Source organism: Micromonospora sp. NPDC003944, from assembly GCF_053605225.1.
On record NZ_JBSGIV010000008.1, the window covers coordinates 1 to 56,932 of the forward strand.

50 protein-coding genes (1 of these 50 cut by a window edge) are annotated in these 56,932 nt (G+C 71.9%); 24 read left to right on the top strand and 26 right to left on the bottom strand.

What is annotated here, in order from left to right; all coding sequences use genetic code 11:
• Positions 1-65 precede the first annotated feature (65 nt).
• The 5 genes from ACWER9_RS05615 to ACWER9_RS05635 all read right to left on the bottom strand — a co-directional run bounded on the left by ACWER9_RS05615 (position 66) and on the right by ACWER9_RS05635 (position 6,689).
• Complete coding sequence (locus tag ACWER9_RS05615; protein ID WP_452300652.1) at positions 66-914, bottom strand: hypothetical protein; 849 nt, start codon at positions 912-914, stop codon at positions 66-68.
• A gap of 169 nt (positions 915-1,083) precedes the next feature.
• Entirely contained in the window at positions 1,084-3,159 is a 2,076-nt protein-coding gene (locus ACWER9_RS05620; protein WP_452300653.1) for a 3-hydroxyacyl-CoA dehydrogenase NAD-binding domain-containing protein, read from the bottom strand.
• Positions 3,156-4,352 carry a thiolase family protein gene (locus ACWER9_RS05625; protein ID WP_452300654.1) on the bottom strand — a complete coding sequence of 399 codons (1,197 nt, stop codon included), beginning with the start codon at positions 4,350-4,352 and terminating at the stop codon, positions 3,156-3,158. The genes ACWER9_RS05620 and ACWER9_RS05625 overlap by 4 nt, the downstream gene beginning before the upstream one ends.
• A 208-nt stretch (positions 4,353-4,560) precedes the next feature.
• Complete coding sequence (locus ACWER9_RS05630) at positions 4,561-5,880, bottom strand: ribonuclease D (RefSeq protein ID WP_452300655.1); 1,320 nt, start codon at positions 5,878-5,880, stop codon at positions 4,561-4,563.
• A gap of 236 nt (positions 5,881-6,116) precedes the next feature.
• Positions 6,117-6,689, bottom strand: coding sequence for a DUF3000 domain-containing protein (locus tag ACWER9_RS05635; protein WP_452300656.1), 573 nt, complete (start codon positions 6,687-6,689; stop codon positions 6,117-6,119).
• A 137-nt stretch (positions 6,690-6,826) separates the two neighbouring features.
• Here ACWER9_RS05635 and hemE point away from each other — a divergent pair, with 137 nt between their 5' ends.
• The 3 genes from hemE to hemQ are packed head-to-tail and all read left to right on the top strand — an operon-like array spanning position 6,827 to position 10,039.
• A complete protein-coding gene (hemE, locus tag ACWER9_RS05640; RefSeq protein ID WP_452300657.1) occupies positions 6,827-7,924 on the top strand; it encodes a uroporphyrinogen decarboxylase in 1,098 nt (365 codons plus the stop codon).
• Positions 7,925-7,931: 7 nt separating this feature from the next.
• On the top strand, positions 7,932-9,341 hold the full coding sequence (gene hemG, locus ACWER9_RS05645; RefSeq protein ID WP_452300658.1) for a protoporphyrinogen oxidase: 1,410 nt from the start codon (positions 7,932-7,934) through the stop codon (positions 9,339-9,341).
• On the top strand, positions 9,338-10,039 hold the full coding sequence (hemQ, locus tag ACWER9_RS05650; RefSeq protein ID WP_452300659.1) for a hydrogen peroxide-dependent heme synthase: 702 nt from the start codon (positions 9,338-9,340) through the stop codon (positions 10,037-10,039). The genes hemG and hemQ overlap by 4 nt, the downstream gene beginning before the upstream one ends.
• A 254-nt stretch (positions 10,040-10,293) precedes the next feature.
• On the opposite strand, the gene ACWER9_RS05655 is transcribed toward hemQ, so the two are convergent.
• The 4 genes from ACWER9_RS05655 to ACWER9_RS05670 form a co-directional block, all read right to left on the bottom strand.
• Positions 10,294-11,346 (bottom strand): lytic polysaccharide monooxygenase auxiliary activity family 9 protein, encoded by a 1,053-nt coding sequence (locus ACWER9_RS05655; RefSeq protein WP_452300759.1) that lies wholly within the window; start codon positions 11,344-11,346, stop codon positions 10,294-10,296.
• Positions 11,347-11,522: 176 nt separating this feature from the next.
• Positions 11,523-11,978: a GNAT family N-acetyltransferase gene (locus ACWER9_RS05660; RefSeq protein ID WP_452300660.1), complete on the bottom strand. Its 456-nt coding sequence runs from the start codon at positions 11,976-11,978 to the stop codon at positions 11,523-11,525.
• Positions 11,979-12,002: 24 nt separating this feature from the next.
• Positions 12,003-12,944: a DMT family transporter gene (locus ACWER9_RS05665; protein WP_452300661.1), complete on the bottom strand. Its 942-nt coding sequence runs from the start codon at positions 12,942-12,944 to the stop codon at positions 12,003-12,005.
• Between the two features lie 211 nt (positions 12,945-13,155).
• On the bottom strand, positions 13,156-13,416 hold the full coding sequence (locus ACWER9_RS05670; protein WP_124815255.1) for a Prokaryotic metallothionein: 261 nt from the start codon (positions 13,414-13,416) through the stop codon (positions 13,156-13,158).
• A gap of 299 nt (positions 13,417-13,715) precedes the next feature.
• On the opposite strand from ACWER9_RS05670, the gene ACWER9_RS05675 reads away from it, so the two are divergent.
• Positions 13,716-14,456, top strand: a complete 741-nt coding sequence (locus tag ACWER9_RS05675; RefSeq protein ID WP_452300662.1) for a lytic polysaccharide monooxygenase — start codon at positions 13,716-13,718, stop codon at positions 14,454-14,456.
• Between the two features lie 63 nt (positions 14,457-14,519).
• Positions 14,520-15,125, top strand: coding sequence for a DUF305 domain-containing protein (locus ACWER9_RS05680; RefSeq protein WP_452300663.1), 606 nt, complete (start codon positions 14,520-14,522; stop codon positions 15,123-15,125).
• 12 nt (positions 15,126-15,137) lie between these two features.
• Here ACWER9_RS05680 and msrB read toward each other — a convergent pair whose 3' ends face one another.
• Entirely contained in the window at positions 15,138-15,542 is a 405-nt protein-coding gene (msrB, locus tag ACWER9_RS05685; protein ID WP_452300664.1) for a peptide-methionine (R)-S-oxide reductase MsrB, read from the bottom strand.
• A 47-nt stretch (positions 15,543-15,589) separates the two neighbouring features.
• Between msrB and ligD the strand changes: the two genes are divergently transcribed.
• Positions 15,590-16,621: a non-homologous end-joining DNA ligase gene (ligD, locus tag ACWER9_RS05690; RefSeq protein ID WP_452300665.1), complete on the top strand. Its 1,032-nt coding sequence runs from the start codon at positions 15,590-15,592 to the stop codon at positions 16,619-16,621.
• A gap of 13 nt (positions 16,622-16,634) precedes the next feature.
• Here the strand turns inward: ligD and ACWER9_RS05695 are convergent, their stop codons facing one another.
• Entirely contained in the window at positions 16,635-16,937 is a 303-nt protein-coding gene (locus ACWER9_RS05695; protein ID WP_452300666.1) for a hypothetical protein, read from the bottom strand.
• Between the two features lie 121 nt (positions 16,938-17,058).
• Between ACWER9_RS05695 and ACWER9_RS05700 the strand changes: the two genes are divergently transcribed.
• Together ACWER9_RS05700 and ACWER9_RS05705 are read left to right on the top strand one after the other, a co-directional pair.
• On the top strand, positions 17,059-17,214 hold the full coding sequence (locus ACWER9_RS05700; protein WP_357203258.1) for a hypothetical protein: 156 nt from the start codon (positions 17,059-17,061) through the stop codon (positions 17,212-17,214).
• Positions 17,215-17,285: 71 nt separating this feature from the next.
• Positions 17,286-18,536: a DUF222 domain-containing protein gene (locus ACWER9_RS05705; protein WP_452300667.1), complete on the top strand. Its 1,251-nt coding sequence runs from the start codon at positions 17,286-17,288 to the stop codon at positions 18,534-18,536.
• Positions 18,537-18,685: 149 nt separating this feature from the next.
• On the opposite strand, the gene ACWER9_RS05710 is transcribed toward ACWER9_RS05705, so the two are convergent.
• Positions 18,686-19,846 carry an outer membrane protein assembly factor BamB family protein gene (locus ACWER9_RS05710; RefSeq protein ID WP_452300668.1) on the bottom strand — a complete coding sequence of 387 codons (1,161 nt, stop codon included), beginning with the start codon at positions 19,844-19,846 and terminating at the stop codon, positions 18,686-18,688.
• Positions 19,847-20,141: 295 nt separating this feature from the next.
• Between ACWER9_RS05710 and ACWER9_RS05715 the strand changes: the two genes are divergently transcribed.
• Positions 20,142-21,302: a hypothetical protein gene (locus tag ACWER9_RS05715; protein WP_452300669.1), complete on the top strand. Its 1,161-nt coding sequence runs from the start codon at positions 20,142-20,144 to the stop codon at positions 21,300-21,302.
• A gap of 36 nt (positions 21,303-21,338) precedes the next feature.
• On the opposite strand, the gene ACWER9_RS05720 is transcribed toward ACWER9_RS05715, so the two are convergent.
• Entirely contained in the window at positions 21,339-21,893 is a 555-nt protein-coding gene (locus ACWER9_RS05720; RefSeq protein WP_452300670.1) for a hypothetical protein, read from the bottom strand.
• 87 nt (positions 21,894-21,980) lie between these two features.
• On the opposite strand from ACWER9_RS05720, the gene ACWER9_RS05725 reads away from it, so the two are divergent.
• From ACWER9_RS05725 to ACWER9_RS05755, 7 genes are all read left to right on the top strand, one after another.
• Positions 21,981-22,583: a YdeI/OmpD-associated family protein gene (locus tag ACWER9_RS05725; RefSeq protein ID WP_452300671.1), complete on the top strand. Its 603-nt coding sequence runs from the start codon at positions 21,981-21,983 to the stop codon at positions 22,581-22,583.
• 50 nt (positions 22,584-22,633) lie between these two features.
• Positions 22,634-23,113 (top strand): DUF2975 domain-containing protein, encoded by a 480-nt coding sequence (locus tag ACWER9_RS05730; RefSeq protein WP_452300672.1) that lies wholly within the window; start codon positions 22,634-22,636, stop codon positions 23,111-23,113.
• Positions 23,113-23,328 (top strand): helix-turn-helix domain-containing protein, encoded by a 216-nt coding sequence (locus ACWER9_RS05735; protein ID WP_278138146.1) that lies wholly within the window; start codon positions 23,113-23,115, stop codon positions 23,326-23,328. The genes ACWER9_RS05730 and ACWER9_RS05735 overlap by 1 nt, the downstream gene beginning before the upstream one ends.
• 188 nt (positions 23,329-23,516) lie before the next feature.
• On the top strand, positions 23,517-26,702 hold the full coding sequence (locus tag ACWER9_RS05740; RefSeq protein ID WP_452300673.1) for an FtsX-like permease family protein: 3,186 nt from the start codon (positions 23,517-23,519) through the stop codon (positions 26,700-26,702).
• On the top strand, positions 26,699-29,407 hold the full coding sequence (locus tag ACWER9_RS05745; RefSeq protein WP_452300674.1) for an FtsX-like permease family protein: 2,709 nt from the start codon (positions 26,699-26,701) through the stop codon (positions 29,405-29,407). The genes ACWER9_RS05740 and ACWER9_RS05745 overlap by 4 nt, the downstream gene beginning before the upstream one ends.
• Position 29,408: 1 nt before the next feature.
• Positions 29,409-30,404 carry an ABC transporter ATP-binding protein gene (locus ACWER9_RS05750; RefSeq protein ID WP_452300675.1) on the top strand — a complete coding sequence of 332 codons (996 nt, stop codon included), beginning with the start codon at positions 29,409-29,411 and terminating at the stop codon, positions 30,402-30,404.
• A gap of 11 nt (positions 30,405-30,415) precedes the next feature.
• Positions 30,416-31,141: an ABC transporter ATP-binding protein gene (locus ACWER9_RS05755; RefSeq protein WP_452300760.1), complete on the top strand. Its 726-nt coding sequence runs from the start codon at positions 30,416-30,418 to the stop codon at positions 31,139-31,141.
• A gap of 226 nt (positions 31,142-31,367) precedes the next feature.
• Here the strand turns inward: ACWER9_RS05755 and ACWER9_RS05760 are convergent, their stop codons facing one another.
• Genes ACWER9_RS05760 through ACWER9_RS05770 form a run of 3 tightly spaced genes read right to left on the bottom strand, consistent with a single transcriptional unit; the run spans position 31,368 to position 34,587 of the window.
• Positions 31,368-31,820 (bottom strand): N-acetyltransferase family protein, encoded by a 453-nt coding sequence (locus tag ACWER9_RS05760; protein WP_452300676.1) that lies wholly within the window; start codon positions 31,818-31,820, stop codon positions 31,368-31,370.
• Between the two features lie 21 nt (positions 31,821-31,841).
• Positions 31,842-33,413, bottom strand: a complete 1,572-nt coding sequence (locus tag ACWER9_RS05765) for an alpha/beta hydrolase (protein ID WP_452300761.1) — start codon at positions 33,411-33,413, stop codon at positions 31,842-31,844.
• 58 nt (positions 33,414-33,471) lie between these two features.
• Positions 33,472-34,587, bottom strand: coding sequence for an ATP-dependent DNA ligase (locus ACWER9_RS05770; RefSeq protein ID WP_452300677.1), 1,116 nt, complete (start codon positions 34,585-34,587; stop codon positions 33,472-33,474).
• 135 nt (positions 34,588-34,722) lie between these two features.
• Between ACWER9_RS05770 and ACWER9_RS05775 the strand changes: the two genes are divergently transcribed.
• A complete protein-coding gene (locus tag ACWER9_RS05775) occupies positions 34,723-34,935 on the top strand; it encodes a hypothetical protein (protein ID WP_124858806.1) in 213 nt (70 codons plus the stop codon).
• Between the two features lie 129 nt (positions 34,936-35,064).
• Entirely contained in the window at positions 35,065-35,487 is a 423-nt protein-coding gene (locus ACWER9_RS05780) for an SRPBCC family protein (protein WP_452300678.1), read from the top strand.
• A 50-nt stretch (positions 35,488-35,537) separates the two neighbouring features.
• Here the strand turns inward: ACWER9_RS05780 and ACWER9_RS05785 are convergent, their stop codons facing one another.
• The gene (locus tag ACWER9_RS05785; protein ID WP_452300679.1) at positions 35,538-36,458 is read right to left on the bottom strand and encodes a DNA-3-methyladenine glycosylase family protein; all 921 of its coding nucleotides are present in this window, start codon (positions 36,456-36,458) and stop codon (positions 35,538-35,540) included.
• A 364-nt stretch (positions 36,459-36,822) separates the two neighbouring features.
• On the opposite strand from ACWER9_RS05785, the gene ACWER9_RS05790 reads away from it, so the two are divergent.
• From ACWER9_RS05790 to ACWER9_RS05800, 3 genes are all read left to right on the top strand, one after another.
• Positions 36,823-38,640 (top strand): stealth family protein, encoded by a 1,818-nt coding sequence (locus ACWER9_RS05790; protein ID WP_452300680.1) that lies wholly within the window; start codon positions 36,823-36,825, stop codon positions 38,638-38,640.
• A 67-nt stretch (positions 38,641-38,707) separates the two neighbouring features.
• Positions 38,708-41,437, top strand: coding sequence for a bifunctional glycosyltransferase/CDP-glycerol:glycerophosphate glycerophosphotransferase (locus ACWER9_RS05795; RefSeq protein WP_452300681.1), 2,730 nt, complete (start codon positions 38,708-38,710; stop codon positions 41,435-41,437).
• Complete coding sequence (locus ACWER9_RS05800; RefSeq protein WP_452300682.1) at positions 41,434-43,194, top strand: stealth family protein; 1,761 nt, start codon at positions 41,434-41,436, stop codon at positions 43,192-43,194. The genes ACWER9_RS05795 and ACWER9_RS05800 overlap by 4 nt, the downstream gene beginning before the upstream one ends.
• A gap of 79 nt (positions 43,195-43,273) precedes the next feature.
• Here the strand turns inward: ACWER9_RS05800 and ACWER9_RS05805 are convergent, their stop codons facing one another.
• From ACWER9_RS05805 to ACWER9_RS05845, 9 genes are all read right to left on the bottom strand, one after another.
• On the bottom strand, positions 43,274-43,924 hold the full coding sequence (locus ACWER9_RS05805; RefSeq protein WP_452300683.1) for a hypothetical protein: 651 nt from the start codon (positions 43,922-43,924) through the stop codon (positions 43,274-43,276).
• A 204-nt stretch (positions 43,925-44,128) separates the two neighbouring features.
• Positions 44,129-44,911: an anti-sigma factor family protein gene (locus tag ACWER9_RS05810; protein WP_452300684.1), complete on the bottom strand. Its 783-nt coding sequence runs from the start codon at positions 44,909-44,911 to the stop codon at positions 44,129-44,131.
• Entirely contained in the window at positions 44,908-45,600 is a 693-nt protein-coding gene (locus tag ACWER9_RS05815; protein WP_357350197.1) for a sigma-70 family RNA polymerase sigma factor, read from the bottom strand. Before ACWER9_RS05815 ends, ACWER9_RS05810 begins: the two co-directional genes overlap by 4 nt.
• A 125-nt stretch (positions 45,601-45,725) precedes the next feature.
• A complete protein-coding gene (locus ACWER9_RS05820; protein ID WP_452300685.1) occupies positions 45,726-46,583 on the bottom strand; it encodes a spermidine synthase in 858 nt (285 codons plus the stop codon).
• An 18-nt stretch (positions 46,584-46,601) separates the two neighbouring features.
• Positions 46,602-47,561, bottom strand: coding sequence for a hypothetical protein (locus tag ACWER9_RS05825; RefSeq protein ID WP_452300686.1), 960 nt, complete (start codon positions 47,559-47,561; stop codon positions 46,602-46,604).
• Between the two features lie 54 nt (positions 47,562-47,615).
• Entirely contained in the window at positions 47,616-50,090 is a 2,475-nt protein-coding gene (locus ACWER9_RS05830) for an AAA family ATPase (RefSeq protein ID WP_452300687.1), read from the bottom strand.
• On the bottom strand, positions 50,090-51,238 hold the full coding sequence (locus tag ACWER9_RS05835; RefSeq protein WP_452300688.1) for an exonuclease SbcCD subunit D: 1,149 nt from the start codon (positions 51,236-51,238) through the stop codon (positions 50,090-50,092). Before ACWER9_RS05835 ends, ACWER9_RS05830 begins: the two co-directional genes overlap by 1 nt.
• Before the next feature lie 18 nt (positions 51,239-51,256).
• Positions 51,257-53,011: an ATP-binding protein gene (locus tag ACWER9_RS05840; protein WP_452300690.1), complete on the bottom strand. Its 1,755-nt coding sequence runs from the start codon at positions 53,009-53,011 to the stop codon at positions 51,257-51,259.
• 148 nt (positions 53,012-53,159) lie between these two features.
• A complete protein-coding gene (locus ACWER9_RS05845) occupies positions 53,160-53,906 on the bottom strand; it encodes a pyrimidine reductase family protein (protein ID WP_452300691.1) in 747 nt (248 codons plus the stop codon).
• Between the two features lie 150 nt (positions 53,907-54,056).
• Between ACWER9_RS05845 and ACWER9_RS05850 the strand changes: the two genes are divergently transcribed.
• The 3 genes from ACWER9_RS05850 to ACWER9_RS05860 form a co-directional block, all read left to right on the top strand.
• On the top strand, positions 54,057-54,620 hold the full coding sequence (locus ACWER9_RS05850) for a plasmid pRiA4b ORF-3 family protein (RefSeq protein WP_452300692.1): 564 nt from the start codon (positions 54,057-54,059) through the stop codon (positions 54,618-54,620).
• 315 nt (positions 54,621-54,935) lie between these two features.
• Positions 54,936-56,222 (top strand): ABC transporter substrate-binding protein, encoded by a 1,287-nt coding sequence (locus tag ACWER9_RS05855; protein ID WP_452300693.1) that lies wholly within the window; start codon positions 54,936-54,938, stop codon positions 56,220-56,222.
• A 109-nt stretch (positions 56,223-56,331) separates the two neighbouring features.
• Positions 56,332-56,932: the 5' portion of a carbohydrate ABC transporter permease gene (locus ACWER9_RS05860; protein ID WP_452300694.1), read on the top strand. The gene runs 374 nt beyond the window's last position; the window shows 601 of its 975 coding nt (coding positions 1-601); it begins with the start codon at positions 56,332-56,334; the stop codon falls past the right edge of the window.

A 56,932-nucleotide genomic window follows, 5' to 3' on the forward strand; every position in this document is an offset into this window, starting at 1 on the left:
GGAGCCGGTGGACATCCGCGCGAACGACGAGATCTCGGGTGGTCGGGGCCCCGGTCGCGTACGGCTCAGGACTGCTGCTCGACCTGACCCCGGATCGTGGTGAACTCGGCCTTCGCCTGATCGGCGGACTTGAAGTACATCACCACCATGCCCAGGCTGCCCCGGTCGGCCCAGACGCAGATGCCCAGCGGCACGGTCTCGGCCTTGCCGTCGCCGCAGCGCGCCTCACCGCCGAGCGGGCCGGCGTCGACGGCCGTCATGTTCGCCACCGTCAGCTGCTTGTCGAGCCCCTTGACGTAGGCGTCGAGCTCCTTCTTGGGGTCGGTCAGCAGCGCGGACACCCCCGTGATCATGATGAGGTCCTGCTTGGCGGGGTCGCCGTAGAAGGCGGCGACAGTGCTCGTCTCGTTCTGCGCCACCGACTTCATTCCGCTGACGGCCTGTTCGGCGGCCTGCTGCAGCTGTGGTTCGGTGAGCTTCGGCCGGCCGGCGAGGGTGTCCGGCGCGACCACCCGGGTCTTGCTGGCGTCCACGGCCTCGCTGACCGGCCCCTTGAGGGCGAACCAGGCGACCGCCGCACCACCGAGGCAGAGCACCAGCACCACGGCCAACACGATCAGCACGATCTTGCCGACGTTCGACTTCTTGGCCGGGGGCGGGCCGCCGGCGAAGTTCGGGTCACCGTACGGCTGACCAGGCTGCGCCGGCGGGAAACCAGGCTGGGCCTGCGGGAAACCAGGCTGCGCCGGTGGGAAACCAGGCTGGGCCGGTGGGAAACCAGGCTGCGCGGGCGGGAAACCGCCGGGCTGCTGCGGCTGTCCCTGCTGCTGCGGCGGCGGCCAACCGCCCGGCTGCTGCGGCTGATGGGAGGGATCGTGCGGCGGGCCGTACGGATTGGCCGGCGGCTGGGACATCAGTCAGCTCCAATATGGGGGTGCAAAACGTGTGATCCTAACCCGGTGCCCAGCCTCGCCGTTGTCCCTGCGTAGAACCGCCGTCGGTTGTCTGATCACAAACAGTCGCGGTGGCCGGGCCGTCCACGAGGGACGGTCCGACCACCGCGACGGTGGTGCTGCAAACGACTCAGGCCGGCAGGCTGGCCGCGCCGCGCGGCAGGAACCGCTTGCCGGTGACCCGCTCGGAGGTGCCCGTCCGGTCCAGGTACGGCGTGACGCCACCCAGGTGGAACGGCCAACCGGCGCCCAGGATCATGCACAGGTCGATGTCCTGTGCCTCGGCGACCACACCCTCGTCAAGCATCAGCCGGATCTCCTGCGCGAGCGCGTCGAGCGCGTTCTGTCGTACCTGCTCGGCGGTCAACGGCTGGTCACCCACCACGAGCAGCGCGGCCACCTCCTCGTTGACCTGGTCGTCGACCACGATCGGCTTCCCCGAGTCGGCGATCCGCTTGAGGTTCTCGCTGACCCCGAACCGGTCCGGGTACGCGGCGTGCAGGGTGCCGCCCACGTGGTACGCGACGGCCGGCCCGACCAGCTGGAGCAGGGCGAGCGGGCGCATCGGCAGGCCCAGTGGGTCCAGGGCGCTGTTCGCCACGTCCAGCGGCGTGCCGGCGTCGACGGCGGCGAAGACCGTACCCAGGAAGCGGGTGAGCAGCCGGTTCACCACGAACGCCGGAGCGTCCTTGACCAACACGCTCGACTTCTTCAGCTGCTTGCCCACGGCGAACGCGGTGGCAAGGGTGGTGTCGTCGGTGCGCTCACCCCGGACGATCTCCAGCAGCGGCAGCACCGCCACCGGGTTGAAGAAGTGGAAGCCGACCACCCGCTCCGGGTGATCCAGCTCGGCGGCCATCTCGGTGATCGACAGCGAGCTGGTGTTGGTGGCGAGCACCGCCTCCGGAGAGACGATCTTCTCCAACTCGGCCCAGACCTGCTTCTTGACACCCAGGTCCTCGAAGACCGCCTCGATGACGAAGTCCGCATCGGCGAAGGCGCTCTTGTCGACCGAGCCGCTGACCAGGCCGTACAGCTTGGCGGCGGTGCCCTTGTCCATCCGGCCCTTGGTGACGGCCTTCTCGATCTGGGTGTGCACGTAGCCGACGCCCTTGTCCACCCGGGACTGGTCGAGGTCGGTCAGCACCACGGGCACCTGGAGGCGGCGGGCGAACAGCAGCGCCAACTGGCTGGCCATCAGGCCGGCGCCGACGATGCCGACCTTGGTGATCGTCCGGGCCAACCCCTTGTCCGGTGCGCCGGCCGGGCGCTTGGCCCGCCGCTGCACCAGGTCGAAGGCGTACAGGCCGCTGCGCAGCTCCTCGGAGAAGACCAGATCCGCGAGAGCCTCGTCCTCGGCGGCGGTGCCGGCGGCGAAGTCGCCGTCCTTGGCCGTCTCCAACAGGTCGAGCGCCTTGTACGCGGCCGGGACGGCGCCGTGCAGCCGCTGGTTCAGCGCCTCCCGGGCGAAGTAGAGCACCCCCGCCCACATGTCCTTGTCGACCTCGGGCCGGGTCACCGTGACCTGACCGCGGACCACGCCTGCGGCCCACTCCAGGGACCGCTCCAGGAAGTCCGCCGGCTCCAACAGGACGTCCGCGATGCCCAGCTCGGCGGCCTGCTTCGGCTTGAGCATCTTGTTCTGCATCAGCGGGTTCTGGATGATCACCTGGGTCGCGGCGGGGATGCCGATCAGGTTCGGCAGCAGCTGGGTGCCGCCCCAGCCGGGCACCAGACCGAGGGAGACCTCGGGCAGCGCGAGGGCCGCCGCACCGCCGGAGAGCGTCCGGTAGTGGCAGTGCAGCGCCAGCTCCAGGCCACCGCCCATCGCCGCGCCGTTGACGAACGCGAAGGTGGGGACGGTGCTGTCCTTGAGGCGGGCGAAGACCCGGTGGCCGAGCCGGCCGATCTCCAGCGCCTGCGCGCGGTCGGCGAGCTGCGGAAGGCCCACGATGTCCGCGCCCACACAGAAGATGTACGGCTTGCCGGTGACCGCGATGAACGCCGGGTCGGCGGCGAGCGCCGCCGTGATCGCCTCGTCCAGGCTGGCCAGACCGCCGGGGCCGAAGGTGTTCGGCTTGGTGTGGTCGAAGCCGTTGTCGAGCGTGATCAGGGCGGCGGGGCGGTCCAGCCCCGGCACGGTCACCGAGCGCAGCAGCGCCCTGGTGACGACCTCGTTCGCCGCCTTTACGGTGCTCGCGCTCACTTGTCGCCCTCCGTCCAGTGCGGGTTCTCCCAGATCACGGTGCCGCCCATGCCGATGCCGATGCACATCGCCGTGAGGCCGTAGCGGACCTCGGGGTGCTCGGCGAACTGGCGGGCCAGCTGGGTCATCAGCCGCACACCGGACGACGCGAGTGGGTGACCGATGGCGATCGCGCCGCCCCACGGGTTGACCCGCGCGTCGTCGTCGGCGATGCCGAAGTGGTCGAGGAAGGCGAGCACCTGCACGGCGAACGCCTCGTTCAGCTCGAACAGGCCGATGTCGTCGATGCTGAGCCCGGCGAGGCGCAGCGCCTTCTCCGTCGACGGGATCGGGCCGACACCCATCACCTCCGGCTCCACCCCGACGAACCCGAACGACACCAGCCGCATCGCGACCGGCAGGCCCAGCTCGCGGGCGGTCGCCTCGTCGGCCAGCAGGCTCGCGGTGGCGCCGTCGTTCAGGCCGGCCGCGTTGCCCGCGGTGACCTTGCCGTGCGGGCGGAACGGGGTCTTCAGGGTGCCCAGCTTCGCAAGCGTGGTGTCCCGCGGGGCCTCGTCCGCGGTGGCCAGACCCCAGCCGCCCTCGGCGTCGCGGATGGCCGTCGGCACCAGGTCGTCCTGGAGCTTGCCGTTGGCGTACGCCTTGGCGGTCTTCTGCTGCGAGGCGAGCGCGAACGCGTCGGTGCGTGCCTTGGTGATGTGCGGGACCAGATCGTGCAGGTTCTCCGCGGTGGCGCCCATCACCAGCGCGGACGGGTCGACGAGCTTCTCCGCGATGATGCGCGGGTTGGGGTCGACGCCCTCACCCATCGGGTGCCGGCCCATGTGCTCGACGCCGCCGGCGATGGCGATGTCGTACGCGCCCATGGCGATGCCACTGGCCACTGTGGTGACGGCGGTCATCGCACCCGCGCACATCCGGTCGATGGCGAAACCGGGGACGGTCTTGGGTAGCCCGGCCAGCAGAGCGGCGGTGCGGCCGATGGTGAGGCCCTGGTCGCCGATCTGGGTGGTGGCCGCGATGGCGACCTCCTCGACCCGCTCCGGGGGTAGCTGCGGGTTGCGCCGCATCAGTTCCCGGATGCAGCGGATCACCAGGTCGTCGGCGCGGGTGTTGGCGTACATGCCACCCGCCTTGCCGAACGGGGTACGGACGCCGTCGACGAAGACGACGTCGCGGACTTCACGGGGCACTGGAGCCTCCTAGCCGAGGGGCACGTTGCCCCGAATGCTACTCGTCAGTAACCAAACCCGTCCGCACCCCCCGCTGTGGCCCACCCCACACCACGGAGCGCGCCAACCTCCCCGTTGATCATGAAGGTGTTGCCACCGGCATCGGCGTGTCCTGGCAATAACTTCCTGATCAACGGGTAGGTCGGGGGGTGGGGGAGGGGTGGGGGTTTTAGGGGGTTGGGGTTAGGGCTTCGGTCAGGTCTTGGGTGAGGAGGCCGATCTGCCACTCGCGGGCGTTGAGGCCGCGCAGGGTCTCCGCGACCGACTCCTCGGTGACCTCCTCGGGTGGGGTCCAGGCCAACCGGCGGACCGAATCCGGGGTGATCAGGTTCTCCGGTGGGAGGTTGTGCTCACCGGCGATGCGGATCACGACCTCCCGGCAGCGGGCCAGTCGACCGGCCGCCACCGGGTCCCGTTCGGCCCACCGGTGCGGCGGAGGCGGACCCTCCACGGCTGGCGAGACCGGCAGCGAATCCTCCGGCAGCTGCCGGGCGTCGTCGAGGGCGGCGAGCCAGGTGCGGGCCAGTCGACGGACCGACCGACCACCGAAGCCCGGCAGGGTCAACAGCGTCTTCTCGTCCTTCGGGTCCAGCTCGGCCGCCGCGATGATCGCCGAGTCGGGCAACACCCGACCGGGCGCGGCGTCCCGCCGGGACGCGATCTGGTCCCGGGCGTACCACATCGAGCGAACCCGGGCCTGGGCCCGAGCCCCCCGCAGCCGGTGGATGCCCGAGGTGCGCCGCCACGGCTCCGCGCGGACCCGCGGCGGGCGTGCACCGGTGCGGACCAGCGCGGCGAACTCCTCCGCCGCCCAGGCCGACTTGCCCTGCCGGGTCAACTCGGCGTCGAGCGCGTCCCGCAGGTCGGTGAGCAGCTCCACGTCGAGGGCCGCGTATGTCAACCACGACTCGGGCAGTGGCCGACTCGACCAGTCGGCCGCCGAGTGGTGCTTCTCCAACGTGAACCCGAGCAGCTGCTCGGTGAGCGCGGCGAGCCCGACGCGTTCGAAGCCGGCCAGCCGGGCCGCCAACTCGGTGTCGAACAGTCGGCGCGGGTGCAACCCCACCTCGGCCAGGCAGGGCAGATCCTGGCTGGCGGCGTGGAGGACCCACTCGGCCTCGCCGATCACCGCGTCCAGGGCGCTGAGGTCGGGTAGGGGCAGCGGGTCGATCAGCGCCGTGCCCGCACCGGCGCGGCGGAGCTGCACCAGATAGGCCCGCTGGCTGTAGCGGTAGCCGGATGCCCGCTCGGCGTCCAGGGCGACCGGGCCGGTGCCCGCCGCGAAGCGGGCCACGACCTCGGCAAGCTCGGCCGGGGCGGCCACCGGATCGGGGGTGCCGTCACGCGGTGCGATCAGCGGAACGGGCCCACCGTCGGCCGGGTCGGCCCCCTCGCCCGCCGGCTGCGGCTGGGCCGACGGCGGGTGCTGGGGCGCGGTTCCCGGAAGTTCCTCGGTGGGCCGACGGCGCAGGGGTGGTTCGTCGGTCACCTGCCAACCCTAGTGCGCGCGGAGATCCGGCGGGTGCAGCCGGTCCGGCGTGTGTCGATCAGGTGTCCAGAGGATGTCCGAGCAGACGCGTCCCGGTGCGGTCGATCATGGAGTTGTGGTGCCTCACAAAATCCCCGCCGAGCACCATTTCGCCCACCACAACTCCATGATCGACGCCGAGGGGGCGGGGCGGGGCCGGGGTGGGGTGGGGTGGGGTGGGGTGGGGTGGGGTGGGGTCAGGCTGCGCCGGCGGAGCGGCGGTCGGAGAGGGCCGTCACGCCGGGTGGGGGTAGGCCGGCGGTGGAGGCCAGCAACGCGCACCAGCCGAGCAGGTGCGGGGTGAGGTTGTCGTCGATCGGCGTCCAGGACGCGCGGATCTCGATGTCACCGATCGTCGGTGGCCCGGCGAGATCGCCGAACCGGGTCGACATGGTCTGTGTGACAGTCCCGCCGATCGCCCGGTGGCCGGCGTCCTGGGCGTCGAGCGCGTCGGTCAGCCACGTCCAGCCGACCCCGGGTAGCAGCGGGTCGGCGGCCAGGTCGACCTCCAACTCGGCGGTCACGTAGGTGACCAGCCGCAGCGTGCCCTGCCACGCCTCGTGCCCGGCCGGGTTGTGCAGCAGGATCAGCCGGCCGGTCGCCACCTCGTCGTCGTCGCGCAGCACGGTCGCGGAGAGCGCGAACGCGTACGGGGCCAGCCGCTGGGGGGCGCCGACCTCCTCCAGGGTGATCTCCGGGCGCGGGGCGGCCGACCGCAGCCCGGCGACCGCGCGGGCGAACGTCTCCGGGAGCGCGATCGGGGGGGCCATGTGGGCAGCCTATGCCGCCGTCCTCCGCCCGCTTCGACGGCGCGCCGACGCTCATGGCGGGCGCCGGGCGTAAGGAACGGTGCCCTTCCTCTCACCCCCACCCGGTCTGCGGTGGCGGGCGTGGCACGATTGCGGCGATGACCACGGACACCACGGGCACTGCCGCCCGAGACGGAGACTCCCGCCCCGGCGGACCAGCCGACTCGCCCTTCATCCGGGCCTGTCGACGCCGGCCCGTCCCGCACACCCCGGTCTGGTTCATGCGCCAGGCGGGCCGCTCCCTCCCGGAGTACCGGGAGATCCGGGCGAGCGTGCCGATGCTGGAGTCCTGCCGCCGCCCGGATCTGGTCACCGAGATCACCCTCCAGCCGGTGCGTCGACACGGCGTGGACGCGGCCATCCTGTTCAGCGACATCGTGGTGCCCGTCGCCGCGGCCGGGATCGACCTGGACATCGTGCCGGGCACCGGCCCGGTGGTGGCCGAGCCGATCCGCACCGCCGACGACGTGCAGCGGATCCGCCCGATCACCCGCGACGACGTCCCGTACGTGGACGAGGCCGTCCGGCAGTTGGTCGTCGAGCTGGGCGACACCCCGCTGATCGGTTTCGCCGGTGCGCCGTTCACGCTCGCCAGCTATCTGGTCGAGGGCGGGCCGTCGCGCACCCATGCGAAGACCAAGGCCCTGATGTACGGCGACCCCGAGCTGTGGCACGCGCTCTGCGGCCGGCTGGCCGAGGTGACGCTCGCCTTCCTGCGGGTGCAGATCGAGGCCGGCGTGTCCGCCGTGCAGCTGTTCGACTCGTGGGCTGGCGCGCTCTCCGAGGCCGACTACCGCCGTTTCGTGTTGCCGCACTCGACCGCCGTGCTGAGCGGGCTGAACCGCGCCGGGGTGCCCCGGATCCACTTCGGGGTGGGCACCGCCGAACTGCTCGGCGCGATGGGCGAGGCCGGGGCGGACGTGGTCGGTGTCGACTGGCGTACGCCGCTGGACGTGGCCACCGGCCGGATCGGCGCGGACAAGGCGGTGCAGGGCAACCTGGACCCGACAGTGCTGCTCGCGCCGTGGCCGGTGGTGGAGGCCGAGGTCCGGCGCATTCTGGAGCAGGGCCGGGCCGCCCCCGGGCACGTGTTCAACCTCGGTCACGGGGTGCTGCCGGAGACCGACCCGGAGGTGCTGACCCGGGTCGTCGCGCTGGTGCACGAGCTCTCCAGCCGCCGGGCCGACCAGGGCTGAGAAGGCGATGCGGAAGCCCTGGCGGGTGGCGGTGGTCGGCGGCGGGATCGCCGGGCTGGCCGCCGCGGTCCGCTTGCGCGACCGTGCGCCGGCCGGCACCCAGATCACGGTGTACGAGCAGTCCGGCGCGCTGGGCGGCAAGCTGCGCACCGGGGAGCTGGCCGGTCAGCAGGTGGAGTTCGGCGCGGAGTCGTTCCTGATGCGCGACCCGACCGGCGACGAGAGCGCGGCGGTGGCGTTGGCCCGCCGGCTCGGGCTGGCCGAGAGGATCGTGCACCCCACCGTGGGGCAGGCAGCGCTTGTCATCGACGGAGGGCTGCGCCCCATTCCGGGCGGCACCCTGGTGGGCGTACCCGGTGATCTGGATCGGGTGGCCACCGTCGCCCGCCCGGCCGCGGACGCCGACGTCGACGGCGGTCGGCCGTTGGTCGGGCCCGACGCGGACGTCTCGGTGGGTGCGCTGGTCCGGTCCCGCTTCGGTGACGAGGTGGTCGAGCGGCTTGTCGACCCGATGCTCGGCGGCGTGTACGCGGGCCGCGCCGACGACCTCAGCCTGGTCACCACGATGCCGGCGCTGGCCCGCACGGCCCGGGTGGAGCACACCCTGGTCGGTGCGGTCCGGGCCGCGCAGGCCGCCGCGCCGCGTGCGCCCGGCGCCCCGGTCTTCGGCACCCTCGCCGGCGGGCTGGGCACGCTTGTCGAGGCGGCGGTGACGGCCAGCGGCGCGACGGTGCGGCGGGACGCCGCCGTGCGCGAGTTGACCCCGACGGCGACCGGTTGGCGGCTCACTGTCGGCAGTACCCGCGACGCTGAGCTTGTGGACGTGGACGCCGTGGTGCTGGCGGTGCCGGCACGACCTGCGGCGCGGCTGCTCGCCGGACCCGCGCCGGACGTGGCGGCGGGCGTCGGTGCGCTCGACTACGCGAGCGTCGCGCTCGTCACCATGGCGTTGCCGCAACCGCGACTGCCCGAGCTGTCCGGCTTCCTGGTGCCGAGCACCGAGGGCCTGCTGACCAAGGCGGCGACCTTCTTCACCACCAAGTGGGGGCACCTGCGCCGGCCGGACGGGTTGGCCCTGGTGCGCGCCTCGGTGGGCCGGTACGGCGAGGAGGCGCACCTGCAGCGCCCGGACGAGGACCTGGCCGCCACCGTGCACCGCGAGCTGTCGGCGGTGCTCGGCACCCCGCTGCCCGCCCCGGTCGACGGGCACGTGCAGCGGTGGGGCGGGGCGTTGCCGCAGTACGCGCCGGGGCACGCCGAGCGGCTCGCCGCCGCGCGCACGGCGTTGCGGGCCGCGCACCCCACTCTGGTCCTGGCTGGCGCCGGCTACGACGGCGTCGGTATTCCGGTCTGCGTCCGCTCCGGCGAGACGGCGGCCGAAGAGATCATCACAGCACTGGGAGGATCGGCGAGATGACCGAGCAGACCAACGCGGCCCGGCTGCGGGAGCTGAACGACAGCATCCGTTACACGATGTGGTCGGTGTTCCGGGCCAGCTCCCCGCTGCCGTCGCTGCGGGACAACGTCACCGGCGAGGTCGTCGCCCTCTTCGACGAGCTGGCCGGCAAGGACGTCGTGGTCCGGGGCGTGTACGACGTCTCCGGTCTGCGCGCCGACGCGGACGTGATGATCTGGTGGCACTCCGCGTCGAGCGACGCCCTCCAGGACGCGTACCTGCGGTTCCGTCGCACCACGCTGGGCCGCGCGCTGACCCCGGTGTGGTCGCAGATGGCACTGCACCGGCCGGCCGAGTTCAACAAGAGCCACATCCCGGCGTTCCTGGCCGGCGAGGAGGCACGCCCCTACATCTGCGTGTACCCGTTCGTCCGCTCCTACGAGTGGTACCTGCTGCCCGACGCGGAGCGGCGCGAGATGCTCGCCGAACACGGCAAGATGGCCCGCGGCTACCCGGACGTCCGGGCCAACACGGTGGCCTCGTTCGCGCTCGGCGACTACGAGTGGATGCTCGCCTTCGAGGCCGACGAACTGCACCGGATCGTCGACCTGATGCGGGACCTGCGCGCCTCCGGCGCCCGCCGGCACGTCCGCGAAGAGGTCCCGTTCTACACCGGCCGCCGCCGCACAGTGGCCGAGATCGTCAACTGCCTGGTCTGACCCCGCCCACCGCCTGGACGTGTCGATCATGGAGTTGTGGTGCCTGGTTTGGGCGCGCGTGGGTGCTTTGTCGCCCACCACAACTCCTTGATCGACGGGCGGTCAACATCAGCTCCCGCCACGTAGGCCAGTCGTCGGGGGTGAGCACTCTGATGTCGATCATGGAGCGGTGGTGCCCGGACGGACCGTTGGGCACCACCGCATTCCCACCGGCCGGCGCCGCGCCCCCGCCCGGGTGCGGCGCCGGACGGGGGTCAACTGGTCGTCGTGCAGGAGACCAGCGGAACCGGGTTGCTGCCGTTCCACGAGCCGAGGAAACCGAACGTGGTGCTCGCTCCGGCGGCAAGGCTGCCGTTGTGGTTGGCGTTACGTGCGGTGACGAGCGTGCCGTTGGTGCTGACCGTCGCGTTCCACGACGAGGTGACCTGCTGGCCGTTGCCGTAGTTCCAGCTCACCGACCAGCCGCGGGTCGGTGAACCACCGGCGGTCACCTTCACGTCGGCCTGGAAGCCACCGGCCCACTGACCGGTGACCTGGTACGTCGCCGTGCAGGCACCGGCCGGCGGCGGGGTGGTGGGCGGCGGGGTGGTGGGCGGCGGCGTGGTCGGTGGGGGCGTGGTCGGTGGGGGCGTGGTGGGTGGCGGGGTCGTGGGCGGGGTGGTCGAGCCGCCGCCGAAGTCGACGTCGCTGCACAGGTAGTACGACTGGTCGAAGTGGCTGGCCTGCCAGACGGTGTAGACGATGTGCCGTCCGGTGCGTCCCGGTGCGCTGACCGGGATCTGGATCGAGACACCGCCGGTGTCCTGGTTCCACTGCGAGGCCGGGGTGTTGCCGATCTGGCCCGCCAACTCCAGGTTGCCCCAGCCGAGCGGTTGGGTGGCCGCGTTGAAGCCCTGCTTGGTCACGTACACCCGGATGTAGTCGGCGCCGTGGCTGGCCTGGTCGAAGAAGCGGAGCCGGAAGGTGTTCGACACCGAGGTGGTCTTCCAGGCGCCGACGGTGTCCAGCGAGTTGTAGCGGGGGCTCTGCGTACGCCCGCCGCTGCAGAGTTGACCGTCGGGGACGGCGGCCTGGTGGTTGCCGCCCACGCCCTCCCGGAACAGGCCGTTCCAGTTCCACATGGCGGCCGGGTCGGCCTGCCAGGCCTGCCAGCACATCGGGTCCTCAGTGGCCATCCGAGGGTTCTGGAAGTCGCCGCCCCAGCGCTGCCAGCAGCCGTAGTTGCGGGAGGCCGGGTCGACGACCGAACCGTGCGCCGAGGCGGGCGTGGTCAGCATGGTGGTCAGCGCGGTCGTCAACAGGAGCATGGTGGTCGCCACGATGGCGAACAACAAGAGCGCGCGCCGTGATCGGATGGAAGTGGACATGGAGCCCCCGGGGGATGAGGTCGGACGTCGACACCCGGATCGCCGGGAGGTGCCCACTCCCGTGCCTGATCGCTGGCTCCCGCGATGGCTCTACCGGCACCATGCCAGCCTGATCGTCAGACGTCAATGGCCTCGCGTCGCATCGGCGTGTGCGGGATGCCGTCCTCGACGTACTCGGGGCCGCTGACCGCGAAGCCGTGCCGGCTGTAGAACGGCACCAGGTGCGACTGGGCCTCCAGCACGCTGGGTCGGTTGCCCACCACCTCCAGCGCGGCCGTCATCAGCCGGCCGGCGTGTCCGCCGCCGCGCGCCGCCGGGGCCACCACCACCCGACCGATCCTGGCGACGCCGTCCGGGTCGGCCAGGATCCGCAGGTACGCCAGCGGCGCACCCCCGTCGGTCAGCCAGACGTGCCGGGTGCCGGGCTCGACATCGCGACCGTCGAGCTCCGGGTACGGGCAGTTCTGCTCCACGACGAACACGTCGATGCGCAGCTTGAGCAGGTCGTGGAAGGTGCGGGTGTTCAGGTCGGCGAAGGAGGCCGTCCGGATCTCGGTGGTCTGCTGGGGCATCCACAGATGGTAGGTCGGGCGGTCTCACCTGCTGTCCACCCGGTCCGGCGTGAGGTAGGTGGCGGCCACGGCAGTAAGCAGCAGCGCGCCGCCGACGAGCACCGGCAGGGGGAGGGGTTCGCGCAGCAGCGCCACCGCGAGCGCGGCGGCGGTGAGCGGTTCGAGCAGGGTCAGCACGGCCGCGACGCTGCCCGGGGTGGTGCGCAGCCCGGCGTAGAACAACGCGTACGCGACCGCCGTGGTGACCACGCCGAGGTGCAGCAGCAGCGCCACGGTGTCCGGGCGTACCGGCAGGCCGACCCCGGCGACCAGGGCGAACGGCGCCAGGGTCAGCGCGCCGATCACGGTGGAGATGGTGGTCAGGGTCATCGGCGCGGTGTGCTGCGACACCTGGCGGCTGATCAGGGTGGTCACCGCGTACCCGAGGCCGGAGCCGGCCGCCGCGAGCAGGCCGAGCAGCGGGGCGGGCGCCGCCGCGCCGGGCTGCCCGGTGGCGCCGGTGATCAGGACGAGGCCGGCCACCGCCGCGACGAGCGTGCCGAGGCGCAGCGGGCCGGGGAGTCGGCGGGCGCGCGCCGACTCCCAGGCCGCAGCGAGCACCGGGGCCAGGCCCAGGCTGACGATGGTGGCCACGCTGACGCCGGCCCAGGCCACGGCGGCGAAGTAGAGCGCCTGGTAGAGGCCGAGGCCGACGCCGGTGAGCAGCAGCGGTACGGGTGCGGCGCGCACCGCGGACACGATCGTGCGGAGCCGGCCGGCGGTGCAGGCCAGCAGCACGAGCGCGGCGATGGCGAGGCGGTGGAAGCCGATGCTCACCGGGCTGAGCCCGGTGGCCTCGCGCAGGAGTTGCACCGCCACGCCGGTGGTGCCCCACAGCACGCCGGTGACGGTGATCTGGATCAGGCCGCTGCGGGCGGCATGGTGGGCGGCCGAGGCGGCCGGCAACGCGGTACGAGTCGTGGACACGGGAGCGCTCCGTTGGGTGAGCCGTTGACGGGGACGACGTCGACGGAGCGCGTACGACAGGATGGCCGAGCGGGGTCAGGTCACCCGGTCGGCGAGAGGCGCGGCGCTCCGCTCAGGAGCGCGGCGGGGACAGGACGCCCACGATTGACCGCATGGCGACGACCGTACCCCAGTTCGGTGGTCCGGCGGGCCCACGGCCGGGTTGGCGCGGTCAGGCCGGGCGGGCGCCGACGGCGTCGCGGATCTCGGCGCCCACCGCGCCCTCGACCGCGCGGGCGCAGTGTGCGCAGCAGAAGAAACGGCCGTTGACCTCGACGCCGTGCCCGACGATCTTGACCTGGCAGTGCTCGCAGATCGGTGCCATCCGGTGGATCGCGCACTCGAACGAGTCGAAGGTGTGCACGTCGCCGCTGACGGTGTGCACCTCGAACGCCATCCAGTAGTCGTTGCCGCAGACCTCGCAGGTTGCCACCGAAAACCTCCGTTACATGGACAAGTGCCTACAGAATCCCCCAGGCCGTCGTCGCGCGGGGCGGAACGTCGCTGCCTGACCCCGTTCGGCGGCGTGTCGGTGTCCGCGTGTTGCCCGTTCAGTCGGGTGGGCCGCCGTACGACGAGTCGGCCGATCGGGTCGACGACCGGGGCGGCCTGCTCCGACTCTGAGGAGAAAACTGCCGCCATCGATGGATTTATCGATGAGAGTCTTTACTGTTAACAATGTTTAAATTACCTTGGGGGCACCTCACCGGACCTGGAGAAGGAGCTGCCCCGATGCGTCGAAGAATCACCGTCCCGCTGGTGGCGGCGGGCGCTGTCGCCGCCACCCTCACCGTCGCCGCCCCCGCGCAGGCGCACGGCTACGTCTCCGCCCCACCGAGCCGCCAGGCGCTCTGCGCGCAGGGTCGGGTGCCCGACTGCGGGCAGATCAAGTACGAGCCGCAGAGCGTCGAGGGGCCCAAGGGTCTGCGCAGCTGCCATGCCGGCATCTCCCAGTTCGCCGTGCTCAACGACGACAGTCGGGGCTGGCCAGCCACCTCGGTGGGTAGCTCGCTGACCTTCACCTGGGTCAACACCGCACGGCACGCCACCAGCAACTGGGAGTACTGGATCGGCAACACCCGGGTCGGCGTGGTCAACGGCAACGGCCAGCAGCCGGGCGCGACCGTGTCGCACACCGTCAACCTCGGTGGTTTCTCCGGCCGGCAGAAGATCCTCGCGGTGTGGAACATCTCCGACACGGCGAACGCCTTCTACTCCTGCATCGACGTGCAGATCGGTGGCGGCGGGTCGAACCCGACCCCGACGCCGACCCCGACCGCCACCCCACGGCCCACCCCGACCCCCACGCCGACCACCCCGCCCGCCCAGGGCGGCACGTGGGCGACGGGCCGGGCGTACCAGGTCGGCGACCAGGTCACCTACGGCGGTGCGACGTACCGCTGCCGGCAGGCGCACACCGCCATCGCGGGCTGGGAGCCGCCGAACGTACCGGCGCTCTGGCAGCAGGTCTGACCGCACGGGTGCGGCCCCTGGTCGCACCCGTGTCGCCGCTCTCGCAGGAACGGAGCAACCGGCATGCCCCGTCGTACCCCTCTGGTGTCGCTCGTCGCCGCTCTGCTGCTCACCGGCGCCTGCGCCGGAGCACCCACGTCGAGTCCGTCGGCCCGGCCGCAGCCGGCCCCCGCGTCCCCGGCCGGCTCGGCGGTGGCCGGGTCCGCGGCGACCGGACCGTCGCCCGACGGGGGTGCGATGAGCGGGATCGACGTGGTGTTCCTCAGCACCATGGCTGGGCACAGCGAACGCACCCTGCAGATCGTCCAGCTGACCCGGGGCCGGCTGCGCGACGAGGCGCTGCGCACCCTGGTCGCCGCGATCGAGGCGACCGAGACCGACGAGCTGGCGGCCATGCGCGGCTGGTTGCCGACGGCCGGGCCGGGCGCCAGCGCGGCCGCGCACCACCACGGGCACGGCGACGACGCCGCGCTCGACCGGCTGCGGGCCGCGCCGGACACGGACGTCGACCGCGTGTTGCGCGAGGTGCTCGCCGACCACCAGCGAGCGGCCGCCGAACTGGCCCGGTCCCAGGTCGGCGTCGGCCGCGACGAGCGGGTCCGCGACCTGGCCCGGCGGATCGAGCAGTCCCGGACCGCCGAGGTCGACCTACTCGGGGGTACGCCCTGAGCGGCCCTCCGATCAGCGGGGTTCCAGCTTGATGGAGACCGAGTTGACGCAGTGCCGGGTGTCCTTCGGGGTGAAACCCTCACCGTGGAAGACGTGCCCGAGGTGACTGTCGCAGCGGGCGCAGCGGATCTCCGTACGGGCCATGCCGAGGCTGCGGTCCTCGATCTCCTTGACCCGGCCCGGAATGGCGTCGTCGAAGCTCGGCCAACCGCAGTGCGAGTCGAACTTGGTGTCGCTGGAGAACAGCTCCAGCCCGCAGGCGCGACAGTGGTAGACCCCCTGGGTCTTCGTGTCCACGTACTCGCCCGTCCACGGGCGTTCGGTGCCGGCCTCCCGCAGGACGTGGAACTCCTCGGGGGTCAGTCGGACCCGCCACTCGTCGTCGGTCTTCGGCAGCTCGTTGTCGTCAAGACTCACCCGTCAACGGTACGTCGAACGTCGGGGGCGTGGCATATGGTCGCGAGATGGCGGGCACCAAGGCAGCTGTCACCGAGGTCGAGGTGGCCGGGCACAGCGTACGGCTGAGCAGTCCGGATCGGGTGATCTTCCCGCAGCGGGGGTTCACCAAGGCGGACGTCTTCCACTACTACCTCGCGGTCGGCGACGGGATCATGCGCGCCCTGCGGGACCGGCCCACCACGCTGCAACGCTTCCCCGACGGCGTCGAGGGCGAGGCGTTCTTCCAGAAGCGGGTGCCCACCCGGGGGGTGCCGCCCTGGGTGACGACCGCGGAGATCACCTTCCCGAGCGGTCGCAACGCGGCGGAGCTCTGCCCGGCCGACCTGGCGCACGTGGCCTGGGCGGCACAGATGGGCACCATCGTCTTCCACCCGTGGCCCGTCCGGGCCGCCGACGTCGACCGCCCCGACGAGCTGCGCATCGACCTGGACCCGCAGCCCGGCACTGACTTCGCCGACGCGGCGCGGGCCGCCGGCGAGCTCCACGCGCTCCTGGACGAGCTGGGCGCGACCGGCTGGCCGAAGACCTCCGGTGGCCGGGGTGTGCACGTCTACCTGCGCATCCAACCCCGCTGGACGTTCACCGAGGTGCGTCGGGCCACCATCGCGCTGGCCCGGGAGGTGGAGCGCCGCAACCCCGATCTGGTCACCACCGCCTGGTGGAAGGAGGAGCGCGGCAGCCGGGTCTTCGTCGACTTCAACCAGATGGCCCGCGACCGCACGATCGCCTGCGCGTACTCGCTGCGGGCCAACGCGCGGGCCACCGTCTCGACCCCGGTCACCTGGGCGGAGCTACCCGACGTCGACCCGGACGACTTCGACCTGCGGACCGTGCCGGCCCGGCTCGCCGAGCGGGGCGATCCGCACGCCGGCATCGACGACACACCGTGGGACATCACCCCGCTGCTGGAGTGGGCCGAGCGCGACGCCGCCGCCGGCCAGGGCGACCTGCCGTACCCACCGGACCACCCGAAGATGCCCGGCGAACCCAAGCGGGTGCAACCCAGCCGCGCCAAGCGCACCCCCGACGAGAGCTGACCGGCCGCTGTTGTCACAGCTGCGGCTTGGCCGTCCACGCCAGGAACCTGTCGAACAGCTCCCGTGGGTCGGGTCCCGGCTCGGGGTTGAGCGTGAGCAGGTCGGCTGTCGCGTCGAAGAGTTGGCTTGCCATGTAGATCGACAGTGCCACACGGTCGGTGCCGTACTCCACCCGTAGCAACATCCGCGCAAGTGCACACGGCCAGGCGGCGGCGCACACCCGACAGAGCCACGACGGCCGGCGCGGCAGGTGCTGGCGCACCGGGTGCAGGGCTTCAAGTGGGTGAGGGTAATGACGGCTATTCGGCGTGGTCATACGCCAATCGTGGCGTCAGCTATTGCCTGTGTCAACAGTCTGCGTAGTTGTCGCCGTATAGCGACTGCGCCACTGTCATCGTCAATGTGTGGACCTCGTTGGCGTGTCGGAGATTCGGGAGATGCTGGGAAATGTGTCCCGGCAGCGCGCCTCCGTGATCGCCAACCAACGGAACTTCCCCGAGCCGGTCGCCGTGCTCGCCATGGGCAAGGTCTGGCGGAGGTCGGACGTGGTGGCCTGGATCCGGGAGCACCGGCCGGAGTTGGCCGAGGGCTGACCGGGCCTGTTCGGTGGCCCAGGTGCTCCGCGCGACCGGTTCTTGTCGTACACCTGTTCTAGAATTTGTTTGTGATCGATGAGTTGGCGCGCGCGGAGAGTGCGGTGGCCTCCTGCGCCGACGCCCCGGCCTGGGCCCTCTCGGAGCATGACCTGATCGCGGTGCTCGATGCCACGCACCGGTTGCAGCAGCGGCTGGCGGCGGTGCAGCTGGCGGCCGTCCGCGAGTTGGACGGTCGGGGCACCGCGCTCGCGCAGGGTGCGTCCTCGACGACCGTGTGGTTGCGTCACCGCCTGCGACTCGACGTCTCTGCCGCCCGTCGGCTTGTCGGCCTCGCCGCCTCGCTCGACGTGGCCCCACCCGCCGTGTGCGAGGCCCTGGCGAGCGGGGCGGTCAGTGTGGAGCAGGCCCGGGTCATCGCCGACACGGCCGCCACGGTGCCGGTCTCGGCGGGCGCCGAGGTGGCCGACAAGGCCGTCGGTGTGCTCGTCGAGTGGGCCGGGCAGTTCGATCCCACCCTGCTGCGTCGGTTGGGCGCCCGGATTCTCGACCACGTCGCGCCCGATCTCGCCGACGCCGCCACTGCCGCATCCCTGGCCGCCGAGGCCGCCCGAGCTGCCCGCGACCGGCACGTCACCATCTCCGAGCAGGCCGGCGGCCGGCTCCGGCTCAGCGGCACCCTCGATGCGGAGGCCGCAGCCCTGCTGCGCGCCGCCATCGACCCGCTCAGCGCACCCGCCGGCCCCGACGACAACCGTTGTGCCGGGCAACGTCGCCACGACGCCCTCGCCGAGGTGTGCCGGCTGGCGCTGCGCACCGGCGACCTGCCCGAGAACGGCGGCGACCCGGCCCAACTCGTCGTCACCACCGACTACGACCGGCTGGCGCGGCAGTTGGGCACCGGCACCCTGGACATCGGCCTGCGGCTCACCCCGAACACTGTGCGCCGCCTCGCCTGCGACGCGGCCATCCTGCCCGCCGTGCTCGGCGGCGCCGGTCAGGTGCTCGACGTGGGCCGGCAACGCCGCCTGGTCACCGGGGCTCTGCATCGGGCGCTGGTGCTGCGCGACGGGGGCTGCGCGTTCCCCGGGTGCGACCGGCCGCCACGCTGGTGCGCCGCGCACCACCTGCGGCACTGGGCCGACGGCGGCCCGACGAGCCTCGACAACGCGGTGCTGCTCTGCGGCCACCACCACCGGCACATCCACGCGAGCGACTGGGCCGTCCGCCTCGGTGACGACGGGCATCCGGAGTTCGTACCGCCGGCGTGGCTCGACCCCGACCAGATCCCGCGCCGCAACCACTACCACCGGCGAACGTAGCCACCCCGATCCCCCGGTCCGTGTCACGAGCTGCTCCGCAGCCTCAGCGCCCCATGCCTCAGCGCGCCATGCCCCAGCGCCTCACGCCGCGCAGGGCGACGGCGGTTGACCGTGAGATCCGGTCAACCGCCGTGGGGAACGCTGCTCGGTCAGAGGCCGTAGACGGTCAGCTTCGTGCCGTCGGTGACGTACACCCGGCCGTAGGTGACCACGAGCTGGTTGGTCGCGCCGGTGAAAGCGGGCGCGTTCAGCGGGGCGCCGTCGACCGGGTTCAGGGTGTGAACCCGGTTGCCCTTGGCCGTGACGTACAGGACGCCACCGGCGATGATCGCCCGCTGGTGCTCGCTCCCCGGAATGCTCCTGCTCCAGATGATGGCGCCGGTGCTGCGGTTCAACGCGTAGACAGTGCCGGTGGAGGAGGTGAGGTAGAGCCGGCTCGGGCTGACCACCACGAACTGCGGGTTCAGGTTCGACCCGAGCCAGGTCAGGGTGCCGGTCGTCGCGTCGAGGACCTGCAGGCTGTGCCCCCACCCGACGTAGAACCTGGTCCCCGACTCGTCCGTCGCGAGCGGCCGGTAGTCGCGGTTCGCCACCGTGTTGATGGGGCCGCCGGTGCTGATGTCGACAACGGTGCTCGTCAGGGGACCGGCATTCCCGGGGTATCCGGAGAGGAGGACGCGGCCGTTCGCCGAGACCGGCTGATCCATGGGCAAGCTCTGCTCCCACAGCGGTTGCCCGTCGGCGAGGCGGTACGCACGGGTGTCGCTGGAGTAGCGGCCCACACCGGAAACCACGATGACGCCCCGGTCGACGAGGATCTGCGAGGCCACGCCCTCGTCATGGAACTGCCGGACCAGAGTGCCGGTCGGAGCGTCGAGCACGAAGACCATTGACTGGTCGGAGCCGGGCATGCCGTTGATGCCCGCCGCCAGGACGAGTTGGCCGGCCGTGTGGACGAGCTCCGTAGGTGTCCCGAACCTCGTGGTGTCCAGTTCGAAGCGCCACTTCTGCGCGCCGGTCACCTCGTCGGTGGCCGTCACACCACGGTCATCAAGCGCGTACACCAGCCCGTCCGCGACGACAGGTGCGCGCTGCCCGGTCCGGGCCGGGGTGCCGGTGTGCTTGAGCTTGAGGCCGGGGACTGTCGAAACCGTCACCGCCGTCTCGTTGGGGTTGAACGCGCTGTTGCTGACCAGGTAGCCCGACATGGACCACCAGCCCGTACCGGCCGCCGCGGCCGGCGTCGCCGGTAACGCAACCGTCGCCGCGAGCACCGCGGCAGCGGTCAACACCTTCACTGCGTGCCTCACTCGTACCTCCCCCGTTGGGGCGCGTGGCAACGCCGCGCCCTTTCTGTGCCCGGTCGCGCGACAACTCTGCTGCTCCGGGCCGTCGTGCCGGTGATCATAGGGAGAAGGTGGCGTCCATGGTGTCCCTTTCCGGGGGCCGTGCAGCGGGCCGCTGGCTCGACATCGACTGTTGACTCTCTCGATACCCTGCATGGGCTGATCGGGGGAGAGGGCGCTGATGGTGAAGGACGTCAGGTCGATACGTGTGGTCGCCTACTTCCCTTGTCAGCTTTCGGCTGCGGCCGGCTCGCGACGCGTGTTTCCCCCACAGTGGACACGCACCGACGGTCTGGCCGACCTTGCCCTTCAGCCGTACGGCCAACGGCTGCTCGACGAACTGCTGGGCAGCATGCCCCGGCCGACCATGGAGATCAGCGGCGGCCAGGAGATCCTGCGGACAGCCGGGGAGGAGATCGACGCCACGCTGGTGCCCACCACGGCGGCGGGCGCGTGGCAGGTGGTCTCGGCCCGGGTCAGTCTCTGGAACGTCGACTGTGCCCTGCTGTGCGTCACCTACCAACTCCCGGACGGCATCGTCAGCGGCGACGCGGACGTGGTCGGCGAAGTCGCCCCGCCGGTGCAGCGGATGCTGCCCGCGGTGACCCGGTTTCTCCGTGCCACCCTGCCGGCGCCGGTCGGTGCGGACGAGGTGTTCGTGCTCTGGGCCAACACCACCTTCGCCGTCCAGGTGGACCCGGACTGCGATCCGGCACGACGGCGCGCCATCGCCGAGGAGTTGACCCCGGACGGCGTGGACTGCACCCCCGACGGGTCCCGGGACGGTGTGTTGCGGGTCGGCTCGCACACCACGGCGGTGGTCAGTGACTTCGGGTCCCGTCCGGCCCTGCTGTTGTCGCGCCTGACCGGGGTGCACCACGTCTGCTGGGCCGCGGCGCTGCGCTACGACGCGGTGTTGTCGGCGGAGCTGTCCCAGATCGACCCGGGGCGTGCCAACGTCTCGATGAGCGCCCTCGAAGAGCAGGCCAAGCGGATCCTCAGCGGCTACCACCGCATCCGCCTGTTCCGGCTCGGGTACTCGTCGGTCGAGGCGCACCTCGACGCGGCCGGCGGCACGGTCTGGAACGCGCTGGAGCAGCAGTGGAAGTTCCGACTCGTCCTCACCACGCTTGACGAGCGCCTCGACTTCGTCCGGACGTTGCACCAGCAACTGGTCGGCCGCCTCCAGGACCGGCGATCCCGCCTGCTCAACGAACTCGTGCTGGCCTTCACCTTCCTCAACATCTTCGCCATCGTGCTCGCCGCGCTGACCTTCGTGGCACTGCCGAGCCTCGACGTGGGGCTCCTGGCCTCGGTGATCGGTGGGCTGATGCTGGTGGTGAACCTGAGCGCGTACCTCGCCTTCCGGCGCCAGATCAACGACCCGGGTCGAAACCCGCGTGCGCCGGCCGGTCCGTGACCGGCCGCCACCAGGAAAGGCTGTGGGTACGCCGGGTCACTGCGTCGTCAGTCGGTAGACGATCGCGCCCGAGAAGAGCGCGAACAGCGCAAGCGCCACCCACCAGTCGGTGAGGCGGCGGCGAGTGTGGGGCGGGCCCTCGGCGGTCTGCCGCTCGGTGACGATCATGCCGAGACGGTCGACAAGGGACTGCCCCCTCGATCCGCGGGTGTTCAGCAGGGAGTCGGGGAGACCCCAGGCGCGGACACGCTCTCCGGAGACCGCTGTGATGCGGACCGAGAGGAGATCGCAGTCGATCGACGCCACGTCGCGGTATGCGATGCGGTCGACGCTCAGCGGGTTGACCACCTCGAAGTGATCGCGCCGGGCGGTGAGCCGGATGCGGAAACCCATCCGGAAGCAGAGCCATCCCAGGATCGCGAAGAAGGCCGCCGCGCCGATGTCGAACGGCAACCCGGCCAGGCTCGGCCTGGACATCTCCCTCGGCAGGGCCACCACCAGGCACAGCAGGAGCAGCCGCCCGATCCAACGATCGGTGCTGTCGTAGAAGACCAGGTCCCGGCCCTTCCGCCCGATCGCGTCGACGGTCATGCCCACACTCCTCCCGGCACCCGGCGGACGCGCTTGTCGACCCCACGGTGGCCGCCGGCTGTCGGACCCGGGGGTTAGCCTGCCGGCATGACGAGCGCCGAGCTGGCTGAGTTGATCGTCGCGGACGCCGAGGCCCTGCGCGCGTGGCTGTTGGCCAACCATGCCACGTCGCCAGGCGTCTGGCTCGCCCTGACCAAGAAGGGTGGCACGGTCACGGCCCTGACCTGGCAGCAGGCGGTCGACGAGGCCCTCTGTGTCGGCTGGATCGACGGGCAGGCACGTAAGCGGGACGAGGAGTCGTCCTGGATCCGGTTCACGCCGCGTCGACCCCGCAGTGTGTGGTCTCAACGCAACGTCGGCCACGTGGCCCGGATCGAGGAGCAGGGTCGGATGCTGCCGGCGGGCCGCGCCGCGGTGGAGGCCGCGAAGGCGGACGGGCGGTGGTTGGCCGCCTATGCCCCGCCATCGGAGGCGGAGGTGCCGGCCGACCTCCTCGCCGCCATCGCCGCCGAGCCGGCCGCCCAGGCCATGTTCGACGTGCTCACCAAGACCAACAGGTTCGCTTTCATCCACCGTCTCAACGTCGTCAAACGGGTGGAGACCCGCGAACGCAAGATCGGGGAGTTCGTGGCCATGCTGGCCCGTCACGAGACGTTCCACCCGCAGAAGGCGAGGCCGACGCTGCCGTGAGTGTCCGGCGACCGATTGACTTTCGATAGGTAACGAGCGAAACTCGATGCATGGTGACAGAGCATCGAGCGGTTGCCGCTCTCCGAGTCTTTCTCGTGGTGTTGTTCGGGGTCCTGGTCGTGTTCCAGACCCTCTCGCTTCCCGGGCAGTTCGCGTACATGGCCCAGGAGTCTCCGCAGGATGCCCACCTCCGCTGGCCGGCCACGATCGTGACGGTGTTCTGGGTGCTGTGCGTCCAGGTCGTCATCGTCGCGACCTGGCAGTTGCTCAGCCTGGTCAAGAGCGACCGCATCTTCACCGAGGCGTCCCTGAAGTGGGTGGACGCGATCGTCTGGGCCATCGCCGCCGCCTGGGTGGTGCTCGTGGGTGTCTTCCTCTTCGTGGGGTTCAACGCGGACGACCCCGGACTGCCGCTGCTGCTGTTCCTGCTGACGGTGGGCGTCACCGTGCTGGGGCTCCTCATGGTGGTGATGCGGGCGCTGCTGCGGCAGGCCACCACGCTGCGCACCGACATGGAAGCGGTGATCTGATGCCCATCGTCGTCCGCATCGACGTGGAGTTGGCCAAGCGCAAGATGAGCGTCGGAGAGTTCGCCGAGCGGGTCGGCCTCACCCCCGCCAACGTGGCGGTGTTGAAGAACGGCCGCGCCAAGGCCGTCCGCTTCAGCACCCTCGAAGCGATGTGCCGGGTGCTCGGCTGCCAGCCCGGAGACCTGCTCGAATGGGTGGAGGAGGAGACCCCGTGAGGTACGTCCTGATCGTCGGCGTGATCCTCGCGATGGCGCTCGGCATCCGCAACCGTCGAGGCCGTCACTAGCCCTCCCGCTCCGACCGACTCACCCCGTAATAACGATCATGTAACGGGCGCGAACCTTTCCCGGTAGGTGGCCTGTCTTGATGGTCGTCGGCCCGCCAGGGCCAGGGGAGGCGTCGGATGAAGCTGGTGTGGAGGCGGGCCCGCGAGGCGCGAGGGTTGCTGGTCGCGGCGGTGATCGCTGCCCTCGTCGCCGTCGCGCTGGTCACCGGGCTGTCCGACTACAACCGTCGGGCGGTGGACGCCGGCCAGCGGGCCCTGGTCGCCGCCTCACCCGCCGAGGAGCGCGGCCTCCTGGTCAGCGGCTCCGGTGGGCGGAACGCGGACGAGTACGTGACCCGGGACAGGGCGGTCCGAGCCAGGCTGGCAAGCGGGCTCGGCGGCGTCCCGGTCGGTGTCACCGCCGCGCGGTACGGCACCGGCCGGGAGCTGACCGGCGACCTCGGGCAGGTTCCCCGTACGGGCGACGAGCCGGTCTTCGCGAATCTGGCTACGCTCGACGACCTCGCCAAGCACTCGGAGCTGACCGGCGGGGCCTGGCCCAGCCCCGGGGCGAACCCGGTCCAGGTGAGCCTGCCCGAACGGGTCGCCGTCGCCCTGGGCCTGGCCGTCGGCGACCGCGTGCCGGTGCGCGACCGGGCCACCGAACGACGCGGGGAGTTGGTGCTCGCCGGCACCTGGCGGCCCCGCGACCCGACCGACGCGTACTGGTTGTTGGCACCCGGCGTGGGGGCGGGTAGCGCCGGCTCCGGCACCTCGTACGGGCCGTTCACGCTTGACCCGGCCGACTTCGCGGCCACCTTCCCGGGCTCGGTCTCGGCGTCCTGGCTGGCCCAACCGGACCTCGGCAGCGTCGACAACGCCGACCTGCCCGCCGTACGGAAAGCCCTCACCGAGGCGGTGACGGCGGTGCCCGAGGCTGCGCAACTGGGCAGCTCCGGGCAGGCCGTGACGAAGATGGAGCGGCTGCTGGACCGGATCGCCCGCGCCGACCTGGTGGGTCGCTCCTCGCTGGCGACCCCGCTGCTGCTCATCGTGGTGCTCGGCGGGTACGCGCTGGTGCTTGTCGCCGCGCTGCTGCACGAGGACCGCCGCCCACAGACCGCGCTGCTACGCGCCCGCGGCGCCGCCCGTCGACAGCTGGCTGGCCTGGCGGCCCGGGAGGCGACCCTGGTGGTCGCCCCGGCGGCCGTGCTCGGTCCGCTGATCGCCGGCGAGGCTCTGCGGTACGTCCGACCGGGCGGGACGGGCGACCTCTCCACCGCCGGCGGCAACACCACGCTGGTCTGGGCGGCGGCAGCCGCCACCGCTGCCGGCTGCCTCGTCGCGATGGTCCTTCCGACGCTTCGTGGCGCCGGCACGTACGTCGCCGACATGGCGGCCCGATCCCGGCCGAACCGGGCGGCGAGCGTCCAACGCGCAAGCGTCGACCTGGTGCTCGTGGCACTCGCCGTGCTCGCCTGGGTGCAGCTGCGCCGGTACGCCTCCCCGCTGGCCGGATCGGGCGGTCGGCTCGGGCTCGACCCGCTGCTTGTCGCCGCGCCGACGCTCGGCGTGCTGGCCGGTGCCGTGCTGGCGCTGCGGGTGCTCCCGCCGCTCACCCGGTTCGCCGAGCGGTTCGTCGACCGGCGGCCCTGGACGGCCACCATGTTCGGCATGTGGCAGGCCGGCCGGCGTCCGCACGCCGGTCCGGTCCTGCTGCTCGCCCTCGCCGTCGGCGGCAGCACCCTGGCCTGGTCGCTGATCAGCACCGGGGAGCGGTCCCAGGTCGAGCAGGCGAGCCACACGGTCGGCGCCGACCTGCGGGTCACCGAACGCACCGGGGCAGCCCCGCCGACCAGGGCTGAGGAACTCGCCGCGTTGCCGACCGTGAACCGGGCGCTGCCCGCGTGGCGGGACGAGATCCGGGTCGGCCGGGAGGACCTGCCGGTGACCGTGATCGGGATCGACCCGGCCAGCGCTCCCGGAGTCGTGCGGCTCACCGACCGTCTCGCCGACGGATCCGCCGCACGGCAGTACCAGCGGCTTGTCGACGCGCGAGGTGTGCCCGCGGGCGTCGAACTGCCCGCCGAGGCACGCGAGATCACCGGCACGGTCCGTACCCCGGTGAGCAACGCCGCCCGGTCGCTGCGGGTCGCGGTGACACTGCTGGTCACCAGCTCCGACGGGCACGCCCTCCGGCTACCGGCGGTCGACGCCGACGGCGGCGGCCGAGCCACCCGGTTCACCGTGCGGCTGCCCGACCGGGATGGGGCGCGACTGCGGCTGGTCGGGTTCGAGGCCGACGGTGGGCTGGCGGCCGGCAACTCCTACCGACTCGAGATGGACGAGCTGACAGTGGTCGACGCCGCCGGCACGACCCGGCCCGCCGGACTGAGCGGGGACTGGGTGATGACCGCCCCCGGCGAGAAACCCACGCCGGTCCTGACCACCGGCACCGGGTTCGCCGCGGTCCACGCGGTCGAGGTGATCCCTGGCGGACAGTTCGCGTACCAGCCACCGACCCGGTTCTCCGTCGTGCCGGGCGGGGCGAACAAGCCCGCGCCGGTGCTGATGACCCCTCAGGTCCGCGAGGCACTGAGCCTGCGCGTCGGCGACACCGTCGAGCTGCCGCTCAACGGGGTGACGCTGCCGGTGAAACTCGTCGGTGAGCTGGACGCCGTGCCGACGACCACCGCCGCCGGCGTGCTGCTGGACCTGCCAGCGGCGGTCGACGCGCTGATCGGCGCCGGCGGGACGATCCGCCCGGTGCCGGAGTGGTGGGTCGATGCCGCTGACGCGACGGCAGCCGCCCGGGCGGCCGGCGAGCTGCCCGGCGTCACCGTGCTCAACCGGGAAGCGGTGATCACGGCAGCCGCCGAGGACCCGTACTGGCAGGGCTCGCGTACCGGAATGCTCGCCGCCGCGCTCGGCACGGTGCTGCTGGCTCTCGTCGGCCTGATGGTCGACGTGTGGGCCACCGCCCGGCGTCGGCTCGGAGAGTTCGCGGTCCTGCACACCCTCGGTGCCACACCTCGGTTGATGGCCCGGGCGCTGCTTGCCGAACAGACGTTCCTCGCCGGTGTGGGCGTGGGCGTGGGGCTGCTGCTCGGCGCGGGAGTCGGCGCGACGATGGCCCCACTTGTCGTCCTCACTCCGGCCGCCGGCCGGCCGATACCCCCGGCGGCGTTCGCGCTGCCCTGGGTGCCGATCGGCCTGACCGCGGTCGGTCTGCTGTTGGCGGCGCTCGCCTTCAGCGCGTTCATCGCCGCAGGCATCCGTCAGCGGGTGGCGGCGGTTCAGCTGCGAATCGGGGGAGAACGATGAGCGTCGGGGCAGCCGTCCGGCGGGTCCGGGCGTACGGGGGGCAGTTCCTGCTGCTGGCGGTGCTGACCCTGGTGGTCACACTGCTGATCAGCGGGGTGCCCCGACTTGTCAACCGGCTCGCCGAAGAGGGGCTACGGGCGCAACTCGGCAGCGAACCGGCCGCCCGCCGGGACCTCACGTACACGACCAGCCCGCAGGCGGCCACGGGGCGACGGACGGCGATGGGCGATGCCGCCGAACGGTTCGAGGCCCTGGCCGCGGAGATGCCGCCGCAGGTGCGCTCGGCGGTGACCGAGCGGTGGTACACCGTCGAGACCGTCGAAACCCGTGTGGTCGGACCGGACCTGGCGGCCCGCAACCTGCTTGTCGACCTCGGCCTGCGGGCGGTGCCCGACATCCAGAGCACCAGCACCCTCGTCGAGGGGGCGTGGCCGAGCGAGACGTACGTTCCCGACCGGCCGATCGAGGTGGCGCTCGACGTCGACGTGGCCCGCAAGCTCAACCTGCGCGCCGGCAGCCAACTGCGCATCGGCAGGACCGACGACAAGGGCAGAGTCGTCGACGGCGTCCCGGTGGTGGTGGCCGGGCTGTTCCGCCCCGTCGACCGTACGAATGGCATCTGGGACGGGCTGCCGCAGCTACTACAGATCATCGAACCACCCGGGGACGGCATGCCGTTCATCATGGTCGGCGTGGTCGCCCAGTCGGCGCTCAACAAGCGGGCCGTGGAGGGCTGGCCGATCACGTCCACCTGGCGGTATCGGCTCGGCGTCGACCGGGTCGACGCACGCGAGCTGGACCACCTGATCGACGGCCTGCAGGTGATGCAGCGCACCCAGCCGGAGGGGCTCACCCTGACCCAGGGCGTCGACGTCCCGTTGCGGGCGTTCGCCGCCCAGATCGACGCCGTCCGCACGCTGCTCGCGGTGATCGCGGCCGGCGTACTTGCCACCCTGGCGGGGCTCATCGTGCTCGCGGCCAACTCCGCCATCCGACGGCGGCGCTCCGAGTTCGCGCTGCTGCGCGCCCGTGGAGGCGGCACCACCGCCGGTGCCCGACGCAGCCTCGCCGAGTCGGTGCTCGTGGTTCCGATCGCTGCCGTGCTGGGCTGGTGGCTGGGCACCCTGTTCCCCGGTGCCCCGGACCCGACCACGCCGTACCTCGTCGCGGCGACCGTGCTCGTCACGCTCGCGCTGCCGGTGGCGACGCTCGCCGTACCTGCCGGCGCGGCGGCGCGCCGGGATCTCGTCCGGGTACGCCCGTCGGCCCGTCGGCTCACCGCCGAGGTCTCCCTGCTGCTCCTGGCGGGGTTCGCCGCGGTGCTGCTGCGCCGGCGTGGCCTGACCCTCGGCGAGGTGGACCCACTGCTCGTCTCGGTGCCGGTGCTCCTGGCGGTCGCGGCGGCGGTGCTGGCGCTGCGGGCGTACCCCTGGCCGTTGTTGCTTGTCAGCCGGCTTGCCGCACGGACCCGGGGCAGCGTGGCCTTCCTCGGCACGGCCCGCGCCGGCCGCGCGGCGGTGGCCGCCCCGCTGGTCGTGGTGGTGCTGGCGATCGGCACCGCGGCGTTCTGCGCGGTCGTGGCCGCCGGCGTCGACGCGAGTCGGGGGCGGGCCGCCGCGCAGATCGTGCCCGCCGACGCGGTGATCCGCGGGGAGCGCTTCGCACCCGACACCATCGACGAACTGGGCCGCCTGCCGGGAGTGTCGGCCGTCACGCGGGTGCTCGTCGAGGCCGACGAGCGGCTGGCCGTCGACGAGATCGGCACCGACGCCCGGGCCGGGCAGACGGACGTGCTGCTCGTCGACGGCCCGGGGTGGGACGCGGTGGCCCGCGAATCCCACCTGGACCTGCCGGTGCCGGACGCGCTGCGCACCGCCCGATCTGGCCCGGGGCCGCTGCCGGCAGTCGTCTCACCGGCGGTCGCCGCCGACCTGGCGAAGGCCGGGCTGCACGACTCCGCCTTCATCTCCGTGCAGGGCCAGCGGTACGAGTTCCGGGTGGCTGACACCCAGGACCGTTTCCCGCTGCTTGCGGAGAACGCCCGCCGGTTCGTGATCCTGCCCTGGCAGGCCCTGCCGCCGCGAACCACCACGCCCGTGCCGACAAGCCTCCTGCTCGCCGGCGACTCGCTTGACGCGGAGGCGCTGCGGGTCGCCGGCGACCAGGGGCAGGAGCGCTACCAGCAGGCCGGCGCTGTCACCGGTAAGGAACGGATGATCGGGGTCACCGTCGAGACCCGGGCGGACGTACGCCGCGGCCTCGGCGAGGGCGGCGCGAACGGGGTGCTGGCCTTCGGCTTCGTGGCCGGGGCCGTCGGCGGCACCGTGCTCGGGCTGTTGGCCATCGCGTTCACCGTGCTGGCCGGAGCGCGCGCCCGGGGTCAGGTGCTGTCCCGGCTGCGTACCCTCGGCCTGTCCCGGAGGCAGTGGCGAGGGCTGCTGCTGGTCGAGCTGACCCCACTCGTCGCGGTGTCGGTGCTGACCGGCGCGCTCGTCGGTGCGGTACTGCCCCTGCTGCTCAACCCGGTGCTCGGCCTGTCCGCGTTCACCGGTGGTGTCCCGGTCCGGGTGGCTTTCGAACCCAGCCTGGTCGTCGCCGTGCTCGCGCTCGGGGCGGTCGCCCTCGGCTTCGCGGTCGCCGTCGAGGCCCTGAACAACCGCCGGTTGCGCCTCGGAGAGGTGCTTCGGCTCGGAGAGGAGAGCTGAGATGACCGCTACCGCCCAGACTCCACTGGTGCCGGACCTGGCCGCCCTGCAACAGCGGGCAGCGCAACGCGCCGCCGAGCGGGCCGGCGGGCAGGACCGCCTGCGAGGGCACATCGTCTGCGACGGCCTGGTGCGCATCTTCAAGACCGAGGGCGTGGAGGTGGTCGCCCTCCAGGGGCTCGACCTGGTCATCGACCGGGGTGAGCTGGTGGCGATCGTCGGCGCCTCCGGCTCGGGCAAGTCGACGCTGCTCAACATCCTCTCCGGCCTGGACACGCCAACCGCCGGCATCGCCCGGGTGGCCGACTACGACCTGCTCTCGCTGTCCGCGAAGCGACGGCTGAGCTACCGGCGGAAGCTTGTCGGGTTCGTCTGGCAGCAGACCGGCCGCAACCTGCTGCCGTACCTCAACGCGCTGGAGAACGTCGAGTTGCCGATGGAGCTGGCCGGCAAGAGCAGCCGTAAGGGCCGCCGGGAGCGGGCCCGGGAACTGCTCGACCTGGTCGGCGTGGGCTACTGCGCGGACCGGCGGCCGGGGCAGCTCAGCGGCGGCGAGCAGCAGCGGGTCGCGGTGGCCGTGGCGGTGGCCAACGACCCGGAGGTGCTCTTCGCCGACGAGCCGACAGGTGAGCTGGACGAGGCCACCGGCGCGGACGTCTTCGCGGCGCTGCGCACCATCAACGCCGAACTGGGCGTGACAATCGTGGTCGTCACCCACGACCACGCCGTGGCCACCCAGGTCCGTCGGACCGTCGCGATCCGCGACGGCCGGACCGCTTCCGAGGTACGCCGGACCGCTCGAATCGGTGCGGACGGCAACACCGAGCTGGTCAGCGAGGAGTACGCGGTGCTGGACCGCAACGGTCGGATGCAGTTGCCTGCGGCGTTCGTCGACGCGCTCTCGCTGAAGGAACGGGTCCGGCTCGACCTGGAGCCGGACCATGTACAGGTACGGCCCGGCGACCGGGCCTCGGACGAGCGGGGGGCACGGGCATGAGCGGGCAGAACATGGTGGTGACCGGCGCGGCCGGGCTCGGCGGTGCACCCGCCGTGCACCCCGACGAGGTGGTCCGGGTCAGTGGGGTGAGCCGCACCTTCGGCCGGGGCGAGCACGCCGTGCACGCGGTGCGGGACGTGTCGTTCAGCGCCAATCGGGGCGAGCTGGTCGCCATCCGGGGTCGGTCCGGGGCCGGCAAGACCACACTGCTGAACCTGATCGGCGGGCTGGACCGGCCGGACAGCGGTCAGGTGGTGGTGGCCGGGCACGAGGTGACCTCCGCCGGCGAGGCGGAGCTGCTGCAACTGCGCCGCGGCACCGTCGGTTTCGTGTTCCAGACGTTCGGGCTGGTGCCGATCCTCTCCGCGGCCGAGAACGTGGGCGTGCCGTTGCGGCTGGCCCAGGTGCCGGCCGACGAACGGGAGCAGCGGGTCGCGGTGCTGCTGGAGATGGTCGGCCTGGGCGGGCACGCGGCGCAACGACCGTACGAACTGTCGGGCGGCCAGCAGCAGCGGGTCGCGGTGGCCCGTGCCCTGGCCAACGAACCGGACCTGCTCATCGCCGACGAGCCCACCGGTCAGCTCGACTCGGAGACCGGGCGGTCCATCATGGACCTGCTGCGGGCGGTGGTGCACTCCCGTGGCATGACGGCCCTGGTGGCCACACACGACCCGGCCCTGATCGATCTCGCCGACCGGGTGCTCGTCCTGCGCGACGGCCGGCTGACCGACGGCTGAGAGCTGGCTGCTGGCGGGTTGGCCGGCTCTTGGCGGGCTGACCGGCTGCCTGTGGGCCGGCTGTCCGTGGGTCGGCTGTCCGTGGGCGGGCCTCGGCGGATGGTGTTCTATCGCTCGCTCGCTTTGGAGCTGATGTCGCAAACGAATCGCCGGCGGTGACTCGTCTACGACATCAGCTCCACAGCGTTTGCGTGCAAGGCTGCGGCGGCGGCGGGCCGGTTGCCGCTCAGAGCGCGAGCTTCATGCCCTCGTGGCTGGCCACGAAGCCGAGGCCCAGGTAGAAGCGGTGCGCGTCCGTGCGGGTCTTGTCGGTGGTGAGCTGCACCAGCGCGCAGCCCCGCTGCCGGGCCTGGTCGACCGCCCAGGTCATCAGGTCCCGGCCCAGCCCCTGGCCGCGCCGGTCGGAGCGGACCCGGACCGACTCGACAAGCGACCGCTCGGCCCCGTGCCGACCGAGGCCGGGGATGTAGGTGATCTGCAGGCAGCCGACCAAATCGCCGGCCTGCTCGGCCACGATCAGCTGGTTGCGCGGGTCCGCGTCGATGGCCGCGAACGCCCTCTCGTACGCCTCGTCGACGTCGGTGAAGTCGCGGGCCTTGCCCAGGACGTCGTCGGCGAGCAGGGCGACGACGGCGGGCAGGTCAGCCCGGACCGCCTCCCGGTAGGTCACGTCGGTCATGCCGGTGAGCCTGCCACGGCGTCAGCGGGGCGGGCAGCGCAGGCCCTCCCGGGGGACCGTCAGGTCGATCAGGTAGGCGTCGACCGCGTTGGTGATGCAGGACGTCTGCGGGTAGGCGGTGTGCCCCTCGCCCTCCCAGGTCAGCACCCGGCCGACGCCGAGCATCGACGCGAGCCGCGGGGTCTGCTCGTATGGCGTTGCCGGGTCGCCGGTGGTGCCGACCACCACGATCGGCGGCGCGCCGTTGGCCTTCCCGGTGGGGTACGGGTCACGCCCGCCCGGCCACTCGACGCAGCTCAGCATGCCGACCGCCAGGGCCGGCCCGAACAGCGGGTACTTCCCGCGCCACTCGGACTGCAACCGCCGGATCTGCTCCCGGCTCGGCTTCTCCGTCTCGTCGGCGCAGTTGACGGCCAGGTTGGCGTCGAACAGGTTCGAGTAGTGCCCGTCGTCCTCCCGGCCGGCGTACGCGTCGGCGAGCCGGAACACGTCCTTCGGGTCGCCCTCGGCAAGCCTGTCGATCGCCCGGGCCAGCTCCTGCCAGCCGGACTCGGTGTAGAGCGAGGAGATGACGGCGTAGAACACCCAGCCGGCGGTGGCCTCCCGCCCGTCGGTGCCGCGTACCGGAGAGGCCTTGGCCTTGTCGATGGCCGAGGTGACCGCGGCGCGGGCGTCCGGGGCGATCGGGCAGCGGCCGGCGTTCGCCGCACACCAGCGGGTGAAGTTGGTGAAGGCCCGTTCGAAGCCGCGGGCCTGGCTCTCCGAGCCCTCGACCAGCCGCTGCTGCGGGTCGACCGCGCCGTCGAGCACCAGCGCGCGGACCCGCTGTGGGTAGAGCTGGGCGTACGTGGCGCCGAGCAGGGTGCCGTACGAGTAGCCCAGGTAGGTGAGCTTGTCGTCGCCCACGGCGGCGCGTACCGCGTCCATGTCGCGGGCGGCCTGCTCGGTGCCGTACAGCGGCAACTGGTCACCGTAACGGTCGCCGCAGCCGCGCCCGATCCGCTGGCTCAGGCCGACGAAGCCGTCGAAGGCCGACTGGCTCGTCGGGTCCGGGTCGAAGCCGAAGCTGGCGTCCAGGTCGGCGTCGGAGATGCACTTCACCGGGCTGGACCGGGACACCCCGCGGGGGTCGAACCCGACGATGTCGAAGCGCTCGGTGATCGAGCTGGGCAGCCCGCCGAACTGCTGGCCGAAGGAGAGGTAGACGGCGGTGTCGACGCCGGAGCCGCCCGGCCCGCCCGGGTTGATGACGAGCGAGCCCACCCGGTCGCGCTGCTTCGTCGAACGGGCGCGCAGCAGGGCGATCTCGAAGGTCTGCCCGGCGCCCGGGCCGGCGCTCGCGCCGCCGCCGGTGCCCCAGTCCCGGGGCACCGCGATCCGGGTGCACTCGTAGCGCATGTTCGGTGCGCTCCGCCCGACCAGCTCGTCGGGCACCTCCGGGCAGGGCCGCCAGGTCGGTGCGCTGCCGGTCGGGGCAGCCGCGCCCTCCACCTCGGTACGCGGGGCGAACGCCGGCAGCGTGCAGCCGGCGGTGAGCAGCGCGGCGACACCGAAGGCCGCCAGCGTGCGACGGACCCGGCGGCTTGTCGACATCCGAGGGTGGTCGGCGGTGCGGGTCACGTGGTCCTCCGGGATCGGGTCGACGGCCAGGCTACGCCGAGCCGGTGACGGCTCGGTCCACGATGGCCGTCGGGTCGCCGCGCAGCACCTGGTCCACGTCGAAGCGGATCGGCCGGTCGAGCTGGTCGTAGCGGCAGGATCGGGGGTCGCGGTCCGGGCGCCAGCGAACGAACTGGGCGGTGTGCCGGAAGCGTTCGCCCTCCATGGCGTCGTAGCCCACCTCGACCACCAGCTCCGGGCGCACCGGCTCCCACTCCAGGTTCTTCGTGCCGGTCCATCGGCTCACCCCACCCGGGATGCGTTGGCCGCGCTCGTGGTCGCCGTGCACCCACGGGTGCTCACCGGCGATGTCCCGATACGGGGCCAGCTCGTCGAGCAACTCGGCGCGGCGGGCCATGCTGAACGACGCGCTCACGCCCACGTGGTGCAGGACCCCGGCGTCGTCGTAGAGGCCGAGCAGCAGAGAGCCCACCACCGGGCCGGACTTGTGCCAGCGGAAACCGGCCACCACCGCGTCCGCGGTGCGGGCGTGCTTGACCTTGAACATCAGCCGCTTGCCCGGCTCGTACGGCAGGTCGGCCGGCTTGACGATCAGACCGTCCAGCCCGGCGCCCTCGAAGACGTCGAACCAACGACGGGCGGTCTCCGAGTCGGTGGTGACCTGGGTGACGTGCACCGGCGGGCGCACCCCGGCCAGCGCCTCGACCAGCCGCTCGCGGCGGCGCGGGTAGGGCTGGTCGAGCAACGCCTCGTCACCGATCGCCAGCAGGTCGAACGCGACGAAGTCGGCCGGGGTGGTCTCGGCCAGCATCTTCACCCGGGACGCGGCCGGGTGGACGCGCTGGGCCAGCAGCTCGAAATCCAGCCGGGGCTGGCCGCTCGGCCCGTCGCGCCGGATCACGATCAACTCGCCGTCGACAGCGCACCGCTCCGGCAACTGCCGGCGGGCCTGCTCGACCACCTCGGGGAAGTAGCGGGTCATCGACTTGCCGCCCCGGCTGGCCAACTCGACCTCGTCGCCGTCGCGGAACACGATGCACCGGAACCCGTCCCACTTGGGCTCGTAGGTCACCCCGGGTGTGGTGGGCAGCTTGGAGACGCTCTTGGCCAGCATCGGCTCGATCGGCGGGTTGATCGGCAGGTCCACGCCGACAAGTCAATCAGACGGTACCGACAGCCGTGAGCCAGATCACCGTGGACGCCGGGGCGGCGTGTCCTCCCACGCGTCGCTCGTCCCGACCGGGCGAATCACATAACCCCAGGTCAGAGCTATTTTCGCGAGGTGTCCGAGTGGGTTTGTGACTGTTGCGGGCGGTGGCGGGTGAGCGTGGAGCTGATCCGGGGCCGCTACCGCTTCCGGCTGACCCGCCGCTATCCGGAGCGGTTCGGTGGCGGCCGGAACGTGCTCGGCGAGGTCGGGTCGGTGCCGGAGTTGGAGGAGCTGCTGCGGCGGCGTACCCCGCTCACCCTGGCCGACCTGCGCGAGGCCGCCTGACCCGTGCCGCGCCGGGTCCACCTCCACTGAGGAGGGACGGAGCGTCGTGCTGATCGGTGTCACAATGCCCTCGGCGGCCTCGTCTGCACCCGTGGCGGTGCCGAGCGGCCCCGCCGGGGAGGGGACGTCATGCGGTTCGAGGCCGACACCGAGATCACGGCAGACGCCGAGCAGGTCTGGGCGGTGCTCGTCGACGTGCCGCGCTGGCCGGAGTGGACGGCGTCGGTCACCGGGGCAGAGCGGGGCGAGCCGGGGCCGCTCGCCGTCGGCGCGACCGCACGACTCACCCAGCCGAGACTGCGGCCGGCGGTCTGGCGGGTCACCGAGCTGACCGAACGGCGGGAGTTCGTCTGGGTCTCCGAGGCGCCGGGTGTGCGGACCACGGGGGAGCACCGGCTGGTGCCCCTGTCCGACGGGCGGACCCGCGTCGAGTTGGCCATCGACCAGTCCGGTCCGCTGGCCGGTCTGATCGGTCGGCTGTACGCAGGGCTGTTCCGTCGCTACGTGCGCATGGAGGCCGACGGGCTCAGGCGTCGCTGCGAGCGGGGCTGACGGGCTTCCTGAGCCTGCGCCGGCGGCTGGGCGCTGCCCGCCGGGGAGGGTCAGAACCGGGCGAACGAGCGGATCGGGGCACGCGGGCCGTACTTCGGTGCCCGGATGCCGGCCGCCTCCAGCAGCAGGCACACCCGGCCCCGGTGGCCCCGGAACGGCTCCAGCAGGGCCATCATCCGGGCGTCGTCGCCCCTCGGCTCGCCGGCGAGGGCCCAGGCCACCGTGTTGGGGATGTGGTAGTCGCCGACGCTTACCGCGTCTGGGTCCCCGTACGCGATCCGGACCACCTCGGCGGCCGTCCACGGCCCGATGCCGGCGATCGCGGTCAGCCGGCGGGTGGCGTCGGTGGTGTCGGTGCTGCGTTCCAGGCGGTCGGCGAGCGCCGCGGCGCGACGGAGCGTGTCGGCCCGACGCTGCTCCACCCCGAACGGGTGGAACACCCAGTACGGGGTGGCGGCCACGGCGGCGGCCTCGGGCGGCAGGAGCAGCGGCTGGAGCGGGCCGGGAGCCGGCTCCCGGAAGTGTCGCACCATTGCCGAGTACGCCCGGTAGGCCTCCTTGCCGGTGACCTTCTGCTCGAAGACCGCGCGCAGCAGCCGGGGGAAGACCTCCCCGGTGGCGGGCATCCGGAGCCCTCGGTGCTCCCGGGCCAGCCGGGCGACGAGTGGGTGTGCCGCGGCCAGTTCGGCGAAGCCGGTGAGGTCGTCGCGTAGCCCCGCGATCGCGTCGGCGCGGGCGAGGACGTGCTCGGCGCCGGGCCCGTACCCCTCTGCAAGCACCTCGCCGGCGGCGGGTCGCAGCGCGAGCGTGGCCGGGCCGTCCGGGGTGCGGGTGGCCCACCAGAAGGTGCCGGCCGCCACCCGGGCGCAGGGGTCGTACGGGCTGAAGGTGAGCGCACGGACCGAGGCGGCCAGCCGGTAGCCCGCCGGTGGGTGCAGCACCCTTGTCGCTGCGGGTTCGGTCTCGGTCACCCCGCTACTCTGCCAGGTCACGCGTGAGGGTACGTTCGGCCGCCCGTCCCGGTGTCGTCGGACTACCCGAACGGCCAAAAATACGATGGCGAATCGGTGCATACCGCTCTTATGCCATTTTTGGCTGTGGGGCCAGGTATCGATCATGTGGTTGTTTGATGGCCTGCAGGTAAACGCACTGTCCCGGGCCACCTGCGGCGGCCAGCATCCTTCCCGCTCGCGGGAGACGCGGTCCGGCCCGGAGATCGGTGTCCGCCGACAACCGCCACCGGGCGGCGCGCGGCCGACGCCTGGTCGACACGCGGTGCCAACGGGGGATTGCGGAAGGGCATGCAGTGATGGATACGCGCGGACGGTCCAGCGCGTGATCGCGCTGAAGATCTATCGACTCCTGCCGTCCACGGCGCGGCGGCGGCTCCTGGGTCTGCTGCCCGCGCACCGGCGGATCGGCCTGGTGCAGACGCTTTCCCGGCCGCGCGGCGGGGACACCGTGCACCCCCTCGGCGCCCGGGTGGCCGTGACCGACGGTGGCGTTCGCGCCCGGGCCGAGGTCGTCGCCACGGCGACGCCGCTGGCGCAGTGGCACCGCAACCTCACCGCCGTCACCACCGCGCTGCACGCCGCCGGTATCGAATACCACTGCATCCGTAACGACGACCACCTGCGCAGCACCGTCGCGGTCCTCGACGACCAGCGGTCGGCGGTGCAACGCCTGGTCCGCTCCGCGCCGGCACTGGCGGGCGCCGACGTCCGGGTGGTGCAGGTCCAGCCGCGTCGGGACCAACCGGACGCCGCCCCGACCGAGGTGATCCGGGTCTGCTTCCCGGTGACCGACGCTCGTGCCGGTGTCGTCCTCGGCGCCCAGTTCGCCTGCGAGATCGAGTTCTGGAGCCGGCACGGGGACATGGTCCGCGCTCCTCGCCGCAACGGTGTCGTGGACGAGGCGCCCGCGCGGGCGCAGCCGGTCCGGGTGGCGGCGGCGCTGATGAGCCACTTCGTGCCCGAGGCCGACGACCACACCTACGGCACCCGCCGGGACCTGGCCGTCCGAGCGCCGGACCGGGTCGGCTTCCCGATCGACGCGGTCTACACCTGGGTGGACGGTTCCGACCCGCAGTGGCTGAAGCGGAAGTCGCTGGCGCTCGGTGCCCCCGACGGCCCGCTGCACGCGGTCGCCGCCAACTCGTCGCGCTACCACAACCGCGACGAGCTGCGGTACTCGTTGCGGTCCCTGCACAGCTTCGCGCCCTGGTTGCGGCGGATCTTCCTGATCACCGACAGTCAGCTACCGAGCTGGCTCGACCCCAGCCACCCGATGGTCACTGTCGTCTCGCACGCCGAGCTCTTCGCCGACCTGGGCGGCCGATCGTCGTACAACTCGCACGCCATCGAGTCCCGGCTGCACCGCATCGACGGCCTGGCCGAACACTTCCTCTACCTCAACGACGACGTCTTCCTCGGTCGTCCGCTGCTGCCGAACCACTTCTTCCACGCCAACGGGATCGCCAAGTTCTTCCCCTCGCCGGCCCAGTTCGGCCTGGGGGAGGCGAAGCCGGAGGACCCGCCCGTGAAGGCCGCCGGGAAGAACAACCGTCGGCACATCCAGCGGCAGTTCGGCGTGACCATCACGCAGAAGATGAAGCACACCCCGTTCGCGCTGCGCCGCAGCATCATGCAGCAGATCGAGGCCATGCTTCCGGACGAGGTGACGGCCACCGCACGGCACCGGTTCCGGCACCACGGCGACCTGTCCATCCCGTCGTCGCTGCACCAGTACTGGGCGTTCCTGACCGCGCAGGCCGTCCCCGGCGACATCGAGTACGAGTACGCCGACCTCGGTCACCCCTCGACCCCCGCCCGGCTGGCCGAGCTGCTGGCCCGCCGGCACCGCGACGTGTTCTGCCTCAACGACACCGACTCCGACCCGCTGTCGTTCGCCGAGCAGGAGCGGATGTTGGCCGACTTCCTGCCGCGCTACCTGCCCTTCGCCGCCCCGTTCGAGCTGCCGGACGACGTGGTGGCGGAGCGACGGAGCGTGGGAGCCGGGGAGCTGTGGCGGCGCTCGTACCGCCCGGTGCGGGATGCCCGTCGGAGCGCCCCGGTCGACGCGCCCACCATGCCCAACAACATGCTCAACACGGTCACCGACTTCACGTCCGTCCTGCTCGGGCGCGACGAGTGAGCCCGAGCCAGCCCGGCGCGCCGCTGTTCCGCCCGCGTTCCCCGCACCCTCTCCAGTGGAGTCCAGAGTGGTAGACCCCGCCCCGCAGGTCACGATCATCGTTCCGGTCTACAACGTCGCGGACTACCTGCCCGAGACACTCGAGTCGATCGAGGCGCAGACCGTCTTCGGCACGTGCCACGTCATCCTCGTCGACGACGGCAGCACCGACGGCTCCGACCTGCTGGCCAAGCAGTTCGCCGCGGAGCACCCCAACGTGACAGCCCTGCAACAGCGCAACAGCGGGCCGGGGGCGGCCCGCAACCTGGCGCTCGACCTGGCCGACACCCCGTACGTGGCGTTCGTCGACTCCGACGACCTGTTGCCGCCGCGCGCCATCGAGGTGCTGCTCAAGGCGATCGTGACGCACAAGGCGAGCATCGCCATCGGCGACATGGACACCTTCCCGAAGCCGACCGCGTTCCTCTGGAAGAAGCCGTTCGGCAAGGGTGACCGGCTGCTGGAGACCGTCGTCGACGCACCGGACCTGATCTTCGACGCCGGCCCGTGCCACAAGCTGTACGACCTCGCCCAACTGCGGAAGCACGGCCTGCGGTTCCGCGAGGGGGTGCACTTCGAGGACGCGTTCCTGGCCATCCCGATGCTGCTCAAGGCCGAGCGGATCGCCCTTGTCGACACGGTGGTCTACCAGTACCGCAAGCGCGCGGTCAGCAGCTCCATCATGGACAACCTCTTCGTCCGGGAACAGAACTTCTGGGACCACCTGGAGCTCTGCGAGACCCTTGCCGACCTGCGGCCCGACCTGGACGTGTTCCGCCGCGAAGTGCTCGAACGGTGGCTGGTCCGCAGCTACCAGGGCTTCGCCATGCGGGCGCACACCCTCTTCGAGGACGCGGACCTGTGGAAGATCTTCGAGAAGTGCACCCGGATCTACCAGGACATCGATCCCGCCTTCATCGCCAACTGGACGATCGACACCCGGCACCGGGTGCCGTACCTGGCGTTCAAGCTGTACGACTTCGAGCTGTTCGCCCGTCCGTGGCAGCGACTGCGGGGGGTCGTCGCCTGCGGTGGTGACCTGCACCTCGACTACCCGGTGACGCCGGCGCTGCTGCCGCTGACCAAGGTGACGGCGGTGGGGGTGCGGCTGGAGCAGATGCGGCTCGCGTCGTCGGGGGAGACGCTCAAGGTCTCCGGACACCTGGTGGTCAACGGTCTGCCGATGCGCGCTCCGCTGGACACCCCCATGGGTCTGCGGGTGCGCGGCAGCAGCCTCACCGTGCCGGTCAGCGCCGAACGGCGAGCCGACCTCAGGGCCGGGGACGACGACCGGGAGTGGTCGGGCTTCTCGGCCGAGCTGCCGATCGGCAAGCTCCGCGGTGGCCAGCACGCGCTGCGGCTGGTGTTCCTGACCACGACCGGGCAGGCGTCCCGGCAGTGCCTGATCTCGGCGGCCTACCTGCGCGACGCCACCACCAAGCTGGCCGGCAACACCCGGGTCCTGCCCACCTTCAGCGGACGGGAGAACGCCGAGCTGCTGGTCCAGCGCAAGGCGGGGGTGGCCGGGCAGCGCCGGTGGCGACGCCTGATGCTGCGCAAGGACCTGCGGCACGCGGCGTCCCGGGGCCCGTTCTGGAAGCAGCGGCTGCTGCGGACGCTCACCGCGCCGCTGATGGGCCGGCGTGACGTGTGGCTCGTCGGCGAGCGTACCGACACCGCGCAGGACAACTCCTCGCACCTGTTCCGGCACCTGCGGCAGGTGGAGCGACGGCGCAACGTGTACTACCTGCTGGCGAAGGAGAGCCCGGACCGGCACCGGTTGCAGGGGTTGGGCAACGTCGTCACCCACGGCTCGTTCCGGCACAAGTTCCTGATGCTGCACGCCACCAAGCTGATCAACTCGTACGACATCGACTCCTACATGCTGCCGGCGAGCTGGGAACGGTCGCCGTTCCTCAAGCACCTGAACTGGCGGATCGCCCCCACCCGGATCTTCCTCGACCACGGGGTGATCGAGAAGGACGTCAGCGCCGGCGTGCACCGTGGCCGGGCCTCCTTCGACCTCTTCGTGACCTCGGCCGACCGGGAGGCCGAGTACGTGGCGAAGGACCTCGACTACGGCGACATGGTGGCGAACACGGGCCTGCCCCGCTTCGACGCGTTGACCCCGGACCGGGGCCACCGTCGCATCCTGTTCATGCCGACCTGGCGTACGTACCTCGTCACCCCGTCGTACAACAAGGCCGCTCGACCTCGGGTCGCCTTCGAGGGCTCCGCCTACCAGGTGTTCCTCGCCGAGCTGTTCGGTGACGAGCGGTTGCGGCAGGCGCTGCGGCAGCACGGGTACACCCTCGAACTCCTGCCGCACTACGAGATGCGCTCGCTGCTGGCCGGGCTCGTGCCGACCGACGACTGCTTCGCCATGGCGGACCAGACCAGCCGGACGGTGCAGGACGCGCTGCGCCAGTGCGACCTGTTCATCACCGACTACTCCTCCACCGCCTGCGACGTCGCGTACCTCGGCACCCCGCTGATCTACGCGCAGTTCGACGCGGAGGAGTTCTGGACCATCGGCGGCTACAAGAAGGGGTACTTCGAGCACCGCGAGGACGGGTTCGGCCCGGTCTGCGAGACCGCGTCGGAGACGGTGGACGCCATCATCAGGTACCTGGAGAACGGGTGCGTCCGCGAGGAGGAGTACACCCGTCGGGCGACGGACTTCTTCGTCGCACAGGACCGCAACAACTCCCAGCGGGTGGCCACCGCCATCGCGGCCCTGCCGGGCCCGCAGCGGTGACCGGCCCGACGCCCCCGCCGGGGGAGCCGCCCCGGGCGCTTGCCGAACCCACCGGCTTCGTGGAGGTGTACCGCCGGGTGCTCAGCCCGCAGACCCGGCGCGCCATCGCGACGAAGGTGAGCCCCCGGGCCCGGCACCAGTTGAAGCAGTGGGTCGCCCGAGCCGCGCGGGACGGTCACCTCTCCGAGCGTCGGGGTGAGCGGCTGGCCCGCCGCCAGCCGGAGCTGCTCGCCGGCGCGGACCGGGTGGTCGTCACCGCCGACCGGGGACCGAGGGTGGCCCGGATCGGAGCGTCGGTCACACCCCTGCTGGCCCGGCTCGACAACCTCACCGCCGTCACCGCGGCGCTCGACGAGGCCGGCGTACCCCACTTCCGGGTCCGCGGCGAGGCCCACCGCTCATCGGTGGTCGCCGTCGACGCCGAGGACCGCACCCGGGCGTACGCCGCACTCGCCGCCGTCTGCCGTCGGGTCCCCGGCTACGTCGGGGTGCCGGACGGCACCGCGCAGCCGGCCGCCGGGTTCGAGCCGAAGACCTGGGAGCGCCTGGCGGACGCCCCGGTGGTGCGGCTGACCTGGTACTGGACGGACCCGCAGCGGCGGCTGGTGCTGGGGCAGGCGTACGGCTGCGACGTCGAGTTCTGGACCCGGGCTGGTGACACGCTGGTCGCGCCGCGACCCAACGCCGTCGCCGAGCAGGTGACGGTGACGGCGCCGCTGGTCCTCGTACCGGAGTCACGGTTCACCGGCCTGGCGCCCGCCGCCGCGCCCGCGACCGCCCGCACCCGGCCGGAGTTCGCCGCGCCACGCCCCGACGACGTGCCGTTCCCGGTCGACGTGGTCTACACCTGGGTCGACGGCACCGACCCGGCCTGGTTGCGCCGACGGGCCGAGGTGGCCGGGGTGCCGTACCACGCGGAGGCGGCCAGCGCCGCCCGCTTCCTCAGCCGCGACGAGCTGCGCTACTCGCTCCGGTCGCTGCACCTGTTCGCGCCGTGGGTACGCCATGTCTACGTGGTGACCGACGACCAGGTGCCGGCCTGGCTGGACCCGGCCGCCACCGGGCTGCGGGTGGTCGACCACCGGGAGATCTTCACCGACCCGACGGTCCTGCCCACGTACAACTCGCACGCCATCGAGAGCCAACTGCACCACATCGACGGGCTCTCCGAGCACTTCCTGTACTTCAACGACGACGTCTTCCTCGGCACCGAGGTGCTGCCCCAGGACTTCTTCCTGGCCAACGGCATCTCCCGCTTCTTCCCCTCACCGGCGCTGGTGCCGCCGGGCGCGCCCACCGCCGGGGACATCCCGTCGTCGGCGGCCGGGAAGAACAACCGGGCGTTGATCGCGGAGCGGTTCGGCACCGTGCTGACCCAGAAGATGAAGCACATGCCGCACGCGCTGCGGCGCAGCGTGCTCCAGGAGATCGAGCAGACCTTCCCGCAGCAGTACGGGCGGACCGCGGCGAGTCAGTTCCGCAGCATGGACGACCTGTCGGTCGCCTCGTCACTGCACCACTACTACGCGTTCCACACCGGTCGGGCGGCACCGGGGAACCTGCGGTACACCATCGCCGAGCTGTCCCACCCGGACACTCCCGCCCGGTTGGCCCACCTGCTCGCCCGTCGGGACCGGCAGGTGTTCTGCCTGAACGACGCGTTCTCCGTCGAGGAGGACCTGGACGCGCAGTTGGCGTTGCTCATCCCGTTCCTGCAGACGTACTTCCCGGTGCCGAGCCCGTGGGAACGGGCCTGACCCCACCCCGGACACGACGGTGGCCGGCCGCGCCCTCCCCGGCGACGACCGACCACCGTGCCCTCGCGGGCGACCAGACTCAGTACGAGTAGCCCGAACCGCCGGCCGCGTCGTTCGAGTCGCTGTCCGCCGGCGGTGCGACCGCCTTCGGCGTGCCCTTGGGCAGGCAGCTCAGGTTCTTCTTGCCGTCCGGCTGGACCACGAACCAGGTGCCACCGACAGCCTGGCCCTTCCACTGGCCGGGCTTCTTGTCGCCGATGTAGCGGTAGACCGGCCAGCCGCCGACGGTGAGCTGACGGGTGCCGTCCTGCCGGGTGACGCTGCCGACCTTGTCGTCCGAGACGCCGGTGAGCTCCGGGTTGCCGTCGGTCAACGCCGGGGGCCACACCTCGGCGCACTTGTCGACGCAGTTCGACGACGGCGGGTCGGCGGTGTCCTTGTCGAAGCGGTACAGGATCCAGCCGTCCTGGTCGGTGACCACCTTGCCCATCCGGGCGACACTCTTACCGACAAGCTTCTCCGTGAGGTCGACGTCCGCGGGCGGGGCGTCGGCGGCGGGCGCCTCAGCGGATGGCGAGGCCTCAGCTTCAACCGTCGCGGTGGGTTCGGCCGCGGCGACGGCGACCGGCTCCGCCGCGCTCGAGTTCGCGGGGTCGTAACCCGCGGGAGCGCAGGCCGTTAGTGCGACCATCGCGCTCGCGACGATGACGGTCCGCTTCATCTGTGCCACGTGCCCTCCTCATTCTTGACAGTTCACCCATGAGTACGGGGAGAGGGCTGTCAAGGTTGAAGTAGTAACAGTGGTCAATTTCACGTAAACCGATTGAACCGTTTCCGGCCGCGCTGCGTACGCCCGCGCAAGGGACGCCTCCCTTCAACGACGAATCGGCGCCGGTCATTGTCACAATGACCGGCGCCGATTCGGTGGGCACACCTACATGGGTACGGTGACCAGCGGACTCGCCACGCCGTTGCCATCCACCGACTGCACCTGGAGCTGCTTGATGTCAGGGGGCAGAGCCGACGTCGTGGCGCTCAGCTCGAGACCCTGCGGTCGGGTGTTGGTGCCGTAGCCGCTCTCCGGCACCGACCAGGTCGAGATGACCTCGGTGCTGGCGTTCTTGCGCACCACCACCAGCCGACAGATGCGTGGGCCGGGCAGTTTCCGCAGGCTGAAGTTGATCCGCGTGCCATAGTCCTTGGTCACCAGGAACATGGTCGTCTGCACACCGGTGGTCGGGTCGGTCGCCTCGACCTGGTCACCCTCCTCCTCGGTGCCGCCCACACCCGGGCCGCTCGGCGCGGCCGTCGGCCCACTCGTCGGCGGATCGTTGGGAGCACTCGGCGTCGACTCGGCGAGCACCCCCGGCGGCTGGTCGTTGCCGGCCACGCTGACGAAGCCGTAACCGGTCAGACCGCCGAAGACCACGATCGCGGCGGCCGTCGCGAGCATCTGACGAAACCGGGTACGCCGTCGGTCGGCACGCACCGCGCTGAGCGTCCGGTCCAGCAGCGCCGGGTCGGTCGCCGTCTGCTCCAGCGCCATCATCGTCTCGCCGTCGATGTCGGAGAGCAGCCCCACCACCGGCACCATCGTCTCCAACTCGGCCGCGCACGCCCAGCAGGTGGCGAGATGTTCCTCGAACCGCTCAGTGTCCTGCTCGTCGAGCACACCGAGCGCGTATGCCGCGACGTCCATGTGGTCCGGCCGGCTCATTCTGTCACCCCCCGCTCCTGCAGAGCCGTGCGCAGCGCGCGCAGCGCGTAGTAGACCCTCGACTTGGCGGTGCCGAGGGGCAGGCCCAACTCCTCGGCCGCCTCCGGCACCGTCCGCCCCCGAAAGTACGTCGAGATCAGGATCTCCCGGTGCGACTGACTGAGCGTACGCAGCGCGTCCGCCACCGTCATGGTGCGGAGCACCCGGTCGGTGCTGTCCGCCTCGGCGAACGCGGTGAGGTCCCGGTCGTACGTCTCCGGCGGCCGGGCCTCCTGGCTCCGATGCTCGTCGATGGCGATCCGGCGGGCCACCGTGACCAACCACGGTCGCAACGAGCCCTGCCCCTGCGTGCCCAGGCGGTGCGCGTTGCGCCAGGCCCGCAGCAGCGTTTCCTGGACGATGTCCTCCGCGCGCTGCCGGTCCCCCCCGGTGAGGCGCATGACGAACATCAGCAACGGGCCGGCGTGCTCGGCGTAGAGCTGCCGGATCAACTGGTCGGAGTGGCTGGCCTCGGTTGTCGTCGCCTGATGGCGTCCGGGCGCCGGTCGCGGCGTCACCGGACCATTCTGGCGAGACGTCGCCCGTGCGTCGACCCCCCGGGCAGACGAGGTTGACCGTGACGAGGGTCGCGCCGACAACCAGTCAGCGCGGACCGTGTCGCCATGCCAACCGGCCGCCACCGCGTGCATGCAGACCTCCGGGATGTCCGTGACCAACGCCGGCCCACGAGGTGGGCCGCCCGGTGGTACGCAGCGCCGGTCCCAACGGATCAACAAACGGGGGAAAAAGTTTCTGCGCCCGGTCGAGTGGACGGTCAGCGGCGCACCGAGAACAGCCCGGGCGGCGGTGGATCGGAGCCGGTCGCGTCGGCATCCCGCACGACCGGCGCGCCACCGGCGAAACGATCCAACTCGTCGCCGGCCACCACGCGACCGGGGAACCAGTCGCCGGCAGCACGCCTGGTCAGCTCCGGAACCGGCGGTGTGGACCGCCCGGCGACAAGCACCAGATTCCCGTACCGGCGCCCGCGCAGCACCGCCGCGTCCCCGACCAGACAGGCCTGCGGCAGCACCGAACGGACCGTGGCGACCTGCCCACGGGCGTGCCGCAACGGCGGGCCGTCGGCCAGGTTCGCCAGGTACCAACCCGCGGGTCGGAGCACCCGGGCCACCTCGGCCGCGTACTCCACCGACGTCAGGTGGGCCGGCGTACGCGCACCGGCGAACACGTCGGCGACCACCACGTCGTAACTGGCCTCCCGGGTCGACGCCAACACCGCCCGGGCGTCCTCCACCCGGACCCGCAGCCGGGCGTCCGACGGCCACGGCAACGCCCGGCGGACCAACTCCACGAGCGCACCGTCCACCTCGGACACCCGCTGGGTCGACCCCGGCCTGGTGGCGGAGACGTACCGGGGCAGCGTCAGGGCGCCACCACCCAGGTGCAGCACCCGCAGCGGCGTACCGGCCGGGGCGATCAGGTCGACGGCGGCGGCCAGCCGCCGTACGTACTCGAACTCCAGGTGGGTGGGATCGCCCAGATCGACGTGTGACTGCGGCGCGCCGTCAAGCAGCAGCGTCCACGACCCGGCCCGGTCCGGATCCGGTACCAACTCCGCCAGCCCGGTGTCCACCTGCTCGACCACCCGGTCACCCGCCCGTTTACGCCCCACCGCAACCAGTCTCCGCGCTCACCGGGCCGCGCGGGCCGCAGCGGTCAACGCGCGGTGCAGCAACCTGGCATCGCCGAGTAGGGCACGCAGCCGGCGCTCCAGGCCGGCGATCGGGATCAGGTTCTGCGGGGCCCGGGGATCCTTGTACGGGGTGGACGCGAAGCGCGGCAACGTGACAAGCGACAGGTCGGCAAGCTCGACCGCCGCCTCCACCGGCAGGTCGGCGGAGCACTCCACCCGGACGATGCCCGCCCACGGCGCTCCGACCGCCACCGGGAGCCGCAAATACCACGACCAACCACCCCACGCGGTGCCGAGCCGGAACACCGGGGACCGCTCACCCGGGGCCATGCCGGTCACCACCGCGGTCAGCCGGGCATCCAGGTACTGACTGTGCTGGGTCTTGATGTAGCCCAACGTGCGCGGCAACTGCCGGCGGCTGCGCAACGGGCCGTCCACCACCAACAGGTCACCGTCGACCCGGGCGGCATCGGACACCGCCACCTCCAACGCGGTCAGCGGACCCTGCACGGCGGCCGGCAGCTTCGCCAGCTCGCCGCTGCCACCCACCCGGTGCACCGGGTAACGGATCGCGCCCGCCACCACATCCTGTGCCGACGGACTCGCGGTGAACAGACCCCGAGCAACCCGGGTGCCCGCCAACTGCGCCGCACCCCGACGGAGGTCGCACCGCACCACTCCGGCCGCGTACGAGGCGGCCAACCCGGGGAACGACCCGCCGTCGGTCTCGGCCGTCCAGATGCTCGCGTCGACCCGGCGGACCCCGTCGACGAGCAACACCACGTCTGGCGCCCGCACCTCCGGGCGTACCCCGATGGCCCGCCAGTCCACGGCGGGCACCTCCACGTCCGCGTCGACCTGGGCGCTGCTCGGCGCGGCCGGCCCGGTCGCGGACGCCTCGAACGACGCCCCGTAGGCCGGATCCCACGAATCCACGAAGAACGCGGCGTCACTCACCGGGTTTTCCTTCGTTCGCGACTGCGGGGCTCCGCTGCGCTGCACTCCTCGCGCTCACCGGCCCGTCCGCTCCACGCGCGCCGAGCGGGCATCTTTGCGCACCTCGAAGCGGACCGGGATCCGCTCGGCCAACGCCGGCACGTGGGTGACCACGCCGACCATCCGATCGCCCCGGGCCGCCAGGTTTTCCAGGGTCGCCGCCACCGTGTCCAGCGTGGCGGCGTCGAGCGTGCCGAAACCCTCGTCCAGGACTATCGACTCCAGGCTCGCCGCCGTGGTGGACATCCCGGCCAACTGCTCGGAGAGCGCCAGCGCCAACGCCAACGACGCCTGGAACGTCTCACCGCCGGACAGGGTGCGCACGCCACGCCGCAGCCCCGCGTCGTGGTGGTCGACCACGACGAACTCGCCCTTGTCGTGCACCAGCTCGTACTGCCCGGAGGAGAGTTCCCGCAGGATCCCCGACGCGCCGTCGACGAGCAGGTCCAACGCCTCGGCAAGCAACCACCGCTCGAAGTTGTTGGCCCGCAGGTGCCCGGCGAGCGCGCGCGCCACCTGAGCCTCGCGCTCGTGCTCCGCCCGCTGCTCGCGCAACGTCCCGGCCTGCTCACGTCGCTCGTGCAGCCGCCGCCGGTCGGCGTCGGCCCGCTCCACCGCGACGGTCGCCGCGTGCACCGGGTCGTCCCCGACCGGCACGTCGGCCGCGGCGAAGATGGCCGTGAGGGCCCGCTGCACCCCGTCGGCCACCGCCTCGGCCTCCGCCACCGCGGTGGCCCGACCGGCTCGGTCCGCCCGGCGGCGGTCCGCCTCGGTCGTCGCCCAGCCGGTAAACGCCGCCCACGCGGCGGCCACGTCGTCCCGGTCGGTCGCCGGTGGGCCGAAGCGGGCCAACCCGTCCCGGGCGGTGTCGAAGGCCCGCCACGCCGCCCGCAGCCGCTCCTCGGCGGCGTCCACCCCGGCCCGCGCCTGCCGAGCGGTCTCGCGGCCGGCCCGGACCGCCGTCGCCGCCTCCTCCAACGCACTCCGCAACCGGGCGTGCTCGGCCAACTCCCGACGCAGCACGACCGGCTCGGCCGCCCCGGTGAGTTGCCCGTCCAGCTCGGCAAGCCGGGCCTCCACCTGCTCCTGCCGGGCTCGCGCCTGCACCAGCAGCCGTTCCCGCTCACGCGCCGCCGTGTCCCGTTGCTGCACCGTCGCCTGCGCGGCCTTGGTCGCCGCCCGCGCGGCCTTTCCGGCCTCCGTCGCGGCGGCCACCGCCGAGTCGGCCGGCACCGCCGGCACCTCGGCCACCGGCTGCTCGCACACCGGGCAGGGCGCACCCGCATGCAGGTGCGCCCGCAGGCTCACCGCCAGGTCGGTGGCCTTCGCCTCCTCGTGCGCCCGGAAGGCCGCCTCCAGCTCGGCGTCGGCCCGCTCGGCGACCACGCGCGCGGAGGCCAGAGCCGCCACCGCAGTGGCGTGCTCGTCGTTCGCCGCGCGCACCGCCGCGCGGACCGTGTCGGCCTCGCCGGAGAGTCGGTCCCGATCGTCGTACGCCCGCAGTTGCAGTCGCAGCGCGCTCTCGTCACCGGCGGCGGCCAGCTCGCCGCGGAGCTTGTCCTCCCGCTCCTCGGCCAGCGACACCCCGCTCGCCGCCGCCTCGGCGTCGGCCCGCGCCCCGGCGACCGCGCGAGCGACCTCGGTCACCCCGCCCGGAGCGCGCACCCCGGTCAGCACGGTCAACTCGTCGTCGAGCGCGGTCAGCGCCGCCGCGGCCTCCCGTGCGGTGACCCGGGCCGCCGCCAACTCCGGCACCGCGTCGGTCACCGCGGAGGCCAGCTCGGTCATCCGGTCCACCCGCGCATCGGCCTCGGCCAACGCCTCGTCGTCCACGCCGGTCAACCCGGCCAACACCTGGTCGACCGCCTCCAGTCGGGCCTCCGCCTGCGCGGCGCGCGCCGTCGCCTTCTTCTGCACATCCTCGTAGACGCCGAGGCCCAGCAGGTTGACCAGGATCTGTTGCCGCGTCGCCGGTTTGGCGTGCAGGAAGTCGGCGAACTGCCCCTGTGGCAGCACCACACAGCTGGTGAACTGCTCGTACGGCAGCCCGACCGCCTCCAGCACCGCCTGCTCCATCTCGGCGGGGGTGCCGGCCACCACCTCGCCGAGGTCGTCCGGGCTCAGCCCGGTGTCCAGTTTGGTCACGTCGAAGCCGGCCGGCATCAGCTGCAACCCGGCGTTCGCGGTCTTCACGTTGCCCCGGCCGTCCCGCCGGACCACCCGGGTCGCCACGTACCGGGCGCCGCCGGACTCGAAGACCAACCGCACCCGCGCCTCGGTCGCCGACGGCGCGAGCGCGTTCGCCAACCCCCGGGCGCCACCCCAGCGAGGCACCATGCCGTAGAGGGCGAAACAGATGGCGTCCAGGATCGTCGACTTGCCCGAACCGGTCGGGCCGATCAGAGCGAAGAAGTCGGCGTCGGTGAAGTCGACGGTGGTCTCGTCCCGAAAGACCGTGAACCCGGCCAGGTCCAGTCGCATCGGACGCATCAGTGCTCGACCTCCTCGAAGAGCTCGTCGAAGAGCTCCCGGACACCCTCGTCGGCGTGGCCCCGGCTGTCCAGGTAGTCGGCGAACAGCTCCCGGGGCGAGCGCCCCGAGCGTTGGGCGATGCGCGCGCCACTGCCCGGCGCGGCCAACAGCTCCGGGTCGATCCGGATCTCCAGGGCCCGGGGGAGCAGCTCCTGCACCTCCTCGCGCAGGCCGGCGCGGGGCTGCTCCCGTACGAACACCCGCAGCCACGCGTCCGGTGCCTCGATCTCGGCGAGCTGGGCCAGGGTGCCCCGCACCGTCCGTAGCGCGCTCGCCGCCGTCACCGGCACCTCCCGCACCCGCGCCGCGGTGCTGGCCGTCACCTCGACAATCGTCACCGAGGGGACGTTCTCCTGCTCACCGAAGTCGACAGCGAGCGGGCTGCCGCTGTACCGCACCGGGCAGGGCCCCTCGACCCGCTGCGCCCGGTGCAGATGACCCAGCGCCACGTAGTGCGCCGTGGCCGGGAAGACGGTGGCCGGGACGGCGTAACCCAACACGGTGTGCGCGTCGCGCTCACCGCCGCCGGCGGCCGCGCCGGTCACCGTGAGGTGCGCGGTGACCAGGTGCACCCGGTCCGGTTCGGTGAAACCCTCGGTCAGCCGCCCCAGCACCCGGCCCAGGTGGTCGGCGTACGTCTGGTTGGTCTCCGCGGCGGTCAGCTCGTACATCTCCAGGGCGCGCACCGCGTACCGCTGGGACAGGAACGGCAGCGCGGCCAGCCGCCACCGCTCGCCGCCGGCGGTGGTGCCGTCGATGACGTGCTCGTCCGGGTTTTCCCGCACCCCGCCGCGCAGCGTGATGCCGGCGGCATCGGCCCACGGTCGCAGCGCGTCGAGCGCCGGGCCGTTGTCGTGGTTGCCGCCGATCGCCACCACGTCCGCGCCGGTGCGTCGCAACGCCGTCAACGCCCGGGTCACCAGGCGGGTCGCCTCCGAACTGGGCGCGGCGGTGTCGTAGAGGTCACCGGCGACGATCACCAGATCCGGCTGTTCGGCACGGGCGATCTCGATCACCCCGGCCAGCACGGCCTTGTGCTCGTCGGCCCGGGACTGCCCCTTGAGCACCTTTCCCACGTGCCAGTCGGAGGTGTGCAGGATCTTCATGGGTGTGCTGGCCCCCAGCTAGAACGGGATGTCGTCGTCGGTGCTGCCGCCGCCGGAGCCCACCACGGCGAACGGGTCGGCGGACTGGGTGATCGAGCGCAGCGTCTCCGATGGTGCCCGGCCCGCCTCGGAGACCCGGGTGGCCCAGGCCGGGAACGGGAACTCCAGGCAGAGCGGCACCGGGATGTCCGGCTGGTTGACGAACATGGTGCCCGGCTTGGCCAACAGAGCCCGCTGGCGCTGCGCGGGCGGCAGGAAACCGTACTCCGGGCGGGACGCCTCGGCCGGGTCGAGCCGGCCGACCACCCGGATCGCCGAGTTGGTGACGATCCGCCGCTCCACCTCGCTCGCCGTCTGCTGCGCACCGATCAGGATCACCCCGAGCGAGCGGCCCCGCTCGGCGATGTCGAGCAGGACCTCCTTGATCGGCGAGGAGCCCTCCCGCGGGGCGTACTTGTTGAGCTCGTCGAGCACGACGAAGAGCAACGGCTTGGCGGTGCCGGACTTCTCCTTGCGCTCGAACTCGCTCTTCAGCGTCACACCCACCACGAACCGCTGCGCGCGGTCCGGCAGGTTGTGCAGGTCGACGACGGTGACCTGCGCGGACTCGCTCGTGTTGATCGAGTGGGGGCGGCGGGCCGCGAGGTCGCCACGGATCAGCCGGGCGAGATCCTTCTTACTGCCGATCAACCGCCGGGCGAACGCGTTGACGGTGCCCAACCCCACCGCGCTGCCGGCCCAGTCGGAGCGGGTCTCGTCGTCGTTGAGCTGGTCGACGATGTGGTCGACCAGGTCGCCGTAGGAGCCGAGCCGAACCCCGTCGATGCTCACCCCGCCGTCGGCGGGCTGGGCATAGCGGGCCAGGTGCGCGGCCACCGAGTGGACCACCATCGTGTACTGCTGGCGCTCGTCGTCGGCGTCGGCGAAGACGTACGGCAGGAGGCGGTCGGAGCAGAACTCGCTGAGTGTCCAGTAGAAGCTGTCGACGCCGGTGAGCCGACTGCTCACATCCGGGGTGCCGGCCGCGTCACCCACCCGGGGCGGGGCGTACACCCGCACGTCGGGGAAGGCGCCGGCGCTCAACCCGAGCTTCGCGTACGCCGCGCGGGTGGGCTCGTCGAGGCGGCTGTTGGGGTGGTCCAGGAAGAGCAGGTCCTCGCCCTTGACGTTGAAGATCAGCGCCTTGGCGTTGACGGCGTCGCCGCCCAGCACGCCGGAGCGGAACACCGAGTAGAGCAGGAAGGTGGCGAAGCTCGTCTTGGTGGCCACCCCGGAGATGCCGGAGATGGAGACGTGCGCGCCCCGGCTGCCGTCGAGGAAGTCGGCGTTGAGATAGACCGGGACGCCGTCGCGACCCATCCCCATCGGGATGCGCCGCTCCATCCGGTCGAAGTGCAGCGCCCGCGCCCGGGCGTCGCCCTCGGCCCGGTGCACCACCGCGCCCGGGGTCGGCGGCACGTACAGCTCGGGATCGACCCGGGTCGTGGTGACCTCGGCCGCCTCCTGCACCTGCGCGGGCAGCGTGCCGTCGGCGATGGCGAACACGTCGGACTCGAACTGGGCGCCCTCGTGCCGGGCACGGACCTGGGTGACCACCCCGGCGATCGTCACCGGCTCCCGGTCCGGCAGCTCCCGTCGGGTGACCACCACGTCGTCGAGCTGGAGGTAGCTGCCGGGCGCCACGGCCGTCCAGAACTGCAACGGCGTGGCGTCGGCGGTGCCCAGCACCCGCCCGACCGCCTCGCCAGGGCTGTCGAGGTCGGCGTCGGTCATCGGGCGACTCGGGTCGCTCGGGCAGCACGTTCGGGAAGCATGACGTGCATCCTGCCCGAGGAGTACGACAGGTCGCCACGCGACGCGGCGGACGACACCATGCGGCGTCACGCTCACGACGGTGGGTGTCCGACCGGCCGACGGCGGGTCACGGGCGGGCGTGGCGGAGCAGGAGGACACCGTCCTCGGCGGCGAGCACATGTCGCAGGGGCAGGTGCCGGGGTGGCGCGGCGTCGCCGGCGGTGATCCGGCCGGGGCCCGGGCCGGCCAGCAGCGGCGAGACGGTGAGGCACAGCTCGTCCACCAGGTCGGCGGCGGTGAGCGCCCCGAACAGGTGCGGGCCGCCCTCGCAGAGCAGTTGGGTCAGCCCGCGTCGGTGCAGCTCGGCGAGACCGGCGGCCAGGTCGACCCGCTCGGCGCCGCAGCGCAGCAGGTCGGCGACATCGGTGAGCCCGGGTGGCGGTTCGGCGTCGGCGTGGGTGAGCACGAGGGGCCGGACCGGCGCGTCGGCGAAGGCGGCCTGCGCCGGGTCCAGGTCGAGGGAGCCGGAGACGACCACAAGCGTCGGGTACTCGGCCAGCCCGTGGTCGAGACGCCAGGCGCGGCGGGTCTCGTTCAGCCGGACCGCCCGGTACCCCTCGTGGCGAAGCGTGCCCGAGGCCACCACAAGGGCGTCGCAGACCATCCGCAGCAGACCGAACACCCGCTTGTCCGGCGCGCCGGAGAGCCCGGCGGAGTAGCCGTCCACGGTGACCGCCCCGTCCAGGCTGGCGACGAAGTTGACCCGCAGTCGGGGCTTGTCGGCACGGCCGTAGAGGGTGGTCAGCGCGGTGTCGTCGAGCTGCTGCGTGGACGGCTCCGGCCAGAGCCGTCGGATCGGAATTCCGACGGTCATTCGCCGGCCGGACCGGTGACCGGAGGGGTCGGTTCGGCGGTACGGTGCTGGCAGTCGCACCAGTTCCGGCCCGGGCAGTCGTCGTGTCGCCGGGCCCGGCACGCTCGGCAGATCATGCTCGCAGCCTAAGCCGCGGGAGGACAGGACAGCATGCCGCGTCAGATCTTCCAGCTGAAGATGTCCCTGGCCGGCACCCGCCCGCCGGTGTGGCGCCGGGTGCTCGTGCCGGCCGGTTACACGCTGGACCGACTGCACCGGGTGGTGCAGCACGCGATGGGATGGCGCGACTGTCACCTGCACTCGTTCGAGATCGACGCGGTGCAGTACGGCGAGCCCGACCCGGACGGGGAGTTGGGCCTGCACGACGAGTTGGACGCGCGGTTGGACGCGGTGCTCGGCAAGGGCAGCCGGTTCTCCTACACCTACGACTTCGGCGACTGGTGGGAGCACGACCTGGTCGTGGAGGACGCGCTGACCGCCGACCCCGACGAGCGGTACCCGGTCTGCCCGGCCGGCGAGGGTGCCTGCCCACCGGAGGGTATCGGCGGACCGTTGGGCTACCAGGCGCTCCTGGAAGCCCTCGACGATCCTGCCGCTCCGGCCGACCTCGCCGGTTCCCGCCACGCCCTCCTGCGCGACTGGGCGGGGGCCACCTTCGACCCGTCCCGCTTCGACGCCGACCGGGCAACCACCCTGCTCCGCCGCTTCTGCTGACCACCCCCAACCCCAACCCCCTGGGCCGGGGGCCCGCCGACCTTGTTGATCAAGACGTTTGCGTCAGCGAAACCGAGATTGCTGACCGAAACCTCTTGATCAACAGGGGGGCGGCGGGGTGGATGGGGTGGGAGTGGGCAGCGGTAACGATCTGGGAACGCTCCCAACGTCCTATTGACACTCCCGTTACCCGCCGGCAATCTCATGGGAGCGCTCCCGGAGGTGGCGTGGCTCACTCACGAACTCCGGCCTGGCGTGACGGGCACCCCCCACCACACCCATCCAGCCTCACCACCCGGAAAGAGGGGTCAGCGAATGACTGTCACCACGCGGCGTACCCGCCTGGCGGCCGCTGCCCTGGCCGCGATCACCGCAATCGGCGGTCTCGCAGCCTGTGGCAACGACGACGACAAGCCGGCTGCCGGCGAGAAGCCGGCCAAGCTGGTCGTCGACACCTTCGGCGAGATGGGCTACGACGAGCTCGTCAAGCAGTACGAGAAGGACACCGGCGTCAAGGTCGAGCTGCGCAAGACCGCACAGCTCAGCGAGTACCGGCCGAAGCTCGTCCGCTACCTGGCCACCGGCAAGGGCGCGGCGGACGTCACCGCCCTGGAAGAGGGCATTCTCAACGAGTTCAAGCCCAACGCGCGCAACTGGGCCGACCTCAACCCGCTGGTCGCCGACCACTCGAAGGAATACCTGCCCTGGAAGTGGGAGCTGGGCAAGGCGCCGGACGGCCGGCTGATCGGCCTCCCGACCGACGTCGGCAGCCTCGCCGTCTGCTACCGCAAGGACCTGTTCCAGGCGGCCGGCCTGCCCACCGAGCGCGACCAGGTGTCGGCGCTCTGGCCGGACTGGAAGGGCTTCCACGACGCCGGTCTGAAGTACAAGCAGGCCAGCGGCAAGGCGTTCATCGACTCGATCACCGCCGTCTCCAACGGCGTGATGTTCCAGGGCAACGGTGACCTGTTCTACGACAAGGAAGACAACATCATCGCGGACACCAGCCCCGCGGTGAAGAACGCCTGGGACACCGCCACGTCGATGGCCGACATCTCGGCCAAGGCGCAGACCTGGTCGCCGGAGTGGTCGGGTGGCTTCAAGCAGGGCACCTTCGCGGCCACCTTCTGCCCGTCCTGGATGCTCGGCATCGTGTCGGACAACTCCGGTCCGGCCAACAAGGGCAAGTGGGACGTCGCGTCGGTACCGGGCGGCGGCGGTAACTGGGGCGGCTCCTGGCTCGCGGTTCCGGCGCAGAGCAAGTACCCGAAGGAGGCGGCGAAGCTCGCCGAGTACCTCACCAACGCCAAGAGCCAGGTGGAGGCATTCAAGCTCAAGGGCCCGCTGCCCACGAACCTGGAGGCGCTGAAGAACGAGGCGTTCATCGGCTACACCAACGAGTACTTCAGCAACGCGCCGACCGGCAAGATCTTCGGGGAGAGCGTCGCCAAGATCCAGCCGACCCACCTGGGTCCGAAGCACCAGGCGGTCAAGGAGAACGCACTCGAGCCGGCCCTGCGGGCCTTCGAGAACGGGCAGGCCGACAAGGCGAAGGCCTGGGAGCAGTTCACGAAGGACGCCAAGACTCAGGGTGCCTTCTGAGTGATCCTCTGCCGGTGGCGTTCGGGGCTTCCCGGACGCCACCGGCCGGTCCCCTCCGCGTAGCTCCCTGCGCGAGGGCCCCCGGGCCTCGCCGGAAAAAGGAATTCGTATGAGCCTGTCGGCCACGACGGCGCCGCCGTCGCCAGCAGCACCACCACCTTCTCCCGACGTCTCTTCCCGACGTAACCGGGGAAGGCTACTCAACCGCCTCGATGTCAAGTACTCGCCGTACCTCTACGTCGCCCCGTTCTTCCTGATCTTCGGCGTGTTCGGGCTGTACCCGATGGTGCGTACCGCCTGGATGTCGCTGCACGACTGGGACATGATCGGCGACCACACGTTCATCGGCTTCGACAACTACACCCGGCTGTTCTCCGACGACTACTTCTGGAACGCACTGGTCAACACGTTCGGCATCTTCGCCCTGTCGACCATCCCGCAGCTCCTACTCGCCCTCTTCCTGGCGAACCTGCTCAACCGGACCTTCCTGCGCGCCAAGACCTTCTTCCGGATGGCAATCTTCATGCCGAACGTGGTGTCGGTGGCTGCTGTCGCGATCGTCTTCGGGATGCTGTTCCAGCGGGAGTTCGGCTTGTTCAACTGGCTCCTCAGCCTCGTCGGTGTCGACCCGGTCGACTGGGACGGGCAGCGGTGGAGCTCCTGGTTCGCCATCTCCTCGATGGTCAACTGGCGGTGGACCGGGTACAACA

Bases quoted from the DNA above. Each gene is read 5' to 3' on its own strand.
- ACWER9_RS05615 (WP_452300652.1), bottom strand. From the start codon at position 914: ATGTCCCAGCCGCCGGCCAATCCGTACGGCCCGCCGCACGATCCCTCC.
- ACWER9_RS05635 (WP_452300656.1), bottom strand. From the start codon at position 6,689: ATGGCCCCCCCGATCGCGCTCCCGGAGACGTTCGCCCGCGCGGTCGCC.
- hemE (WP_452300657.1), top strand. From the start codon at position 6,827: ATGACCACGGACACCACGGGCACTGCCGCCCGAGACGGAGACTCCCGC.
- hemG (WP_452300658.1), top strand. From the start codon at position 7,932: ATGCGGAAGCCCTGGCGGGTGGCGGTGGTCGGCGGCGGGATCGCCGGG.
- hemQ (WP_452300659.1), top strand. From the start codon at position 9,338: ATGACCGAGCAGACCAACGCGGCCCGGCTGCGGGAGCTGAACGACAGC.
- ACWER9_RS05655 (WP_452300759.1), bottom strand. From the start codon at position 11,346: ATGCTCCTGTTGACGACCGCGCTGACCACCATGCTGACCACGCCCGCC.
- ACWER9_RS05660 (WP_452300660.1), bottom strand. From the start codon at position 11,978: ATGCCCCAGCAGACCACCGAGATCCGGACGGCCTCCTTCGCCGACCTG.
- ACWER9_RS05675 (WP_452300662.1), top strand. From the start codon at position 13,716: ATGCGTCGAAGAATCACCGTCCCGCTGGTGGCGGCGGGCGCTGTCGCC.
- ACWER9_RS05680 (WP_452300663.1), top strand. From the start codon at position 14,520: ATGCCCCGTCGTACCCCTCTGGTGTCGCTCGTCGCCGCTCTGCTGCTC.
- ligD (WP_452300665.1), top strand. From the start codon at position 15,590: ATGGCGGGCACCAAGGCAGCTGTCACCGAGGTCGAGGTGGCCGGGCAC.
- ACWER9_RS05695 (WP_452300666.1), bottom strand. From the start codon at position 16,937: ATGACCACGCCGAATAGCCGTCATTACCCTCACCCACTTGAAGCCCTG.
- ACWER9_RS05700 (WP_357203258.1), top strand. From the start codon at position 17,059: ATGCTGGGAAATGTGTCCCGGCAGCGCGCCTCCGTGATCGCCAACCAA.
- ACWER9_RS05720 (WP_452300670.1), bottom strand. From the start codon at position 21,893: ATGACCGTCGACGCGATCGGGCGGAAGGGCCGGGACCTGGTCTTCTAC.
- ACWER9_RS05725 (WP_452300671.1), top strand. From the start codon at position 21,981: ATGACGAGCGCCGAGCTGGCTGAGTTGATCGTCGCGGACGCCGAGGCC.
- ACWER9_RS05730 (WP_452300672.1), top strand. From the start codon at position 22,634: ATGGTGACAGAGCATCGAGCGGTTGCCGCTCTCCGAGTCTTTCTCGTG.
- ACWER9_RS05735 (WP_278138146.1), top strand. From the start codon at position 23,113: ATGCCCATCGTCGTCCGCATCGACGTGGAGTTGGCCAAGCGCAAGATG.
- ACWER9_RS05740 (WP_452300673.1), top strand. From the start codon at position 23,517: ATGAAGCTGGTGTGGAGGCGGGCCCGCGAGGCGCGAGGGTTGCTGGTC.
- ACWER9_RS05745 (WP_452300674.1), top strand. From the start codon at position 26,699: ATGAGCGTCGGGGCAGCCGTCCGGCGGGTCCGGGCGTACGGGGGGCAG.
- ACWER9_RS05750 (WP_452300675.1), top strand. From the start codon at position 29,409: ATGACCGCTACCGCCCAGACTCCACTGGTGCCGGACCTGGCCGCCCTG.
- ACWER9_RS05755 (WP_452300760.1), top strand. From the start codon at position 30,416: ATGGTGGTGACCGGCGCGGCCGGGCTCGGCGGTGCACCCGCCGTGCAC.
- ACWER9_RS05760 (WP_452300676.1), bottom strand. From the start codon at position 31,820: ATGACCGACGTGACCTACCGGGAGGCGGTCCGGGCTGACCTGCCCGCC.
- ACWER9_RS05765 (WP_452300761.1), bottom strand. From the start codon at position 33,413: ATGTCGACAAGCCGCCGGGTCCGTCGCACGCTGGCGGCCTTCGGTGTC.
- ACWER9_RS05780 (WP_452300678.1), top strand. From the start codon at position 35,065: ATGCGGTTCGAGGCCGACACCGAGATCACGGCAGACGCCGAGCAGGTC.
- ACWER9_RS05810 (WP_452300684.1), bottom strand. From the start codon at position 44,911: ATGAGCCGGCCGGACCACATGGACGTCGCGGCATACGCGCTCGGTGTG.
- ACWER9_RS05815 (WP_357350197.1), bottom strand. From the start codon at position 45,600: ATGCACGCGGTGGCGGCCGGTTGGCATGGCGACACGGTCCGCGCTGAC.
- ACWER9_RS05830 (WP_452300687.1), bottom strand. From the start codon at position 50,090: ATGCGTCCGATGCGACTGGACCTGGCCGGGTTCACGGTCTTTCGGGAC.
- ACWER9_RS05835 (WP_452300688.1), bottom strand. From the start codon at position 51,238: ATGAAGATCCTGCACACCTCCGACTGGCACGTGGGAAAGGTGCTCAAG.
- ACWER9_RS05840 (WP_452300690.1), bottom strand. From the start codon at position 53,011: ATGACCGACGCCGACCTCGACAGCCCTGGCGAGGCGGTCGGGCGGGTG.
- ACWER9_RS05845 (WP_452300691.1), bottom strand. From the start codon at position 53,906: ATGACCGTCGGAATTCCGATCCGACGGCTCTGGCCGGAGCCGTCCACG.
- ACWER9_RS05850 (WP_452300692.1), top strand. From the start codon at position 54,057: ATGCCGCGTCAGATCTTCCAGCTGAAGATGTCCCTGGCCGGCACCCGC.
- ACWER9_RS05855 (WP_452300693.1), top strand. From the start codon at position 54,936: ATGACTGTCACCACGCGGCGTACCCGCCTGGCGGCCGCTGCCCTGGCC.